Here is a 57,671-nt window from a genome sequence, read left to right as displayed (position 1 = left end):
TTCAAGTGTTATACGCTCTTGCACTGATTCAATTAAATGTCCGGTTAAACGATAAGATTGAGCCCGTAATTCATGATATTGAATTTGATTATAAGAAGAGAGTGTTTGGGATTGATTGATTTTTGCCAATTGCGTTAAAGCAGCTTCAGGTTTGTCACGAATCACATCTATTTTAGCTAATAAGACATTTTTTTCATTAAGTTGTTCCTCAGTTAATTCATCGGATTGTGCTAAAATAGCCAAGCCTTTCCGCCACTGGCCTTCGGAAATCATTCGTCCGGCTGCTGCAAGGAGAAGATCGTTTTTTTTGTGACCCTCTTCTTTTTTTGCTAATGCAAGATAGGTTGCGGTAGGCATGCTGTAAGGATTAACCACTTTTTTTTGAACTGTCGCTACAGGTTCAGTTGAGTTTACGGTTTTGGTACAATGACAAATTAAAAAACTTGCAGCCAGTACTAATACAATACGAACATCCGATAATTTAAGAAACATGTTACTTCACCAAATACGCACTAACCGAAGAGGATAAACTATGACAAACTCTCTAGCAACAGGCATAGGAACTCTCTATATAGTTGCGACCCCCATTGGAAACCGGGAAGACATCAGTTTAAGAGCGCTCACCATTTTAAAAACAGTAGACCTGATTCTGGCAGAAGATACTCGACATTCAATGCAACTGCTCACCTCCTTGGGAATAAAAAACAAACTAAGCTCGCTGCATGCACATAATGAAAGTGAAAAAAGTAAACTCATCATAGAACAACTACTGAATGGACAATCTATAGCATTAATTAGCGATGCGGGTACCCCATTAATTAGCGACCCAGGTTATCCCTTGGTTAAAAGTGCTCGCCAAAACGCCATTCCAGTGATACCTGTTCCGGGAGCTAGCGCCTTGATTACGGCGTTAAGTGCAGCTGGAGTATCTTGCGACTCTTTTATCTTTTTAGGTTTTCTGCCTGCAAAACATAGTGCTCGAACAAGCAAACTGGAATCATTAAAATCAGAACCGCATACTCTTGTTTTTTACGAATCAACGCACCGAATTCTCGACTGTATTGACGATATAGCACTTACTTTCGGCTCTGAATGCGAGCTGGTTTTAGCAAAGGAACTTACTAAAACGTTTGAACGGTTTATCTCCGGCACAACAACCGAAATCAAACAATGGTTATTAGCTGACCCCGGGCATACCAAGGGTGAGTTTGTTTTGATTATTCCGCCTCGACCCATTGTAGAAAATCATCATGCATACGAGGAACTACTTGCAGTATTATTACACGAAGTCCCTCTTAAACAGGCTGTATCTATAACTTGTAAACTCACTAAAGCCACTAAAAATGAAGTCTATGAAGCTGCTTTAAAAATGAAAAATACTTAAACACCCAAAGTACTTTATCGCTCAATTTTTTTTAAGCCAAAGTGGCCTAAATCCTGTTTGACTAATCGCCTCGTCTTGATTTTTTTATTGATGCCATAGAATTTGCAGCAGCCTTTCAATAAACTGTTCCTGGTTTATTTCACATAATAAGGATATTTTATGAAATATAATGTCACAATTCATGGTGTTATTGCGTCCTGTTTTTTCTTGCCTTCATCCTATGCAACTCAGTTGGGACATGTCACCATTGCTGATCCTGTTTTGGGAAGCCGCACGGTGATTTATGAACAAATTAATGAGTTTGCAGTTGTTGAGGGAGACATACTCATTGGGAAAGTGAGCCATTTAAATAATCAAGGCGCTATAATCACTCCCAAAGCAGGTGGCACTCGCTGGCCTAATGGAATTATTCCCTATGAGATTGATGAAGAGTTACCTTTCAGGAATAAATTAGCCATTTATCAAGCCATAGATCACTGGCAAAGAAATACCCATCTGGAATTTTTGGAGTTAACTTCAAAAAACCGATACAACCATAAAGATTATATTTCATTTATTCATGCCGAGGGCACAACCTGTTCTTCTTACGTCGGTAAAAAAGGGGGGAAACAGGAAATTAATCTTGCACCTCGATGCACAACGATGAACACAGTTCACGAAATAGGCCATGCTTTAGGCTTATGGCATGAGCAGTCACGGTCAGACAGAAGCTCTTATGTACGTATCCTATGGGAGAATATAGAAGATGAGCACAAACACAATTTTGCACAACAGTTAACCGATGGCAAAGATTTTGGTGAATATGATTACCAATCCATTATGCACTATGGTACCTATGCGTTTTCCAAGAATGGCGAGAAAACAATAATACCCTTAACTGATGGAGTTGAAATAGGGCAGCGATCTCGTTTAAGCGAAAAGGATATCGCTGCCATTAAATCCATGTATCCAGAAGTTTAGCCAGTAGCAGGAAGAACAGCAGGGCGCTCTTCTGTTTCTTCGTAATGGTCTAATGACAATTGTTGCGCTGCTTTTGTTTGTCTTTGTTGGTCGTAGGCATGGTACAATTCATAGCTCAAATACATGGCCGTCAAGACAATGGCGGCAGGCCAACAGATGGCGAATGTGGTTATTAAAACTGTAGGCATAACCGTATTTTTAACCATGGTAAAGATAAAATCATTACGAGCCGTTTCAAATTCTTTATAAGCAACTGCAAGTTGATTGTCTGTCAATTGAGCCTGTTCCAGATAAAGTTTTTTCTCTTTATAATTCGAATAGGCATTAGTTGACAGATACATTGCTACGGCTACTGTACACACAAAAAAAGAAGCGAGAACTAACACAGAAGAACTGGCTAGAATTGCTACGCTAAATCCTGACATCAACACAGCCGCAGCTGTTGCTACAAAATGAAATGTTGCTTCTTTGGTTTTCCAGCTTAATTCAAGTTCAATTAACTGTTGATGCAGCATCTCAATGTGCAACTGACGTTGTTCAGCAGAAAGATTTTTAAACAGAGCCGGATTGTTATAATCTGCAATTTCCAGAAGGTATTGGGATTTTTTAGTACTGTATTCTTGCTCTGCTAACTTACAACGATACAGGGCCAAGCACACGTCAAAGCTTAGAAATACAGCGGTCAGGTATCCGGCAACCGGCGCAGAAATATTAAAGAGATGATTAAAGTTGCTAAGACAGTTCACCGTAGCCCAAACCACGTCATTAGCAAAATTACAATGTCGCTTGTATAACTCATGTTTGAAGCGCTCAAAAGGTGTTGTAACTTCAGGAACATGATTTGTTTGCTGGGTAATGAAGGTATGTATTTCATCAGCTGTCAGGAGGATGGTTTGGTTGTATTCTAGCTGATGAAGTAAATCTGTTTTTAATTGCTCCTGATCCAGATGCTCAAGCAGAAGGGGCTTCCCTGTTTTAGGAATATAATACAACACTGCTTCTGCGTTATCGTATTCCCGGACCAGAATATAACTGTTTCGGTAAGCGTCTATACTGGCAGCTCCGGGCAAATTGTTGAGCAGCGACACATCACATCCTTTTTTTTCGCCTTCTTCCAGTTCTGATGGAAAAAAGGTATGTTTAATCAGCATACCACCATCTATCATCAGCCTGATGATAAAAAATCCGACGCTAAAGTAATTAATCACACCTATAGGGGCTTTGAATACAGAAATGATCTTATCTACATCAGTATGAGTGCCTAAAATAACATCTAATTTATCAATAAGATGCATGTCTTTAGCCAATGTCAAACCTTGAGTTAACGTCAAACGACAAAACGCCCAATAGATTCGACACAAATTAGCATAGCCAACATAATCACGAATTTGCGCTACATGAAAAGGAGAGTTAACTAAACGGTGAAAACCGCCAAGAAAAGAATTCATGAGAGAATCAATAAAGGGCGCATCAGATTCTTTTGGTTTGGTTTTATTGTGTAAACGATCTTTTATCAGGATCTTAATCTGAGCATATTCTTCCATTTGATCAGGTTGTGAATAAGCACTATGAAAAGCTTCCAGAAGGCACGCACAATAATAACAATACAACCAAAAAATCTCATTATTTTTGTTACGTTGTTTTTGCAAGATCCGAAACATTTCACTAAATTCAGTTTCAAGCAGTTGTTTGTTTTTCAAAAGAAAGGTATAGCCAACAGTATCAGCATGATGCGCTACAGCGTCAATTTTAGTAATCAGTTGGTCAGAAGAAGAAAAAGCGGCAAAGAATAGATGTTTATCCCTTCGAAACGCTGCATTTTGACTCGAATACACCATGATTATAACTCGCAAAAAATATATACAGTAAGTTTTATTTATAGTAACTTACCATTTGATATTCCGTTTGACAAGTTAGTTTTGTATTTAATTTCTTCACATTGTTTTAAGATAAGGACTCTGTACGTAGGCGTTTTTTTTCAAGTGCACAGAAAGAGTTGAATTGCGGTGAATTCAATTGAGCAAGTTACACGTTCATAGAGCGACAGGTCTTTATTTACCAATACAAAAGCTGGAAAAAATCCGTCCCAACAAATCATCAGAGGTAAACTCACCCGTGATTTCACCCAGAACACGATGGGCAAGGCGTAAATCTTCTGCTAACAACTCGCCTGCTTGATGTTCATTCAATTGTTTTTGGCCAGTAAGTAACAGATTAAGGGCTTCGTCCAGTGCCTGAAGATGACGACGTCTCGCTAAAAACTGACCTTCATTAGGCTGATAGCCAACGAGTTGTTTGATCAGTACCTTAAGACCATCAATACCATCCCCTGATTTGGCTGATAGATAAACGGTATGGTGTTCTGTTTTAGGGGAAAGATGATGAAGATCGATTTTATTAAATACGGTAATAACCGGAATGTTATCAGGTAAAACCTGTTGTATTTCCTGGAGAAGATGTTTTTGTTGCTCAGGATCATTCACATCAACTACCAATAACACACAATCGGCTTGTTTTAACTCCAGCCAAGCTCTTCTAATTCCTTCTTGTTCAACCACATCATCACTGTCACGTAATCCTGCGGTATCGATTATGTGCAAGGGAATATCATCCAGCAACACGTGTTCCCGCATAACATCTCGAGTGGTGCCAGCTACCTCAGTTACTATCGCAACATCACGGCCAGCAAGATAATTGATTAATGTTGACTTACCGGCGTTGGGTCTGCCAGCAATAACCAAAGAAAGTCCTTCACGAAGAATAACGCCCTGATTTGCTTGTGTTCGCAGCAGCTTAAGTTCATCCAACAAAGACTGCAGCAAAGAAGACACCTTGCCATCATTTAAAAAATCAATTTCCTCTTCAGGAAAATCAATAGCTGCCTCAACGTATAAGCGCAAGTAAATGAGCTGTTCATTTAACTGGTGGATTTTTGCAGAAAAATCACCTTGTAAGGAACGCAACGCCAAACGTGCTGCTGTTTGTGAGCTTGAATTGATGAGATCGGCTATCGCTTCCGCCTGTGTCAGATCGATTTTGTCATTAAGAAACGCTCGTTCTGAAAATTCGCCAGGTCTGGCAAGCCGGGCTCCTAATTGCACGCATTCTTTTAACAGCATATCCATTACAACAGGAGAGCCATGACCATGAATTTCGACAACATCCTCGCCAGTAAATGAATGAGGAGATTTAAAAAAAATCATCAGTCCCTGATCTATTAGTTCCTTGTCTGCAGTATAGAAGGAACAGTAGGTTGCCAACCTGGGACTAAGGGCTTTATTGGAATTAAGCGTTGTGGCAATCAGGTAGGCTTTACTACCGGATAAGCGGATTATACCTACCCCACCTCTTCCTGGTGGGGTAGCTATGGCTACAACAGTATCTTCTGCCATTTATTTCGCTGCAGCTGCCAGTTTTTTTACTGGTTTATCTTCTGAATATTTGCGGGTTATGTACCACTGTTGCAGAATAGACAGCGTATTATTCACTATCCAGTACAATACCAAACCGGAAGGAAAACTCCAGAACAGACTGGTAAATAATACAGGCAGGAACATCATTACTTTAGCTTGCATGGGATCAGGTGGCGCTGGATTTAATTTTTGCTGAACGAACATGGTCGCACCCATAATCAGGGGCAAAACATGATAAGGATCAGCAGAGGCTAAATCATTAATCCATAAGATAAAAGGAGCTTGTCTTAACTCTACACTTTCTAACAAGACCCAATACAAGGCGATAAATACTGGAATTTGAATGATGATGGGTAAACAACCGCCTAAAGGATTTACTTTTTCCTGGCGATAAAGCTCCATAGTTGCCTGGCTGATTTTCGCTTTATCATCGCCATAGCGCTCACGTAACGCCTGTAACTTAGGCTGTAATTTACGCATACCGGCCATAGACTTGTAACTGGTTGCTGAAAGCCTGTAAAAAGCCAATTTTATCAGCACAGTAACCAGAACAATAGACCAACCCCAATTGCCAACAACGTTATAAATGGCTTTCATCAAGGAAAACAGTAATGATGAAACAAACCAAAGAATGCCGTAATCGACGGTTAAATCCAAAGACGGAGCTATGGCTTTTAGATCACTGGTAATTTCCGGGCCTATATAAAGCCTGGAACCAATAACTTTTTGTTCATCGGGTTTAATAGAAATAGGCTGGCTGACCGCACCTATGGTGTAATCACCATTAATTGCACGGGTGTAAAATTTATTTTCGCTTGAACTGGCAGGGATCCAGGCAGTTAAAAAATAATGTTGCTGCATGGCTATCCATCCACCCTTGGCATCAACATCAAGATTGGTTTTGCTCATATCACTAAAACCGACCTTTTGAAAACGATGTGTCCCTGGATTTGAGTAGGAAGCGCCAGTGTAGGAACCAACATGGAAAATACTTGATTTATCTTCTTGAGGTGAGCTACGCAGCAATTGAGTATTCAGATAGCCCTTCCAATCACGAGATCCTTTGTTGACTATTTTATAGTTAACGTCGATCAAATAACTGCCTTTGGTAAAAATAAACTCTTTGGTAACAGCAAGCCCGTCTTCATTAGTACCATCAAGGGAGACAGTCAATTGTTCCTGGCCTGGTTTTAACTGATATTCATTTTGTTTTGCTGTAAACGCAAAGTTAAGCGATTGAACGGAGTTGTCTTTTGCGACAAAGATACTGCTGTTTGCTACATAACGATCCTGAGATTGATTTTGTAACAAAGGAAAGGGCTTATTTTTATCCTCAACGCTTAAGGGATAATCAAGAAGGAAACCTTTGACTACGTCACCATGTTTCAGATCTATGGCCACATCTAAAACGTCAGTTTTAACCTGGATCAGTTGGTCAGAATTTTGAACGTTATATTCTGTTTGCGGATTATGTGCTGGATTTAGAGGGAGTTGTTCTGATTGTCCTGGTGTAACCTCGGGCAACAAATGACCGTCAGTATTTACCTGGCTGGTTAGAGGGGCAGCAACCGGTGCAGTCACCGGATAATCTGCTTGCCAGGCATTCCAAAGTGATAAACCAACCAGCGCTAGCGCCATATATAAAACTATACGTCTAATATCCATTAAAGCTTCTCATCGTTAGGGAGTACCGGATCATAACCGCCGGGAGACCAGGGATGGCAGCGGAGTATACGCTTCAATCCCATCCATATACCTTTGGTTACGCCAAGTTGTTTGATTGCACTCTCAGTATACTGTGAACAACTAGGATAATAGCGACAGCACGGTTTAATCAATGGGGCAATCAAAAATTGGTATAATTTAATTGGAATGCATACTATTTGTCGTAGTATGACTTTAGTTTTTCCCATGTTTTGCTCAATTGGCTGTTTATACCTGAGTTTGTTTGTCGTGCCACGCCATGTTTGGCTAGAAAGATCATGTCCACTGCGGGCAGTTTCTGTGTTCTGAAACCTTCCCGCAGAAGGCGTTTTATTCGGTTTCTGTCGTGAGCTTTGGCTATCATTTTTTTTGATAATGCTAAACCCAACCGAGCATGACCGAGATTATTATTCCTGTACAGCACTACAAATTCGGTAGTTACAATTTTTTTTGCCTGTTCAAACACATGGTCATAATCTTTTTTTGTCAACAGTCTCTGTGTTTTGTTAAATGCAAACACTTATGCTGACAAACGCTTACGTCCTTTGGCACGACGACGTTTAATAACTAAACGACCGGCACGAGTTGCCATACGCTCACGAAAACCATGATCGCGTTTGCGTTTTAAATTACTGGGTTGAAAGGTGCGTTTCATGATGAACCTGTATATAAATTTATGAGGTTGGCAATGATAGATAACTTTCTTGCTACTGTCAAATTGCAATGATGTTTAATTTTTGACGCTTTTAAAATTTGGGGCACCTCACTAATAATTATATAATTCTTAAATTATTTATTTTTTTATTACTCTTAGCGTGAAAAATGCTGTTAGTAATTTATATAAAATCATAAATATCAATAAGTTAGTCTGATTTTAACCTGTTTAAAACTACGGTATCACCTTGTTTTAAAATGTGTATAAAACGCCTCTCATTTATCCTCACCCGTCTTATACACGGTTTTGGCATGCCTTTACATGGTTCTTATACACATCTTTATTCGTGTGATTAAAAATTAAAGACCCGTAAGAGCCATTTTTTTCGCTTTTATTTTTGTTGGGGGGGAATTTTTTAAAATATAGAGGAGCCTCAATTTTGATTTTTTATTAAGTCATTCACTTTTAAGCGAGGCAATAATTATTATAAATTTATATAGATCAAAATCTTGTATTTATTATTAGTGTTTATCTTACTTGTTAATAAGGTTAAAAAAACTAATGAAATCATTGTGTTATTCTATTTCTAAAGATGTTGGTAAGTTTGCTTTTTAGTTGTGTCTATAATGTTTGCTGTTCTCTTTTTTTCACTAACCTAGTTTTTTTATTCAACTTATCCCTAGTTTTAAACGCTACTTATCCATAGCTTTAATCCCTTGTCTTTCTGATGAATTATTCGTGCTAAACGGATCTTGGCTGTATTTTTTTTGGCTCCCTTTTTTCTCTTTAGAGGTTTTATTGGTTTTTTTTTGTGGATAACTTTGCCTTTTTTCCAATGCTGGGTATAATCTCATCTCTAAAACATCGATTGATTAAAACTCAGTTTTCGTTTTATATTTTTTTTACCTTTTGAATCTTTTTATTTAATCTATTTAATTATCTTGCTGTCTAGGCGCTTTCAATGGCAATATTTGTAGCCGTGGATAATTAGTTTTAGCACTTTTTACCGCCCTTATACGATGAGGAGTTATGTTGTGTCTGCAACTGTTTGGCAAAAATGTTTAGGTTTATTGCAAGATGAATATTCTGCTCAGCAATTCAATACCTGGTTGCGTCCATTACAAGCTCATACAGATGAGCAACGTTTTATTTTACTTGCGCCTAATCGCTTTGTTGTTGATTGGGTTAAAAAACATTTTTTTTCTCGTATAGAGGAACTGATCAATCAATTTTGCGGGGATGATATTAAATCCGTTTGTATTGAGATTGGCAGCAAAGCTACCGAATCGGTTGCATCAGTTAGCGACACCAGTGCGTCCCCTACACCTTCTTCGACTAACCCTGTAACCAAACCAGTAGCTAAAAAAGCAGTTGACTATAAAAGTAGCCATTTGAACAAGAAATTTGTTTTTGACAGTTTCGTTGAGGGGAATTCAAACCAGTTGGCACGGGCTGCATCCATGCAAGTTGCTGAACGACCTGGTGATGCGTACAATCCTTTGTTTATCTACGGTGGAGTAGGTTTAGGTAAAACCCATTTGATGCATGCCATAGGCAATAATATTCTTAAAAACAATCCTGAAGCTAAAGTGCTTTATCTGCATTCGGAACGTTTTGTTGCAGACATGGTTAAGGCTCTACAGACAAACTCCATCAACGAGTTCAAACGGTTTTATCGTTCTCTAAACGCTTTGCTTATTGACGACATACAGTTTTTCGCTGGCAAAGACAGATCGCAAGAGGAGTTTTTCCACACATTTAATGCATTACTGGAAGGTCAGCAACAAATAATACTCACCAGTGACCGATATCCTAAAGAAATAGAAGGCATGGAAGAAAGGCTTAAGTCCCGGTTTGGTTGGGGGTTAACCGTAGCAGTTGAACCACCTGAGCTGGAAACTCGAGTGGCCATTTTAATCAGTAAAGCAGAGCAGTCTAATATTGAATTGCCTTACGAAGTGGCCTTTTTTATAGCCAAACGGATTCGCTCCAATGTTCGAGAGCTTGAAGGAGCTCTGCGCCGAGTTATCGCTAATGCGCATTTTACCGGAAAACCCATTACTATTGAGTTTGTGCATGAAGCCTTGCGTGATCTTCTGGCGCTTCAGGATAAACTGGTAACTATTGAAAATATTCAAAAAACAGTAGCTGAGTATTACAAAGTAAAAGTTGCTGATTTGTTATCTAAAAGGCGCAGTCGTTCTATTGCCAGACCAAGACAAATGGCTATGGCCTTAAGTAAGGAATTGACTAACCACAGTTTGCCTGAAATTGGCGATCATTTTGGTGGCCGAGATCATACTACGGTGATCCATGCGTGCAGAAAAGTTAAGGAATTGGTTCAGGATGATAGCGATTTTACTGAAGATTATAAAAATTTAATGCGTATATTATCTTCATGACAAGGGGTTCATCGTGTTTGAGTTGGCTATAAAAAAAGAAGATCTTATCGCTCCGTTACTTACTGTTGCAGGCGCTGTTGATAAAAAGCAATCATTAGCCATTTTAGCTAATGTATTGCTTAAATTAGCCGATGGCCGATTGCATCTTACGGCAACTGATTTAGAAATTGAAATTTCTGCTCATGTGTCTTGTGAGTCTAATCAAAGCTCAGGAAGTATTACTGTTCCTGCAAAAAAATTTATTGACATTATCAAGTCGCTTGATGAAAACACGAGTCCTAATATTCTATTTGACCAGGGTATTGTGACTATCAAACAAGGGCGTAGTTCTTTTAAATTGACTACCTTGCCTGCTGAGAATTATCCATTAAGCGAAGATGAGTGTAATGAAGTTGAGTTATCAATTCCTCGTCTGGTTTTATTGCAATTGTTGCAATCAACTCATTTTGCCATGTCACAGCAAGATGTACGTGTGTTTCTTAACGGTCTTTTTTTGGAGTTTGAGCCGCATCAAATTTCTGCGGTTGCTACTGATGGACACAGAATGGCTATTAGTCGTTATGCTTGCTCTAATGAAAGTCAATATAAACTTTTATTACCCAAGAAAGGGGTGCAAGAATTATTACGCCTTTTAAATTGCATTAATGATGAGCAGGTTTTGCTCGCTGCGGGTAAATCACATTTCAAACTGATCAGCAGTCAATTTAGTTTTATGTCCAAACTGATTGATGCACGATTTCCTCCTTATAACAAGGCTATTCCCAGAGAACAAGACAAACAGATCATTATTGATTGCGCCATGCTTAAACGATCTTTGGCACGAATTGTTATTTTAGCGCATGAAAAATCAAAAGCCGTTTTACTGCATTTACAACCTGAACAATTAACGTTGATTGCGAATAATAACGAACAAGAAGAAGCTGTTGAATCCTTGGTTGCTGAAACCCAAGGTGATGAGTTAAAAATCGGTTTAAATGCAACTTATTTGCTTGATGTTTTAAATCATTTTGGTGATGGTAAAATACGAATGTCCATGTCTAACACAGACAGTAGCATTTTAATTGAATCTCTGCAGAATGATAATTATCAATACATCATTATGCCTATGAAAATATGATTTTATCCGAGTTAAGAATACACCATTTACGCAATATTACCGAAGCAACTCTTTTTTTTAATCCGCATTTTAATTTTATATACGGCCCTAACGGAAGTGGAAAAACCTCTATTCTCGAAGCTCTGTATTTATTAAGTTGCGGTCACTCTTTCAAAACAAGAGAAATTGCGCCTATTGTTACCCTTGGCCAGTCTAACTTAACTGTTTTTTCCCGCTTTACCGACAATTCAACTATCAGTATTCAAAAGTCAGCTGGGCAACCAACACAAATTAAGATAAATAATCAATTATGTTACACCACCAGCCAATTGGCTTATGCAGTTCCTTGCCAAATTTTTTATGCAGATATTTTTCAAATTATCGATGCCGGCCCAGGAGTCAGGAGAAGCGTCCTTGATTGGGGATTGTTTCACGTGAAACAAAACTATCTCTCACTATGGAAAGATTACAAACGTATAATCAAGCATAGAAACGCATTACTTAAGAAACACGCAGCATATCAGGAATTTATTCCATGGGATAAACAGTTGGATCTTATTGCGACACAAATGGATAATCTGCGTTCGGAATATTTTGTTCAATGGAGGGATAGTTTTTATCATACCTTGGAAAAACTCACATCAACCACATGTACACTTGAGTATTACAAAGGTTGGGATAAAAAAAACGCAAATAAATCTCTATTTGAGGTGTTGGCAGAACATTTCAATAGTGATTTACAAAGACAATTTACCCAGTTTGGACCACACCAGGCCGATATTATTATCTCTAGTGATGAAACTAAGGCAAAACACATTCTCTCTCGTGGCCAACAAAAAATTATTTTGATCGCTTTAAAATTAGCTCAGGGATCACTACTAAAGGGTGATTGTTTGTATCTTTTTGATGATCTGCCTGCGGAGCTTGATGCAAAGCATCAAAGATCTTTATTTGACTATTTGAATTCAAGTAAGGGTCAATTTATTTTTACATGTATCAGCGAAGCAGAATTCGTCAACTGCATTCCATACCTCAATCATTCTTCGTTTAGTATGAATTCTGGCTCTGTTCTTTGATTTTATTATTTACTTCATGCTTTCTTAAATAAAGCACATGCATTTAAAAAGCTATTTCGTTCAAAAACTCGCTGCGAATTTAATGTTTCACGTGGAACATGTTTTGTATGCATGCTCAAAACCAAAGCGTTTCAATTTGAAGAAATGCACCTCACCACCTTAACCTCATGGACAAGTACTTGATTTGCTGACTGATACCTTACTTCAATCGTATGGCCAAGTGAGCCGCAAGTGAACATGTCACTCTACTGGATATTGGTTGGAAATTAGGTCTGAACGATACAAAGAAGAGTAATGGGAGAGAACTGTTATTCTGAATTTCTCCAGGCTTTTTACTTTTTACAATGATAGATTTTTTTCATAAAAAAAAAGAGCAAGGGTAAGGACACCCTAAATATTGGGTATAGACACTTATTCATTGAGTGCATTTTTGGGTAGGGAGATATTAGACAGCAACATATAAACTCAATCTAAAAGATGGTATAATCGGAAGATTCGTAATACCACAATTCGGCAAAGAGGGTTCCTGATGAGCGTTGATGCCAGTTATGATTCAAATAATATTAAAGTTCTAAAAGGTTTGGACGCAGTACGAAAAAGACCGGGTATGTATATAGGTGATACCGATGATGGTACAGGCCTTCATCATATGGTTTTTGAAGTCGTTGATAATTCTATAGATGAGGCGCTTGCAGGACATTGCAAGGAAATATTCGTAACCATTCACACAGATGAATCCATTACGGTTAAAGATGATGGCCGTGGTATTCCCGTAGATATTCATAAAGAAGAGGGACGATCTGCTGCCGAAGTGATTCTTACTATATTACATGCTGGTGGAAAGTTTGACGATAATTCGTATAAAGTTTCTGGTGGTTTGCATGGGGTAGGGGTATCTGTTGTTAATGCTTTATCAGAAGAGCTGCATTTACTGGTGCGCAGACACGGTAAAATTCACGAGCAACATTACAGGCACGGTGTTCCTGATGCACCCATAGCTGAAACCGGTGATTCTTCAACTACTGGAACACAAATCTGGTTTAAGCCAAGTGCTGAAACCTTTAGCAATATAGAGTTTCATTACGATATTTTGGCAAAACGATTAAGAGAATTATCTTATTTGAACTCGGGAGTGTGCATTCACTTGTTTGATGAGCGTACTCAAAGACAAGATACCTTTCATTATGAAGGGGGGATTAAAGCATTCGTTGAGCATTTGAACAAAAACAAAACCCCTATTTTTCCAGCAGTATTTTCTATGACTGCAGAAAAAGATGGAATTGTGGTTGAGCTGTCTATGCAATGGAATGATTCTTACCAGGAAACGCTTTTTTGTTTTACTAATAATATTCCTCAGCGTGACGGCGGTACGCATATGGCTGGTTTTAGAGCCGCACTAACTCGTACCTTGAATAATTACATTGAGAATGAAGGATACGCTAAAAAGGCAAAGGTATCACCTACTGGTGATGATGCTCGTGAGGGATTAACTGCCGTATTATCTGTTAAGGTTCCTGATCCAAAGTTCTCATCACAAACCAAAGACAAGCTGGTTTCCTCAGAGGTTAAATCAGCAGTAGAATCAAGTGTGGCAGAGCGATTTAATGATTTTCTTCTTGAAAATCCTGCTGCTGCCAAAGCGATAGTAGGCAAAATAATTGATGCGGCTCGAGCCAGAGAAGCAGCTCGTCGAGCTCGGGAAATGACTCGAAGAAAGGGTGCGCTTGATATTGCTGGCTTGCCAGGTAAATTAGCAGACTGTCAAGAAAAAGACCCGGCATTATCAGAATTGTATCTCGTTGAGGGTGACTCTGCGGGTGGCTCAGCAAAACAAGGCCGAGATCGAAAATTTCAGGCAATACTTCCTTTGAAAGGTAAAATTTTAAATGTGGAAAAAGCACGTTTTGATAAAATGCTTGCGTCTCAGGAAGTCGCTACTTTAATTACTGCGCTGGGCTGCGGAATTGGTCCTGATGAGTACGATCCTGATAAAGTTCGTTATCACCGCATTATTATTATGACTGATGCTGACGTTGATGGTTCCCATATTCGAACCCTTTTACTTACCTTCTTTTACAGACAAACCAGAGAATTGTTGGAAAGAGGGTATATTTATATTGCTCAGCCTCCTTTATACAAAGTTAAAAGAGGAAAACAAGAGCAATATGTAAAAGATGATGAGGCTTTATTTGATTATTTAACCCAAAGTGCTTTGGATGGGGCTGCGTTTTATCCTTCTAAAGATGCTCCTGCGATTACAGCCCAGGCTCTGGAAGAGTTGGTGCAGCAGTTCAGGCGAGTTGAGAAAATAATTAAGCGTTATAAACGCAGATATCCTGCTGATATTTTAAAACGTGTTGCTTATCTACCTGTGTTACAAAATGAAGATTTTAACCATCATGATAAGATAAGCCAGTGGTGCAATCAGTTGCATCATAGCTTGCAACAAGTGGATAGCAAAACAGAACAGTATTCAGTCGCTGTCCATACCCTGGATGAGACCAATCAGTATATTCCGCAAATTACGATAACCCAGCATGGAATGGATCATTATGTACCGATGAATGCTGAATTTTTCTATTCCAAAGATTACAAGGAAATGGTCAACTTAGGCGCTCGATTAGGTAGTCTTATTGATGAAGGCTCTTACATCAAACGAGCAGATAAAACATTGCCAGTTGAGCATTTTGAACAAGCCTTGAACTGGTTGATGGAGGAAGCAAAAAGAGGACAAACCATTCAGCGTTATAAGGGACTTGGAGAAATGAACCCAGAGCAACTTTGGGAAACGACCATGGATCCTGAAGTCAGACGTATGTTACAGGTGAGTATTGAAGATGCTGTTGCAGCAGACGAGATATTTACCACATTGATGGGTGACAATGTTGAGCCTCGTAGAGACTTTATCGAGTCTAATGCTCTTGATGCTGAAAATATTGATATTTAGTCCCGGATTCGGTTGAAAAGAATTGTTTGCTTTTCAACCGAAAAAAACTATTCTGGGTTACATCAGTTAATAATCAGAATTTTTTGATAGACTTGTTTGGCTCTTCAACAATCAACATATCCGTCAAGATGAACATTATTTAAATTACTTAATTTTACTTTCTTGTATTTTGGACAGTAATGAAAATTATCAATGCCATGTTCTCCAAAGTGAATGGAGGAGTTGAACAGGTTTTTTTAAATTATACAGAGGTCTTGCACTCTTTTGGTCATGAAATTATCCCTGTTATTCACCCTTGGTCACAAATAAAAAAATCCTGCACTGGAACACAGGTTCAAACACTATTCAGTTATGGGCGAAATGACTTCCTGGCAGTGTATCGTTTACGTCAGCTCATCTCGAGAATAAAGCCATCCTGCATTATTACCCATACGAAAAGAGCGGCGCTATTGTTTGATAAAACCAAAACCAGGGTACCTAAAATAGCCGTTTGTCATACTATAGAATCTTATCCAGAATTATTAAATGCGTCAGATGCGATAATTGCCATCACAGAGACTATGTATCAGGAAATCATGTCTTATGGGGAACCGGAAAAAAAAATATATACTGTCCCCAATATGGTCAGTGTTCCTAATAATCTGATTTATAGAGAACCCCAGTCATCAGCCGTACCGACCATAGGCGCTAGTGCCAGGTTTTCAGAACTCAAGGGACTGGATGTCTTTATTGATGCTTTGGCTTTATTAAAACAAAAAGGTATTTTATTTAAAGCAAAAATCGCTGGCGATGGGAAACAAAAAAAACAATACCTCAAAATGCTGCGTGATCGTGGTTTACAAAACGATGTAACTTTGCTGGGTTGGATAGAAGACAAACAGAAATTTTATAACAGTCTGGATATATTCTGTCATCCCTCGTTAAAAGAGTCATTTGGTTTGGTTGTTGTTGAAAGTATGATGTATTCCCTACCTATGGTACTGACGCAAATATCGGGTCCCATGGAAATAGTGGGTGATACTGAGTGCGCTATTATGGTACCTCCTGCAGATCCAGTGAGTTTGGCTCAGGGATTGGAGCGGTTAATAGAGGATAATAATCTGGCTAAAAAGCTGGCTTATAACGGATTTCTACGTGCTGATTACTATTCGAGTGATAAGGTTGGCCCTTTATTAAATAAAGTGATGGAAGAGTTATGTGCGGCTGGAGTAAATGAATAGAGATTTGCCTTGATGTCCTGTGCGAATTAAAGTGCCGCATCCTTGCGGCGAAGTACGTCCGTTGTACTGGTCCCTTGAGTTGACATCCTGTCAGACATATCCATGTCATCCCTATGAGCTTTTAGTATAACCTTTTGGCAGATAGAATCATTGGGTAGATAGAGCAAGGATTTGTAAGAAATTTCTCAAAGAATAGGAAGTATTTTCTTCTGGTCATTTAATTTGAATGATGTTATGCCAAATTCAAACCAGTCTTTTTATCTAGTACAGAAATTCATTCTAACAGGGGAATCCTTACAAGTTTTGGAAGATCGATCTTTTTAACTCACCTTACGCATCTCTCTATTAAGGAGTCTTATTCTTACGAATAAATGAATCTCCGGGGGTAGATGTATTGACCCCCGTGATTTAAAGGAATTTATTTTAGTGTGTTTTTAGATAACGGTTGTTGTTGGGTAATACAATGTATTCCACCCCCGCCTGCGAAAACGTCCAGAGCATTTATTTGGGTTATTTTTCGTTCAGGAAAGAGTTGGGCAAAGATTTTATAGGCTGCCTGGTCATAATCTTTATAACCAAAGGCAGGCATGACTACCCCTTTATTCGCTAAATAAAAATTAATGTAGGATAGCGTGAGCCTTTCTCCTGCCAAATAAGTAGCCGGTGGTTGTTCTACCGTATAGACTTCTAATCGTCGTCCCTTGGCGTCAGTCGCTGCTTCTAGCAGGTCCTTATTTTCTTGTAGGAGTGCGTAATTGGGATCGGATTTGTCTTTAGTAATGAGGCACAGTACTTTTCCTGGCGCAATGAACGTTGCAATTTCATCAATATGTCCATCAGTTTCATCACCTATCAGGCCTTTGTTGAGCCAAATGATGTGTTCGCTCCCTAAATATTCTTTTAAAAAATGTTCAATTTGATGTTGTGATAATTGCGGGTTCCGATTGGGATGAAGCAGACATTCACGACTGGTTAATAGGGTTCCTTCTCCATCTACATGAAAAGAACCGCCTTCCATTACTAAAGGTGCATGAAAATAATGAGCATTAGTTGCAGTAATGATAAACGACGCAATTTTATTATCCAGAGCACAGTCAACGTAATTCCCACCCCAAGCGTTATGAATCCAGTCTACTCCAGCAAGTTGTTGTTCGCTATTTAATAAAAAAGTTGCCCCAGTATCACGGGTCCACGAATCGTTAATGGGGTGAGTTAGCAGTGATACGGATTCATCACATAATGCTTTAGCGGACGTTTCATCTCCAGGATTAACCAGCATGGTGACCGGCTCGTAATGCGCTATAGCCTGAGCTACTTTGGCGTAAGCGATTCGTGCTCGTTCTAATCCTACTTTTTCCCAGGTGGACTCATGGCAAGGCCAGGCCATCCAGCACCTTTGGTGCGGATGCCATTCTGCCGGCATAAAATATCCTGCTTGTTTGGGAGTTTTTGGTGTCATCACTGTGTAGACCGTCCATCAAGATAGGTAAGTTGAGAAAAAATACTTCTTAGCTCATTTAAATAAGACAAGATGTGTTCTTTTGGTAATTCCGCTTGAATCAATTGTTTTTCATAAGACTGAATCAGTTTTTTGGTATCGAAATGGGCTAAATTTAATACATTGGTAACGGTGTCGCCATTGACCAAATCTTCAAGTTCAAATTGACCATTACCAAAGAGTTTTACGTCTAACGAGTTAGTATCACCAAAAAGATTATGCAGATTGCCTAATATTTCCTGGTATGCGCCGACCAGAAAAAAACCGATACAATATGGGTTGTCGGTAGAGTAAGGTGGGAGCATCAATGTAGTTGTAACACAAGATTGACCCGGATAATATTTTATCGTGCCATCTGAATCACAGGTTAAATCCTGGAGGATGCTGTGCATGCTTGGTTTTACATTGAGCTGAGAGATAGGCGCTACTGGAAAAATCTGATCTATTGCCCAGGCATCAGGTATGGATTGAAAAAAAGAGATATTACAAAAGATTTTAGCCGCCATTCGTTCGTTTATCATCGTTAATAAGGAATGTTCGGCAGGATTTGCTTCATCCAGCCTGTCTTTTAATTCCATACAAATGTTAGTATAAAATGCCTCTACCTTTGCTTTTTCCTGCAAACTGATGACCCCATGCTTGAATAATGAATGGGCTTCATGCAAGGAGTGTTCGGCGTAATTGTATATTTCAGTTGGTGAGCTGTCGGTCAGTGATTGATACGTGTCGTAAATATCCAGGATAACATGGGAGTCTTCTTCTGAAATTTCGGGAAGTACGGGGGCTTTTTTAATGACTTCTATATCGGTGATATTGGATATTAACACCGCATGATGTGCTGTCAGAGCACGCCCTGATTCGGAGATAATATTAGGCTCGGGAATATCTGTATCCTGACATAAATGTTTTATGGCCAAAAGGATGTGGGTGGCGTATTCGTTCAGGCTGTAATTCATGGAACACCCTTTATTGGCATGAGTGCCCTCATAATCAACGCTCAAACCGCCTCCTACATCAACCGTACTGATGGGGGCATTAAGCTTGCGTAACTCAACATAATAACGAGCTACTTCCTGCATGCAATGGCGAATATCATGAATATTGGCAATTTGAGATCCTAAATGACAGTGCATTAACTGCAGGCAGTCGAGTAAATCGTGAGATTTTAATTGGGTGATCAATTCAAGCACTTGCTTTGCATTTAAGCCAAATTTCGATTTTGCTCCCCCGGTATTTTCCCATTTTCCCGCACTTTTACTGACTAAACGGATGCGTATCCCCAGGGAGGGTTTCACCTTGAGTCGAGCTGATTCAGTCAGAATAATTTCCAGTTCGGAATTTTTTTCAATAACAAGATGAACCTTATGCCCCATTTGTTGGGCGATGAGAGCTGTTCTGATGTAGCAGCTGTCTTTATAACCATTACACACTATAGTTCCTGGCTTATCGCCCAGCATACCAATCACCGCCATCAGTTCCGGTTTTGATCCTGCTTCCAATCCTATGGCATTAGAAGGTGATTTGAGTAATTCACGAACTACGCTGTGCTCCTGATTGACTTTTATAGGATAAACCAACTGATAAGATCCCGTATATTCAGTGTCCTTTTGTGCCTCGGCAAACGCCTGGTATATTCGGCGCACTCGATCATGCAAGATATCACTACAACGAATTAATAAGGGTAAGTGTAATCCTGCTCGTTCAGCCGCATTGACTATAGCCTGTAATTCAACCCCTTGTTGTTCCGGGTTTTTGCTGATTTCGATGTTGCCCTTGGCATTAATGTTAAAATAACCATCACCCCAATGTTTAATATTATATAAGTTATCATCTGATTGGATGGTGCTGTTCATTATCGTGTTCCTGTTGGGTTGCGGGGCTTGACTAATTCCTGATAAGTCCATGGTTCTCTTTGCATGGCAAAGGGAAATAATCTTCCCCATAATTGACGTTGACTCAAATCAAGCTCTGCAACAAGTACTGCTGGCTCGTTACGAGGTGCCTGAGCTAAAATTTCACCCATAGGGGTACTAATGAAACTGCTGCCATAAAACTGCAAACCATCTTCACACCCAATTCGGTTGACTGCGATGATAAAGTTATTGCTCATGATGCCCTGAGCTACCATTACTTTTTGCCACATGGGCTGACTGTCAAAGCCTGGGGCAGTAGGCTCGCCGCCTATAGCCGTTGGATAAACCAGTATTTCTGTACCTTTTAAGCCGTAGATTCGTGATAATTCGGGAAACCACTGATCATAGCATGTAGGTAAGCCGAACTGGTGTCCTGCTATGGTGTGCACCGGATAATTGGAATCTCCTGGTTTAAAATAATAATCTTCGTGATATTTTTCTCCACTGGGAATGTGTTGTTTGCGGGTAGAGGCTATCAGTTCGCCTTGATTGTTGAATGCAACGGCGGTGTTATAACCCGCTTTTTCAAAAAGTGATGCGGTGATGCACACCTTATGTGCTTTAGCCATTTGACTGACAAATTGCGCTGTTGGACCGGTGTAAAGATCCTCCATAAAGGGTGTTGCGTCCACGTCTGAACGAGTACAAAAATAGGGGCTTAATGTGAGTTCTTGCAAACACACCACTGCAGCACCTTGTTGTGCCGCAGCGTATATTCCAGAAGCCAGACTGTCTTGATGTTCTTTGGCGTGTTCATGCCATCGCTCCTGAACCAGTCCTACCTTTAATGTATTTTTTGCCATTAGCATTCCTGTGTATGGTGATATTTTTTATTAGGTGAATACAATAAAATGATGAATGAATAAAAAATACTAGCACGGTCCGTGATTTTATGGATACTCAATTCGGTAAAAATGATGTAAAGACGTCCTTACTGGGTAAGGACGTAAACAATAGTCTTTTACTTAAATAAACCACACATTCTGTTGAAACAGGTGTCACTTTTAGCGTCTGAGTCACTGTCATAATCTAAAATGGGTTGAGGTGCGGTTGGCTCAGAACCCCTTCTTCTCAAGCCGGATTGAAACATCAGATGGGGATTTTCGGCAACAGATGACGCTGGTTGGCATTCAGATGAATAGGCAGAGGATGTCTGAGGTTCCATACTCTGTTGTTTTGGCTTTATTGCTTCAGCAATTAAACGAAAAGGATTGGTTTGATCGTGTGCTTTGCCGTTAATTTGTTCCAGTTTGTGACAAATTTCAGACAATTTAGAGGCTTCCAGCGAAGACAGTTTTTCCCCAATACTCTGTTCATGACCCTTTAAATAAACTGAGAATAAAGGGGCAAATTCATGACAAAGTCCCAGGCTAAAATCACGGCTGGAGAAAAAAGCCTCTGGCCTTTCGCCAAGAAGTAATTGGATGTTATTTTTTAGCATAAAAGCAGCGTTTACTTTTTCTGCCAACTCTTTATGTCCCGGAACCAGTGTTTGCATATTACGAGCAATAGAACCAATCAGGTCTGGAGGTGTAGTCAAGGCAAGTTGAGTGGCAATGGACGTTTCTTTTTCTCGAGTAATAGCGAAGAGCTTAGGAAATTCATGGCATGAATCCAGATTGTAATCTCTGCTGGTAAAAAATTTATAAGGTTCACTGCCAAGAAGCAGCCTGTCTATATCTCGCTTTAAGACAAAAGCTTGTGCTACTTTTGCTGCAAAAAGCGTATCGGGAAAAGCCCTGTTCACATTGATTGCTACCTGATTGCGATTTTTTTCAGGTGTGGTTTCGGCAAGCCGCATGGCAATATCCCTTTCGATAGTACTAAGTACTTCGGAAGCCAGATCTCTGTAATTATTGAATAAATCCAGGTTAAATTCGCTGCCTATAAGTAAGCTATGGGGATTTTTATTTCGTGGATCTAACAAGGCGTAAATGCGGTTTTTTACCTCATATGCTTCTGATAATAGGGAATATAACGATGGTTCTCCAGAGTTTAGATCTCTTGCTGATTCGACAACACTGCGAAAGCTTTTTAATTTAGCTGGGGGGCAGTCCATAACCAAACGAGTAGCGAACTCTTTTTTTTCTTCAGCTGATAGTTCGTTTAATCTTTTCTGTTGCTCAGCCAAGGTTTTAATTATTTCCAGAGTGTATCCCATGTCAATCTCCTTATAAGTTCAGCTAAAGCTGATGATGGTTGTTTGCGGTAATCAGGCGAGGCCTTATATTAGCGGATTCATATTACCCTGTCATGAAATTAAACTAAAGTTTATTTGCCCATTTCCAAAAAACAGAGCTAAAGTTTTATTAGCACCAGTCGAAAAAGTAAATAGATACCTGTTTTTGCCTTTAAAAACTACAATAACAACAAGGAGTAGGCAATGTCTAAGAATCATCTGTTACAAGATCCCTTCCTAAACGAATTACGTAAAGAAAAGGTTCCTGTTTCTGTATTTTTGGTTAATGGGATTAAACTGCATGGCGTGGTGGATTCCTTTGATCAATACGTCGTCATGTTAAAAAATTCCATTACGCAAATGGTCTACAAACATGCCATCTCTACAGTTGTGCCTTCTCGTATGGTGAAAATACCCGCTATGGATAGCTCTGGCGAGGAAGAGGGAACTGTGGCAGACTAAGCCATTTTAAACGTGATGGAATAAGCTGTGTTTGAACGTCCGCAAGGTGGTGAGCGAGCAATACTGGTACAATTAGCGCTTCCTGGCGTTGATGCTGAAAAAGCCCTGGCTGAATTTAGAGAGCTGGCTCTTTCAGCACATGCTGAGCTCATTGATTGTGTTGTGGGAACTCGTGCTACACCTGATGCGAAATACTATTTGGGTAAGGGAAAAGCTGAGGAAGTATGCGAGTTAGTTAAGGCTTTGGATGCCGATCTGGTTCTGGTCAATCATGAGCTGTCTCCCTCACAGGAACGTAATCTTGAACGCTTATTTGAGTGCCGTGTTGTCGATCGAAGCGGATTAATTCTCGATATTTTCGCTCAAAGAGCTCGAACTTTTGAGGGCAAACTTCAAGTTGAGCTTGCTCAGTTGCAGCATTTATCTACTCGTCTTGTTCGTGGTTGGACTCATTTGGAGCGGCAAAAGGGTGGAATTGGATTACGTGGCCCAGGTGAAACTCAATTAGAAACAGACCGACGTTTGTTACGTGAACGCATTAGGTACATCAATAATAGGCTTGAAAAGGTTCGTTGCAGTCGGGATCAAAACCGTCAAGCCAGAAAAAAGGCCGATATGGCAACGGTTTCTTTGGTAGGATATACCAATGCTGGTAAATCAACGCTGTTTAATGCGTTGACCGGAGAAAGCATTTATGCCGCAAATCAGTTATTTGCAACTCTTGATCCCACCATGCGTAAATTGGAACTGCCTGGTTCTATGCCAGTAATTCTGGCGGATACGGTAGGCTTTATTCGTGATTTGCCTCATCATCTTGTGGAAGCTTTTCGTGCGACTTTAGAGGAAACACAACAAGCCAATTTATTAATCCACGTTATTGATATTTCTGATCCGCATTGGCGAGATACCGTTTTTGCGGTGCAAAAGGTATTGGATGAATTGGGAGTTAGTGATATTCCGCTAATTCAAGTCTTTAATAAAATTGACGTACAGGAAGGATGGGCTCCTAAAATGGACCTCAATGAGGGGGCTTGTAAAGTCTGGCTTTCTGCAGCTACTGGGCAAGGTTTGGATTTATTAAAAGAAGCTATAGCCGCACAATTGTATGGTTGTGTGCTTATCGAAGACGTCATAATTAAAAGCACACAAGCTAAATTGCGTGCGCAATTGTATCAGTTAGGTTCTGTCATTTCAGAGTCGATTAACGCAGAGGGCGATTGGGAATTGAAAATCAGAATTACTGCAAATCAAAAACAACGCCTTTTTTCTTGAGAGAAAAATATTAATGTTCCGCAATCACTTTGTTTAAGGTCTCAGCGGATTGGCCACCGTATAATGTTTTTACCAATTGCCCTTTGGGATTGAAGATAAAGGTTACAGGAACACCCGTTATGTCACCCAGGCGCAGGTCTGCTGCCGGATCGCTGATTAAGCTGGGATAACTAATATTAAAACGTCTTATTAAATTTCTTTGCTCTAAAGCCGGCAATCCATCAAAATTGACCGCATATAAGGCGACAGGATCTTGCTTATGTTGCTGATAAAAACGATTAAATTCGGGTATTTCATCCAGGCAGCTTTGACACCAGCCAGCCCAATAGTTAATTAATACCCATTTTCCTTTTAGCTCGCTAAAGGACGTGCTCTGGCCTTGAATGTCCTTAAAAAAGACTTCTGTATACCCAGGGGCAGCCAAGGCCATGAGTAAGACTATAGAGAATAGGGATTTGCTAAAGCCGTTCATATTCACCTCACAAGTAGTGATGCCTATTCTAGCACATCAAGCGGACTTCGTTTAACAGAACCTGTTAGCGGTTAACAATGAAATAATGCGTTGCATGGGTTATTTAACAGGGGTACCCGGCAACGCATTACATCCTTTTGCTTTGCAACACAATATCAGGTGCGTGTTGCTTTTTTCTTAAGCCATTGTTCTATTAACGAATTCATCAGAGTGCGGGCGTGAGTTAATGATTCTGAATCTGAGGCAGAAGGACTATGTAAATCCTCACAATGTGCTGCCCCCTCGATCAGGTAATAAGTTAATTTTAAGTTCTCGGCGTTGCCGTTTAATTCCGAAAGCGACAGCACAGACCAGGGATCATTGTCGCCATTTGTAAAATAGATATTGGATACCAAATCGTTTTGCAAAGGAAAATAGAATGACTTATTGAGTTCGCTGGTATTTGCCGGTTTGCTTAAACCAAACAGTCGTTGGCAAATGCTTCGGTGATAATCCAGATTGATCAAGGAAGAGCGAGTGGATAGTGATTCATCCGAATGAGCATTTTGCCAATAACCGTATTCAGTACAGGATTGATAGTACCATTGCCTCATTCCTATTCCATTTTTATAATCCGCAGGATTTTCACTTACAGCGCCTTGAGCGGTCATTTCTACAGCAGAAACGCCCATGGTTTTATACAATTTTTTGGCAAAATCAGAATAGCCTATTAGGGGTGTTTTGCTGGTTGATAATGCCTTACATAATTCATTGCGCATGCCGTACTGAATTGCGGCAGCACCTGTGTCGGCTATAAGATAGAGGAAATCAACAGGGTCTTCTACTTCGGTAGCCACAAACAAGTCTTTTATTTCCTGGAGTTTATTGGCATCACCCAATGCTTCTTCTGCCTTGTGGACAACAGAGCGCATCAGTTGGGCGCACTCAGGGCCTGCTACTTGTGTTACGTGGGCATCGTATTCATAAAAATCTTCTTTAGCCATCACTGGAGCCGATGAGGCAAGCGATCCCGCCACCAGATAAGGAAACTTCAAGCGATAATATGCCGATAATGATCCGGGATAAGAGCCGCCAAATGCTATCCAGGTACCATTCCAGTTGCGCATTTTGCTTATTTGACGCTGGAAATAAGCCAAATCATCCAAAGCGATTTCTGTGGATAAAAAGCGCAAATCTTGCGTTGAATAGCTGTTCAGTGGCAGACTTTCGCCATAATAACGATGTTCCAAAGCAACAAGCTTGGCATGATGTTTTTTGGCATACGTCCTGATTGCACCGTTTAAGGAGCGTTTTGTGCATTCAGATTCACCGCAAATATAAAAAAAGACAGGATCATTTGCTTTAGGACCAAAGGTTTCATCAAGATAAAAGCGTTGCGTAAAGGTTCCTGATTCCGGATGATTGTGATCCATTCGTTGTGTGAATTTTAATGTTTTTATGGACTGGTCTATTAATTGTGGCTGTTTGTCTTCTAAATGTTTGTGCAGGAATAAGGCTACGGGTCCGGCAAAAGCTGTGGAAAGACAGGACAGTAATCCCACTAATGTTATCAGGCCTTGTTTAAAGTAGTTCATTGGTTAATGCATCCCTGGTTTAATTGCGTGTATTCCTCTATGGCTTTTTTGTCAGTCATTTTTTGCTGAACTGACGTCTTATAGTAGTGCTAATTCGAGCGTAAAGAAATAGCGGGTTTTTATTTTCCAGTTACTGTTGCGATTGCATGATATTCGCTGCCCTTGCAGACGTCACATGTACTTACATCATGCACTAAGAATTTTTTTTAATCTAAATGTTGTTTGCCGAACACGTAAATTAGTATATAATCCTCCGCACTGAATCACCCTGAAATTCGACAGGATTAAAATTTGAGTCGGTATTTTGGGCGTCATCCATCAGGAATAATTTTTAATTTTGTGTTGAGAACAGAATGGCTTTTTCTTTTATTACCATAGGCATATTAATCTTGACTTTGTTCTGTGTCGCAGTGATGGTAATCAAACTACGCAAAGAGCCGGCAATCCCTTTATCCATAACCCAATACATCAAGCTTACTGTGAGCGGAATCATTGCTTTTATTGCCGATACTCTGGGAGTGGGCAGTTTTGCAGTCAATGTTGCTTTGGCTAAGGTATTAGGTACTTTTCGGGATGATGAACTGCCTGCGGTTAATAATGGCGCTCAGGTCATTCCAGGAGCTATAGAATCTCTTTTTTTTATGCATTTGGTTGATGTTGATTTAACCACTTTACTAACCTTGGTTGCGGGAACATGTATCGGTGGTTTATTAGGTGGTTTTGTGGTCAGCCAACTGAGTAAACAGGCCATTCGCATGGCGATGATGTGCTCCTTTTCTTTGATTATAGCGCTGCTAATTTCCCATCAATTTCGTTTGTTGCCGGTTGGCGGTGACTTGATTGCTTTGCATTCGTGGAAACTTTTTATTGGATTTTTAGCTATGGTCGTTTGCGGTGCTTTAACTTCCGTAGGCATAGGTTTGTTTGTCATGGTTCAGGGTGTTTTATTTGTCATGAATATTTCTCCTGTTGTTGCTTTTCCAATAATGACGACTGCTGGTGCCATGCAGCAACCGCTTACTACTTTGGTTTTTTTGCAACAAAATAAAATTCCCCTCAAGAAAACATTGATTTTAAGTCTTTCAGGTTGTGTTGGGGTGATGATAACTATTCCTGTTTTTACGCAATTAACCATTTCCTGGTTACATACCTTGTTATTATTTATATTGATTTATAATCTGATCGCTATTGGCCATACTTTTTTTCGTTCTCGTTCCTGTCCTAAGTCAGCAACAGCAACAGGTGCTCTAGTCGCAGCTGAGTAAGGGTGTATGTTTTTTTGCTGGTACTTATTCTCTGTCGCTCCACTATTGGCTGCATGCCAGTATCAAGATTTAGGCATATACAGTATAATCAGCACAATTTTTTAGATAATAGTGCATACTATGGATGAACAAGTCAGTAAATCACAGAAAAAAAGAGAAGCCGATTTTTTACAAAAAACCGGCGTTAAATTCATCGAGCTAAGCGTGGCAAAGCTTGATACCTTGCCTCTTACCGATAATTTGCGCAAGGCAATTATGGACGCAAAATTGATTAAGAGTCATGGTGCTAAAAGGCGTCAGGCACAGTTAATCGGAAAGTTGATGCGTGCTGCTGATTATGAGGCAATACTTGAAGCATACGAACAAATTCTCGAAGAAGACAGCGCCATTACCGCTAATTTTCATGAAATTGAGCAGTGGCGCAATAAGTTAATTCATGAAGGTAAAGACGCTTTAACCGAGTTCGTCAATCAGTATCATCCACAAGACGTGCAACACCTTAGACAATTGATTAAAAAAGCAGCTGATGATCATGCGCAAGAAAAAAATACCGGGGCAGCAAAAGCTCTTTTTCGGTTTTTAAGGACTTCAATATCATGAATTATTCCTTGTTTGTCAGTTGCCCCAGAGGGCTTGAATATCTGCTGGAAGAAGAGCTTAAGGCTTTAGGGTTGCGCATCACCCGGGTAAGTCCACAAGGGGTTTACGGTGAAGCAACTTTGCCTGTTATCTATCAGATGTGTTTGTGGTCGCGTATAGCCAACAGAATTCAGTTGGTTTTGTTCAGCGGTCATGTGGCCAATGAACAAGGTTTACTGCAACTGTGCTCTGGCTTTCATTGGCAGACGGTTTTTACTCATGATAAAACTATAGCCATAGAGTTTCATGGTGCATCCGCACAAATTCGTAATACCATGTATGGTGCTCAGGTGGTTAAAGATGGAATAGTTGACCATTTTCGCCGTTTAAACGGCTCAAGACCTAATGTTGATAAAGAAAAACCGCAAATTCGCATTCATGCTCATTTAAAAAATGAGGTATTAACCGTAAGTTTTGATTTAACCGGATACAGTTTGCATCAACGAGGTTATCGTACTAAGGCAGGGGCGGCTCCACTTAAGGAAAACGTAGCCGCTGCACTGTTGATTCGAGCAAAATGGCCTGAGTTAGCGGCGAAAGGTTATGGCTTGCACGATCCTTTTTGTGGTTCGGGAACATTGGTCATAGAAGCGGCGATGATGGCGGCGCATATTGCACCGGGCTTGTTGCGGCAGGATCACTCCTTACAATACTGGGTTTCGCATCAAGAGTCTCTTTGGGAAAAAATACGGATGCACGCTTTAGAGCAGGTCAAACCGTTAACGGTTAAACTCACTGGTTCAGATAGTGACAGCAAACTCATTGCCTTGGCACAAGCTAATGCAGAGCGAGCAGGTGTCTTGCCTTTGGTCGCATTTAACGTTCAATCCATGAGCGATTCAAGGCCTAAGAACAAGGCCGGTTTGGTTGTGTGTAACCCTCCCTATGGAGAACGTTTGGGTGACACGACTTCGCTTGTTCCTCTTTACCAACAATTGGGTACTACACTGCACCAACATTATCAAGGATGGAAGGCGGCAGTGCTTACTCTTAATCCGGTGCTTGCCAAGGCTATAGGTCTGCGAGCGGGTAAGCAATATACCTTGTTCAACGGTCCTTTGGAATGTAAGTTGTATTGTTTTGATATTACTGCGGATAATGAGCTTAAAGGTACGCAATCAAGTACATTATCGCCTAATGCGCAAATGTTACTGAATAGACTGGAAAAAAACCGCAATCACCTCCAAAAATGGGCGAAAAAAAATGGAATTTCCTGTTACCGGATTTATGATGCTGATTTGCCAGAGTATGCGTATGCCATTGATATTTATAATGATTATGCCGTATTGCAAGAATATGCTGCACCATCGTCTATACCTGTGCAAAAAGCTGAAAAAAGAAGTTTGGATGTGATGCAAGTTGTTCCTCGAGCTTTAGGGTTGGATCCGGGGAAGTTAGTAGTAAAACAACGCAGGCAACAAAAAGGCAGTGAGCAGTATCAAAAAATGGACAAAACACAGCATACCATGACGGTGACTGAAGGTAGAGCCAAACTTATTGTCAATCTTTATGATTATCTTGATACCGGATTATTTTTAGATCATAGACCGTTGCGATTGCGTTTTTCTGAATTAAAACCTGGAACCCGATTTCTTAATTGCTTTTGTTATACCGCCAGTGCCAGTGTCCATGCGGCATTAGCCGGAGCAGTTACCACAAATGTAGATTTATCCAATACTTATTTAAAATGGGCGCAAGATAATTTTAAATTAAATCAGCTTGATCTAAAAAAACACCAGTTTATTGCGTTTGATTGTCGGGAGTGGTTAAAAACAACACGAGAACGATTTGATGTTATTTTTTTGGATCCTCCCAGTTTTTCAAATTCGAAACGAATGGCCGATACATTAGATATTCAACGCGATCATGTTGCGCTAATCAACTCGGCTATGCGTTTATTGAATCCCGATGGCGTCTTGTATTTTTCTACGAATTTCCGTCAGTTTAAGCTCGATCCTGTGCTGCAAGAAAAATACGCCATACAGGATATCAGTAGCCAGACTATAGATCTCGATTTTAAAAGAAATCATAAAATTCATCACTGTTTTAAACTGGTTATGCCGCAATTTGCCGGTTGAACAGTACAATCGATTGAAATTGACGGAAGCACAGAGTGCTTCCGTACTTACTTTGAGTCTTAGCGGGTTTTTCTGAGGTATCGAGCCATTTTTAATGGCGAGATCATGTCGTCTGCCAGAATGGCAAAAGCCGAAACGCCTGGTGCACGGGTTTGATATTCGCACAACCAGCTTCCTTCGCCATCATCTTCAGGAGTTGATGTACCTGACATGCTCGCAAGAATTTCATTGCTGTGTCTCAGAGAAACGTCCTCTGAATTGGCATCAATAGGCCCCATGACGAATACCCAGGTTGATGGGGTATCGTAATGACTTAAATTGAACGTTAAATATAAGCCTTCAATAATCTCGGCCGCATTGGTCATCCCTTCTGCTTGCAACGCTGCCATGCCAGGGCATTTTTCCGGCTTATCTTGGGCGGCGAACACAGAGCCGGCAAGAACTAAAGCGCTAACAAAAGTCGCCAGCTTTGATTTGAACATCATGTTACAATCTCCTTGTTACATTGGTTAAAAATTCACTCAGAGACTAGCAAGATGGCCTGGGTGTTGCAATACTTTTACCGATGAAATTCCTGTTCAGATCAGTGCGGAATGAATTAAAAAGTATATTTACCTATAACAAATAATACATTGCCATTATTATTAAATCCGGGAATATATGTAGTGGCTACCGCAAATTTTTTATAAAAAACGGATGCCCAGGGGAGAATGCCAGGGAAAGGCAAATAATTGTTAATATCCGAACGCGCTGTAAGTAAGATGGAATAGCCTATACCTGCTTTTAGATCCTTGTTTAGGGTGGCAATTTTTAAATAGGCATATCCTGCAGCAGGCTCCCAGTCACTATGAGAGTCAAGAAACGCAATAGCAAATAATCCATGCCAGTTACCCTTCTCGTCAAAGAACCCTTTTCCAAGCCCGCCGCCTAGCGCCGCTTCGTTGTAAGAGGCGATTTTTTGTCGACTGTAGGTGTAGCGATTATGCCAGGCATAACCGGAAAAATAGAGTTCGGTATTCCCTTCTGTCCAAACTTGATGAAGACGGTGACATACCGGTTTTAAAAAGGAGATCCAGCGGGTGCAGCTGTTATCCGGGGTCTGGGGTGTGGCATTCAAGGTTAAAGAGAATGCCATCAAGATGCTGGAACTTATTCTTTTCATTCAACTTTTAACCTTTTTGGGGTTTCTCCCAGCCTTAAATTAGTGTTAGAGTAAACTAGAGAACGTGTTTTGTTAAAAGGACATTAACCGGACATGATATTTCGTGCGCACGAATCAGTGCGTTGGAATAAAAATGTCATCAATCTGAGAGCATACTATCATGGACTTGTTTCGCAAAAAAGATATTGGTGATTCGTTAGACAACGAAACCCACTTAGCCAAATGCCTTACCGCATTTGATCTGACGTTCTTGGGCGTGGGTGCTATTATCGGTGCCGGTATTTTCATTTTAACAGGTATTGTTGCTGCTACTCAGGCAGGTCCTGCCGTTGTTTTGTCTTATGTGGTTGCAGGATTTGCCTGTGCCTTTGCGGCATTGTCTTATGCAGAGCTTGCTGCTTCTATTGGCGGGTGTGGAAGTGCTTATGGCTATGCTTATGCCGGATTTGGCGAATTACTTGCCTGGATCGTTGGCTGGGATTTATTGTTAGAATATTCCATTTCAGTCTCTGCTGTTTCGGTGGGGTGGAGCGGTTATGCCAACGATTTTCTCTCTGCCTTAAAAATACACATACCGAATCATTTACTGCATGGACCGGAAGATGGCGGGGTTTTTAACGTATTGTCTTTTTCTGTAATTGCCGCTTTGACTGCCTTATTGATTATGGGTGTAAAGTCCAGTACTCGTTTTAATAATCTTATGGTATTAACCAAATTAGCCGTGATCCTTATTTTTATAGCGATTGCATCAACTGAGGTTAAAGCAGAAAATTGGTCGCCTTTTATGCCCTTTGGCTGGGCAGGTGTAATGAAAGGTGCTTCGTTGATATTTTTTGCTTACGTTGGTTTTGATGCCGTTTCGACTGCAGCAGAAGAAGCGATAAATCCTCAGCGTGATTTACCCAAAGGCATTATTGGCTCCTTGCTAATTTGTACGGTTTTGTACATTATCGTTTCAGGTCTATTAACGGCGATTGCGCATTATTCAACGCTTGATGTATCGTCACCCATCAGCCATTCATTATTGGTTTTGGGGCATAAGACAGCGGCAGGTTTGGTTGGTGTTGGTGCTATAGCTGGATTAACTACCGTAATGCTTGTTTTGTTTTATGGATTAACCCGGGTGTTTTTAGCGATGTCACGAGATGGCTTATTACCCAGAGTATTTGCTAAAACAAACGTTAAAACCAAAACGCCAGTTCGTATCATCGGATTGTGCGGTATTCTGATGGCGTTATTCTCCGCCGTTACACCGATTACTACTTTAGCTGAATTAGTAAATATTGGTACTTTATTTGCGTTTATTATTGTTTGCGGGGGTGTTTTATATTTGCGAAAAACGCAGCCTGATATGCACAGACCTTATAAAACCCCTGGTATGCCTGTGGTGCCTATTTTAGGCATACTCAGCTGTTTGTATTTGATCATCAATTTACCTACGATTACTCTCATCCGGTTTGCTGTGTGGATGGTGGTGGGTTTGGTTGTTTATTTTGCGTTCAGCCGCAAAAACAGTTCCTTGCAAATCAACGAGTCTGGTGCGGCTGAGTAATGCACTAGACGCAGGTCAACATTATTGCGGCAGCAACCACAGCTGCCGCAGGTATGGTGAGCAGCCAGGAAAAAAATATTCGTCTTAACATATGCCAATGAGTTTCATAAAGGCCACTAATTAACCCCACCCCTCCTATAGAGCCAGTAACAATATGAGTTGTGGATACTGGAACACCGCATTCTGTAGCTGCAAAAATAGTAAGAGCGGCGCCAGTTTCAGCTGCACAGCCTTTTAGCGTAGTTAATTTGGTTATTTTAGTTCCCATAGTATGAACAATACGCCAACCGCCTGCCAGGGTTCCCAAAGCAATGACGAGATGACAGGAGATGACCACCCAAAATGGCACGTAAAACTCTCCGCTAATCCATGATGAAGTAAACAGGAGAATCGCAATGATTCCCATTGTTTTTTGGGCATCATTGCCCCCGTGAGTCAGACTCAGTAAGGCAGAAGAGCATAATTGCAACCCTTTAAACCATTTGTTGAGACGTTGTTCGTTTTGATGTTTGAACAGATTAGTTAACAGATAAGTTAGAAAATACCCAATGAGTAATCCCAGAATGGGCGAAATAAAAATACCTATAGCTACCTTGGTAAATCCAGCTATTTTCAGTGAGGAAATACCGCCTTTGGCTAAAGCGGCTCCTGCTAAACCACCAATTAGAGCATGTGAAGAACTTGATGGCAATCCGTAATACCAGGTAACCAGATTCCAGAATATTGCCCCGATTAATGCGGCAAGAATAAAAGGCGCATTCACCAGGTTGGGTTCAATCAGGCCGTTTCCTATTGTTTTGGCGACGGTAAGGTTAAAAACAAGGAAGGCGATAAAATTGAAGAAAGCAGCCCATAATACTGCTTGTCTGGGTGTAAGTACCCCCGTAGTAACTATAGTTGCTATAGAGTTTGCTGCATCATGAAATCCATTGATGAATTCAAAAACAAAGGCCATGCCAATCACGAAGAGAATGAATAAGGTATTGAAATCCATAGTTAACTTGTCCTTGTTTATATGTAGTAGCTGCTCTTGGTCATAAGCTTTGAAACAATGCTCATTAATTGTTTGACTGGGTAGGGAAGTTCCGTTGCCCCTGCTTCTTTAGCAACCGCTGCATGATGCTCTTCGTCGTGTTGCATTTGTTCCAGTATCAATCTGGATTTTTCATCCTGTCTGGGCAGACGTTGGATGTGTTGTTGTAAATGTGCTGATACTTGCTTTTCCGTTTCGACAACAAACCCCAGGCTGATTTTATCTCCTGCTATTCCGGCAAGCGCACCAAGCAACATTGAGCCACAATACCACAATGGATTTAAGACACTGGGTTTAGAGCCCAATTCGGACAAGCGCTCCTCGCACCAGGCCAGATGATCTGTTTCTTCAATTGCTGCCTGAGCCATTTGTTCTTTAACATGAGACAATTGGGCTGTAAGGGCTTGCCCTTGATACAAGGCCTGGGCACACACTTCCCCTGAGTGATTGACTCGCATCAAGCCGGTAATGTGTTTTATATCTTGAGACGAAATGTCTGCTTCTTTGATCCATGCTGCTGGTGAAGGTCTGGATGACACTCTCTTGGGTGGTGGAAGCAGGGTGCGAAGCGCTGTGTCTACTTCAGTGATAAAATGATCAAGAAAATGAGATGTTCTCATAGGCTTTTTAGGTAGGGTTTAATGTCTTATGTTAACTTGATTCATGCCGACTTTGAAGTCATTACTGGATTTAATTTTATTTCATGATGTGATTTGATCACCTGCCTGAGCCCAAATTAATCGCATATTTTTTCTTAATTGGTGCAGAAAAGCACCGCATCAGCGCCTTATTTTGTCCGAAACAAAACAATGCAACATGTACTATAATTTGGGTTATATGCAATACGGGAGTGCGCCCATGTTTTGGAATCATAAGAAAGGAACCCCAGAAAATTTAGAGAAAATTCATCACTACTATATGAGTATTATGAATTGCATTCCTGATAGCGTTTATTGGATAGATGTAGATTGCAATTTGTTAGGATGCAACAAACGATTTGTGCAATTGCTGGGTTTGAGTGAACTGCGTGATTTTAAAGGTACGCCCTATGCGCAAATGAAAAAAATGGCGCATTGGAAGGATGAGTGTGTTGAAACGTTTAAGCTTAATGACATGAACGCCATATTCACGGGAGAATCACGTTATAACGTCGAAGAAAAACCCGTTGTTAACCAAAGTCAAAAGCAATTTTATTTTAAATCCAATCGTGTTCCCATTTTTGATGAACATAAAAAAGTGATTGGATTGGTCGTAGTACTCACCGACATCAGTGCATTCAAAATTCAGGAACAAAAGCACGAAAGTCAGGCAAAAAAAGCAACAAAAGCCAACAAGGTAATTCCCAAAAATACCTTACCAAATGTATTAATGATAGAAGACAATTTAATCGCACAAAATGTAGAAAAGGCTCTGTTAACAGCGTTGAATTGTCAGGTAGACATCGCTGATACTGGCGATAAAGCATTAAAACTTTTTAACCCCGGTAAATATGATTTGGTCTTGATGGATATTGGCTTGGAAGACACCTCAGGATATGTTGTTGCCAAGCAGTTACGCAACATGGAAAAAAACACCGACTTCCATGTTCCTATTATTGCTTTGACGGGATACCAGGCAGAAGTCATAAAATACGATTGTAAACAGTATTTTATGGAAGGAGCCATTACAAAGCCTTTAACCAAAGAGCAGGCTGAGCAAATAATTAATCACTATGTGTACCATATGGATGTGCCTGTTCGGGGATTAAAAACGACCTGATAAAAACGGGACAGACCTGCTTGATGCCTTGATCCCGATTTAATCGCATCCACTAATCATGCTATACTTGCCGCCTTTTTTATGCTCACTCATTCGTAGTGTCTGTGTTCAAACCGTTTTGAACCGGCTACCCTGTTCCAAGGAATTTGTCTATGTATTCTCTCGACTGGCCACGCATTCATGGCACCCCCAAATCAACGGTCAGCTTTAAATTGACTCCCGATGATTTTCAGGTTAATGAATATTTTGCCGGTGAATTTAGTGGAGAAGGCGAGCATATTCTGATTCATATAGAAAAAAAGGGGCTTACTACGGAAGAGGTGGTTAAGTCTTTGGGACGATTGATTAATAAACCAACAAAACTAATCAGTTATGCGGGTTTAAAAGACAGGCAGGCTTTAGCAACACAGTGGTTGAGTATTCATGCTCCTGGAGAACATATTCCCGGCATAGAAACACTTGCAGCGCCAGGATGGCGTGTTATGGAGTGCACACGTCATCATAAAAAATTGAGACCAGGATTTTTAACGGGAAATCATTTTGTCCTGACATTAAGGGATATTACTGACCAACAGGATTTAATCGACAGAGTAGAGCTGATAAAAAAAACGGGTGTTCCTAATTACTTTGGGGAGCAACGCTTTGGTCGTGAGGGTGGAAATTTACTCAGAGCAGAGGAGTTGCTTGTGCAGGGACGAAAAGTCAAAGACCGATTTTTAAAGGGGATATATTGCTCTGCTGCCCGTTCATGGCTTTATAACCTGATTTTGTCTCAGCGAGTACTCGATTTGAGCTGGAATGTACCCCAACCTGGGGATGTGATGCAGCTCAGCGGTTCAAACAGCATTTTTGTTATTGATGAAGTGGATGAGAATCTATTACATCGTGTTACAGAACGAGACGTTTCTCCTGCCAGTCCCTTGCCTGGCAAAGGAAAAAATCTGGTCAAAGGACAGGCGTTAGAGCGGATTAATGAGGTGTATGCACAGTGGGGTTCCTGGTTGGCTGGATTGCAGCAGCATGGTCTGGAAGAAGCCTGGCGTTCTAATATCCTTCATGTGGAGCAATGTCAATTTGCTATTACAGATTCTGTTGCAAAATTATCGTTTAACTTACCTGCAGGTGCATATGCCACCTGTGTTCTACGGGAGCTGGCATTGTATTAGCGGTGGCTATGGCGTTTTGCAACGCCATCATTCAGTAATTGAGCACAGTACGAATGGATAAACCCTGATGCATTAATTCCAAGGCTTCATTAATGCGATCAAAAGGCAGTTCATGGGTAATCAGATCATCTATATTAATCAGCCCCTCCATATACCAATCAACGATTTTGGGTACATCCGTGCGTCCTCTTGCACCGCCAAATGCGGAACCTTGCCAGACTCTGCCGGTAACCAACTGGAAGGGGCGGGTAGAGATTTCGTGACCTCCCGGTGCGACGCCAATAATCGTTGATACGCCCCAGCCTTTATGGCAGCATTCTAAAGCCTGACGCATGACGTCTACATTGCCAATACACTCAAACGTATAATCAGCGCCACCTTGGGTTAACTCAACCAGGTGGCCAACCAAATCTCCGGATACTTGGCGTGGATTGACAAAATCAGTCATGCCCAGCTGGGTCGCCAATTTTTGGCGACCGGGGTTTATATCCACGCCTATAATTTGCCGTGCGCCAACCATCCGTGCGCCTTGAACTACGTTAAGGCCTATGCCGCCTAATCCAAAGACAATCACCCGGCTGCCTACTTCAACCTGTGCATCAAATAACACAGCACCAAGACCGGTGGTCACTCCGCAACCAATGTAACATACTTTGTTAAAGGGTGCGTCTTTACGAATTTTGGCCAGTGCGATTTCAGGCAATACGGTATAATTGGCAAAAGTTGAGGTGCCCATGTAGTGATGAATGGTTTTGCCATTCATACTAAATCGCGAGGTTCCATCGGGCATGACTCCCTTACCTTGAGTGGTGCGAATGGCTTGGCATAAGTTTGTTTTTTGAGAAAGACAGTATTCACATTGACGGCATTCGGGCGTATAGAGTGGAATGACATGATCACCGGGTTGTAAGCTGGTTACATTTTTTCCTGTTTCAATCACTACCCCAGCACCTTCATGCCCCAGAATTACCGGAAACAGCCCTTCGGGATCTTGGCCTGACAGGGTATAGTGGTCAGTATGACAAACCCCAGTTGCTTTAATCTCTACTAAAACTTCATTGTCTTTTGGTCCTGCCAAATCGACCATTTCAATGACAAGTGGTTCACCTGGTGCATAAGCTATTGCTGCCTTAACTCGCATGATTCCTTCCTTTCTAGCGCATTTTGGGTGTTGGTAATGATGTGTTCTAAATCCTGAAAAAACATCATATTCTTTTTGTTACTTTAATGCCAATTGCAAAATAAATGTATCTCCCTACCTTATTGGCTAATAAACACAATAATGTTTTATATACCGGCGTTACCAATGATTTGTATCGACGCTGTTTTAAAAATTATGCCACTGCAGGGGGATCCCTCGCTTTGCTCGGGATGATATGGGAACTTACAAATGAATCAATAAAATCGGCTATTTTTAATAGAAAGACAGGAGCCGAATCGTTTATATCGGCTCACGAGAGGATTACCGGTTGAGGTTTTACCCACAACAGGTTTCTATTGTTTTTCCTACACACTCAACAACCGTTGCGCTTGCTCGAGTAGCGATATAAAGAGGATTTAGAATTAACGCAGCAGCTGTTGAAAGTAACGCCAGTACGGCCATTCCGGCAGAGACCAGAGTATGTGCTGCTGTTAGCTTAAAAGAGGAGCAGGTTGCTCTGCTTAGTTCAGAGGCTGGAGCAATAATAACCAATGCCAAAGCACACGGAGTCAGTACCATGGATGCCAGTGCACTGAGTATGGTTTTAAAGAAAAAGCTCAAGGCATGTATACCAAGCCAGAGTGGTTTTTCTATGGGTCTGATGGCCAGAGTAGCGAACTCGTTTATAGTGTATATAGGATACAAATAACTCTTTTGCGGCTTTGGAATGGCCTCTGCATATTTGTCTCTAATACCGCCGTATTCATTCCATGTTGCTCTAACTTGTGAAAAAAAAGAATGCCCTGCCATTACAACTCCAGCTGCTGTTTATGAAGAGCCTGAATGCTAACAAAAAGAACAAAAAATAGGAATACGGTAACTTCCTACTTTATTTAATCCCCCTCACCCTTGAGTCCTCTCTCCCACGCCATGCGCAATGGAGAGGGGAATACTTGCTGGCTGTTTCAGTGAATTGGCGTTATTGTGGGCAGTGACTCGTCTGTGTATGCCCATTGAATTACAATGGACATGACGGCAAATTAAGTCATCAGATCCCGGGGCTAACTGCATCCTGAGGAACTGACTTGGTAGGGCTTAACCTCAATTGTTCGTCTGCCGCATTATGGGCGGCAAAGACTGCTGGAAAATGAGCGACAAGATCTTCTGTTTGCGTCTTGGGTGACTGTCCGCCCAAATGACTTAATGATTTGATACTATCGTCATTATCCACTGCATTGTCTGGATTTTTGTCATCTTCTTTTACACGTTTGGGCCGCCTGGCTATATCCGTTATTAATCCAACAAGTCCGGTAACAAGAGCTGTATGAAATCCTAACACGCCTCCAAGAATCAGGCCGCCGAGCAGGCTGAAACCAAAAGGTACAAACAGGCCGCTAGCCACTAAAGCACAACCTACAAAAAAGCCAATACCAAAGCCCCATCCGGCAAAAAGGCGCATTAATGGGTTAGAAATTTCTTTAGACGACGGTTTTGTTTGATCGCTATCAGGATTCGCAGCGCTATGGTTAATGCGTTCATCAGCGGATGAATGGGGTGTGTTGGCTTTAGTTTCTTCATCGGATTGATCTGTAGATGGTGCTGTATTTAAAGTGGCTTCAGTGGCCACAAAAGAGGTCTCTTGACTGATGGATGATGTTTCTTGTGGCGTCACAGATTTTAAAAGAAATTCTTTTATTTGTTCTAAGTAGCTGAGCCAATCAAATTGGCCGGGTTTTTGGTTAAAACCGTGAATGTGTTCACTTTTATAATCATTATGTCCAGCCGCCCTTATCATTTCGCAGTAGTCGTTTGTATGGTCATCAAGTATGTAGATACAAGAGGGCTTTTTATCAGAAGAATGGCGCATTTTCAGGTCATTATCCACTTCTTTAAATTTATAGCCGCTGGCCATAATGTTTAAGCGTTCAATTTCGCTAGCAGAAAATCCTTGATAGTGAAACAAAGCCTTAATGTATTCTGGACGATTGCGGGTAACGATATTAATACTGATTTGGTTATTATTGATTAATTCGTGAAAAAAAAGCACCGCATGGGGTGTCATGAGCAGGTTATTATCAGGGTTAGTAAAATCTATGGATTCACCATAATCCCCGAATTGTTCTATAAACAGTTTTTGTATTTCTTCCGCAGATTTCATTTTAGTATACTTATAATGCTGCTTAACACCTGGCACATAACCCTCAAGCAAGGATTGGTAGAAGGGTGAATTAACTGCATCTGCACCCTCTGTGCGGGTGATTGTGCCATCAAAATCGGTATAGATTACTACTTGGGTCATTATTGTTTGTTCCATTATCGTTGAATAAATATTAGTGACAGTCTATTTAAATTTACTTAAGGAATTATTAAGAGTGTTAAATAGATTCATTGCTGAATTCGTAAAAAACCGGAGTTCATTTTGGTCTTTTAATGTCAGCTGAACTGATGATCTTTTACCGGTTATTTCAGCCCAAGCTCTGCAACAAAAGCTAATCCAAGTTTAGTGAAATTCACCATATGTTCCAGGTTAATAATGTCCAGTTTATCTTCAGAGCTGTGGATAAAGGGATTGTCATCATTAAGTGTTGTTGCCGATGGATAACAGGCACTGAACCCTTCCTTAGTCCAGTTCGCATGGTCGCTGCATGCATAGCCGCAACGGGTGTAACCAACAGGAATTTTAACGTATTCAGTAAGTAATTGAGCAAGAAATTGGGTTAAATTTGCATCTACATAGTCTTTTAATAACCAAATTGTCTTGTCTCGAGGGTTGGCTCTAAATCCAGCCTGATCCAGTTGCATTACGGCTTTAACTGGGATTTTGTGCTGAATAAAATGTCTCACCACATATCCTGAGCCAACCAGTCCACGCTCTTCAGCGGCATAGGCAATAAGATATACCGGGTTATCGAGTTGTATTTCTGATGCTAATAAAGTTCTGGCTATTTCCAGAGTGACCGCAATCCCGCTGGAATCATCATCAGCTCCAGGCATGTTTCCATCTAAAGTATCGACGTGAGCACCTATGACAATGGCTGCGCCTGCTTTGTTTTTACCTATTACTGTTACTACTGAAGGTTGAGGGTATTTTTTTCCGGTCGTGACAAAGTAGCTGTCCACATCGGTGCGTCCGTATTCTTTTGCCAGCGTATCGAATTGCAGTTTAAACCAGTGTGCTGCAGCAATTCCCGAAGTGGTTTTTGCGGAACGGTTCAGGTAGCTGGTTAGATGCTGATTGGATTGCCAAATTTTACTGGGATCAATAAGCTCATAAAGCGTGTAAACTTGTTTTTCATGTTGCACAGGATAGGATGTGTTTGAGTGCATTTCTTTATTTTGAGTGAACTTTTTGATAAGTTGCTCAGCACTTAGTGTTGATTGAGGCCTGCTTGAATGGTAGGCATCCAGATTGAAAAACTTGCCGCATTTGGATTTATTTTCGTGCAGTATTGTTAATATTTCTTTGTTTAAGGTTGTTTCAATGATGCTGAATTCAGCGGAGTGGTGAATGATTCGCACTTTATCTGCAAGAGGTTTTAGCATGCAGTTAGAAACAACGAGTTGGTCTGATGTCGTTATGGATTGAGTCATTCCTGATGAACTTAATGAGCAAAACAGTAGCGCCCACAGGGCGCTGTATCGAAATAACATAACTCAAACTCCATGAATTGAAGCGAATAAAAAGGAGTAAATAACAATCTCATCGCTTCGTTTTGTTTGCAATAAACTCATACCCACCCAAGAGAATATTCCTTTGATTAACAACGTAATTTAACGGTAAGGTAAGGGCCGCCTGCTGAAAAATTACTTTGGGTGTGTTTGGCGCTGGATGTAGACAGCGAACCTGAATCAATAGGTATGACATTGGTATTGGTTTCGTAGCTTGCAAGAGGATTGATGTACAGCGCCCCCATATAACCTGCTTCAAAAGTTATATCGGCTTTTTGGTCATACTGATACAAATAGCTTAAACCCAGTTTGGCATCCACAGCGGTAACCATCTGGTCTACTGTTGGGTTTGCAAGCCCCTCACGATTAACATAAATTCGCGCAGCAATTAATTCGGCGGAGGTACCGGTAAACTGGTATTGCGCCGGTTGCATTCTGCCAAACAACAGTGAACCTGCAAGTTGGCCTACCAGATGCACGCCCCGATAAAACTCATAGTCGTTACTAAGACCCAAGCGTGGCCCTATCCCTTGGTATGATGAGGTATTATCAAACACAAAAATGGGCAAAGACAAACCTCTGAACGTAGAAACCAATTGTTCCTTGATGAATACAGAACTAATTCCTGTGAACAGGCGTGTTTGCAGGCTGGAGCCAAAATTAATGAATTTACCTACATCAAGATTTATGGCATCGTAATTAAAATTCAGTTGCGCCTCGGCCTTCTTTAACAATGATACGCCAGTGATTTGTCCGGTAGTGGTGGGTGGGGTTCCTGTTTGTGAAAAGGGAGATACCCATTGAGAGGTCGGATTGACTATCACTCCATCCTGATCGCGAGATTCCAGGTGAGACCAGTTCAGTTGAACGTCTGTGCCTGGAGTGGAAAACACATATCGAGCGCCCAGATTAAAGCCAAGTTGGTAATCTGGTTGTATGGTCTGTACTCGCCAGTTAGGCGATGGGATGGGGAGCACCGTCGTAATCACTGCCCATCCAAAGTTATCCGCAAGGGGTTGAAGGTAGGTTGCGCTTGCGGTTACTTCAAATCCGGATTTTAATTCAGGAACATAAACGTTGATGGGATGGCCTTCTTTGGCAGAGCCCATATCGCCAGCAAAAACGCTAACGCAAAGAAATTGCAAGATGGCTAAAATAAGAAATCGTGTATTCATGACTGTGTGTATCCCTTCAAAACAGTAATAAAATTAAAAACCAGAGCTCGCTTTATCGTCAGATGAGTCTTTAATTTCTGCTTATGCACGGCGAGTTATTGCTATTATGCCGTTACATGCCCTTTTCGGGGGCAATGCTATCATAGTCATGTGATATTTCTCAAATAGGATTGAATAAAAAAAACAGACAAGGCAGTGTGAGCGATGGTGTCAGGCAGGATAACCCGGCATCAACGTGTTTGGAAGAGTAAACATGATAAGCCTAATCGCTTGGTTTCCCTTTATCTTGATGATTATAAATGCTATTTTTCTGAGAAATAACCTTGTTGCAGACCGCTTGAATAAGCTGCCTTTAGGGGGTAATCTGGGGTAATAGAGGACGTCTTCCAGGTAACGAGGTTTTAAAAATGATAAAATCCAACATGCAACCCAAACACATTGCCCTTGCTGCTGATGATTTGTGCGGTAATGGTGCTTTGGGGCGTTATATCATTCTTACCGGTTCAGATGGCCGGGCACGGCAGATAGGCGAACATTTGGAATCGCTGCACATAAAACCTCACCCACGACAACATAATTGTTATCTTGGTACCTTGAAACAGGGAGCCTGTAGTCTCGATGTCGCTGTAATGTCTACCGGTATGGGCGGCAGTAGTGCTGATATTATTATTACGGAGTTGATGTTGCTTGGTGGCAGTCGTTTTTTACGAATTGGTACTGCCGGCTCGCTTTGCCCTTCTCAGGTTTGTCCTGGTGATTTGGTTATTGCCTCAGGTGCGGTACGTGATGATAAGGCAAGTTGGGATTACATCTACAAGGAATATCCCGCTATTGCATCTATGGAGTGTGTGCGGGCGTGTCAGGATGCGGTTCAACAGTTACCGCCTGCAGCATTTAAAATTCACACAGGTATTGTTCATTCCAAGAGTTCATTTTATGCCAGGCAATATGGTTTTTCACTCCGAGAAGACAACCACTCGTACATGAACACCTTAAAACAAGCCGGGGTATTGGCTTCCGAGATGGAGTGCGCCCAGTTATTTATTCTTTCCAGTTTACATACCGCTTTTAGAGCCACATCGCATTCACCTTATCCAGCTATTCAAAGTGGTGCCATTTTGGCGGTTATTGGAACAGATACTGACTTTGATAAAGACAAACAATTAATCGAGCAAACACAAGAGCATGCGATAGCGCTGGGATTAAGTAGTCTTATCCAGATGAAAATTCAAGATGAAAATGCAAAAAGGTAATTTGCTAGCCTCATTATGTGCTGGTTTGTTCTTTGGTTGTGCCAAATGAGATCCCTCATATCAGTTACTCTTTTGGCTCTGTTTTAGGATACATAGGGAAACAATCGGTTTAAAAAATGAGTGCGAAATACGGTTAATATCAGTCCATAAAGAGGAATAAATGCCACCAGGCTAATGATGATTTTAAAAAAAACATCAACAACGGCTATCTCTGGCCAGTGCTGATCTAAAAAGGGATTGGCACAGTGGTAAAAGGCGATGCTAAAGAACAATAGGGTGTCCAGGATATTTCCAACGGTTGTGGACAATGTCGGAGCAAGCCACCAGGAAGTACTGTTTTTATAGCGTTGAAAAATAAAGATATCAAGAAGTTGCCCCGCTACATAAGCGATAAAACAGGCTGAGGCAATACGAAAAGGCATGGAGTTTAAAATAAAGGAAGTGCTCTCAATTTGTGTGTCTAAACAGCTGGCTATACCGTAAGAAATGATGATACCTGGGATCATGCTGCGAAAAATAATGGATCGTGCAGCATTGGCCGAAGTAATACGGGTAGTAAGATCGGTGAGTATAAAAATAGCCGGATAAGTAAACGCTCCCCAGGTCGTGTGCAGCCCCCAAAGTTTGATCGGATATTGCACCAGGATGTTGCTGATTGTTATTAAAAAAATATGGCAAACAGATAAAATGACGAGCGATTTTTTCTTTATTGGGGATTGAATCAATTTCAACTGCCTCTTGTGAATACATGTCCTGTCAGGTTGGATTATTGGTCATTTCTGTCTCAAAATGACCAGTTAGTCGATTTTAAAGGTTATCTGTGTTTTATTCAATACCCGATCTGCATCATACGCTTCAGTGAGGCATTATTAATCCAGGCTCATAGACGAACTGACCTCATCTTCTGTTTCAAGCGCATCCGGGAGGCTCTTATGATTATGCGGTGTTGCCGCATCTTCCGCATTAATACCCTTGACTGCGTAATATAAAACGATGCAAACAGCTGCTGAGGCGATGTAATACATAAAAAACCGGGATAATGCCGCAAAAAAATCTGCACCCTGGCACTCTAAACTGTATCCTGGGGCTCTGTCGTGGTTTTCACTTATACATTTATTAAAAAAAGCGGGATCAAAGGGCATTTTTTTCATCCTTGTTGTTCAAATTAATACAACAGCACTTTATCCTGTGTTTTTATAAAAGAAAAGCATTTTTGCACAATAAAATATTTAGTGATTAATTCTTTTATGGGTTTTTTTCTTGCAACACGGTGAGCTCATTCGATTTAGGTTGGTAATGCCCCTTGTTGTTGATAGTATAATGTGCATTTTGATTTATTTAATCTCTCAGGCTCGAACATGGGTAACTTATTGGTTAGAATCATAATGAAAAAGGTAAGTAATTTGTTTTTTTTATGTAAAAATAGACCATTTCCCTCTGTTGATTAGTTATTGTTCATGAAAGAAAAAGTAGATTGTATTGTTGTAGGTGGTTCTATTGCCGGTTGTGTAACCGCTATTCTTTTAGCCCGTTTAGGCCTGAGAGTAACTATTCTTGAGCGTTCTTCTGGTGAATTAAAAGGGCAAGGCGCTGGAATTACATTACCTGTTGCTTTAGTAAATCAATGTATAGAGCTTAATCTCTTTGATAAAGATATTCCTCGTTTAGCTATTGAAGCACGTACTTTTTTTCGTAAATCTTTACTGACTGTGGAAGCAGAAAAGATTGGGGATCAGCCCTTAAGTGCATGCTCGTTGAATTGGATGGATGTCTATCGTAACTTGCGACAAAGACTTCAGGATATAGACTTTCGTCCCTCAACACAGGTTACAAGGATAAAAAAAGAAGCAGATGGTCTTTACTGTTTAGAAACGGCCTGTGGTGCGTATTTGAATACGAGTATTGTCATTGCAGCAGATGGCGTAGAATCCAACCTGCGTAAACAACTTTTATCTGAAAATATTCCGACTTATGCTGGTTACATTGCCTGGCGGGGGGTGCTGGAAACCAACTTATTTGAATTAGACCATCACATACCGTATTACGTGTTTTCAAAAGGACACCTTTTATTTTATCGAATTCCCGCCGAAGGTTATGAGATAACTGGGAAAACTTTGTTAAATTGGGTGATGTATGAAGTGACTCCCCCTGATGTTTTGGCGTTACGCTTAACTGATGATAAGAATATACGCCATACTCGCTCCATACCACAGGGAGCATTACATGAAGAACAAAGACAATACTTGCAACATTTTGCCAGACAGCAATTACCTGCAACAGCAGCAGAAATAATATGCAACACGCCGCAACCATTTATTCAGGCTGTTTTTGATGCTCAAATTCAACCTTATGAGGACAATCAGATCATTTTTATGGGTGATGCAGCAACAACGCTACGTCCTCATAGCGGTTCAGGGGTAATGAAAGCATTAAGTCAATCCATTGATTTTTATAAATTTATTAGCAAAGACAGCGATAGACATTTGCTAATGCGCTTATCTCAATGGAAAAATATTCAACTAAAAAACAATGCGGAAGAAATTGAAAAATCAAAAATAATGGGTAAAGCTCTCGTAACAGAAACACCCTCATGGCCAGATATGAATCAAGAATCACTTGATATATGGTGGTCGCAGGTAATGAAAATGCAGAGCTGGTATGCAACACCGCAGTGTTCAACAGCCAGTACGAGTATTTTTTCCATAACAAAACAGGATGAGAATGAAGAAAAAGGAGTTTGTTTGCGCTCCAGATTATGAGCGTATCCTCATTTTTTACACAATAAACCGCACTTGGTTAGGGCTGTGATGAAGTAAAAAATCGCTGAGATTATGCTGCAAACGGGCTATAGCCCCTGAGTGGGGTACAGGGTAAACGCACCTAAACGTATTATCTAAGACCAAGATGCCTGCGTTCTGCGCTTTATGCGCAGAATCCAGATCCTTGCCTGCACTAAGATCGCATGGATCCTACGCATAAAGCGCAGGACGTAGGCAAAAGGGCGGAGATTTATGTTCATAATTTAGATGCGTTTGCCCTGGAATGGGGCATGCCTTTATTAGAATCATCAGGTAATTTAGCTATACTTTGGCGTTTAATTCCATTGCGTCCGCAATTTTAATAAATTCAGTTTCTCGTCTTGTCTTTTCTGCACTGAAGAAGAAGCTATGGCCAGTTAATATTCTGGTTACACCCACAGCAAGACCAATTAAAGCAAATGATGAGATTAACATTAATGCATCAGCTAATAAGCGTGGCGCATAATGCCTATGTTCAAATTCATGATGCGCACATGCTTTTAATTGAGACTTTTTTTCTCCTGCGGAGCGATCAGACAAAATAATCTGTTGTGCTTGTTCTTGAAAATGTGTTAACGACTCGAGCGCTGCGGTGTGCTGCAATCGTGTGCGTTGTTGTGCGCAAAACTCATTAAGGGCTATTACATTTGTATTTGAGGAGCTCTGAGCAGTTAAGGGCTGTTGCTTCATGCCCGAATTATGGGTATTGGCTATTGAAGCCGTGTGTTGCACTACCTGTTGTCTGCATAGAGGGTGTTCTGACCGTAAGGAATCACGGGCACGTTCCAAATCAGCAAATGAAATAACGGTTAAGTTGAGCTGATGTCGGTCACTGTAAGCCTTTAAGCGTTTCATATTGATTTCAGTGTCCGTAGCAATAATTTGAATATCCTCACCCAACTTGAGCGATTTTTGAGAGCGATATTCCTGGTGAGGCATTGAAATGATCCGCATGTACCGACTTTGCTCATAGCATAGAATAATCGGTAGGGGGTTTTCTACCAGATCGGTGTCTGCAACCGAGAGTTTCAAGGGCTTTTGAACGTCTTGCAACAAGCGTTTGGTGACTGAAAAACGTTGTTTAAGTATCTCTATATAACGAAGAAGCTCAGGAGCTAATTGTTGAAAATCGCTTCGGTCATACCACCCTGAAAGTGTCTGATAAAGCATAGAATCCAAACACCAGGAAGAGACATTTCGCACCACGTAGTCCCATTGAGTATCTAGCCCCCTCCTGGATCGTCTTTGTTGTGTCAGTGGCTCTTCAACGTACTCGAATAACTGTTGGACTTTACAACGCTCTGGAAGGGTCAGTAGCTCAATGATTTTTTGGCAATTTTCTGCTGTAGGGTTATTGTAAATCTCATATATTGAAAGATTGGCTTCCTCTAATTTTTTTAAAAATCGTGGCAGGGATAAATAGGCTGTCAGCTCATATCCCAATGTATGACTATCTTGAAAAGATAAATTTTTAATATCTTCTTTTCCTACTATATGAGTTGCAAATAACAAGTACAAATAAAAAACATCTAAAGATTTCTGAAATTCTTTCTCTAAAGAGTGCAGTTCAGTAATGTCCCCCAGATTAATACCGAGCTGTTTTGTCCGTGCAAGATAAATATTAATAATGTTGATTTGCGAGAATAAGGCTTTTGATGCATCAGCAGTATAGTTTCGTAGCACCTTTAAGCATTCTTCTCCAGACTGTGTTTGATCGGGTTTCGTATAATTGTCGATGATTTTGGATAATGAATATTCGCTAGAATTATCTTTGCCATTCAGTTTTGCAAAGCAGGGGTTACCATTAGCCATTGCCGTACTGAATCCCCCTTTCCTAAGCTCCCCGGATAAAGGTGCCAATCCATATTGTTCAAGCATTTCTATTGCTGACATCAATTTGAAATCTGTTTGCGTCATTAACGCCAAAGAGGCACTATTGGTTCCGTGAATGAAGGGATTAAAGACAGGTTCTTTAGCGTATGGATTAGCATACTCAGGTGTTTCTGTATTGAGTAATTGCTGAAAATACGGTTCCTGGTTTATTGATTTAAGCATGGCTGCAACGGCATAATCAGCATGTTCCAATGTTGCTTTTTCTTGCAGCGAATAATCATCTTCACCAATTTTCAGGCAAAAACTCTCTTTATTGGGGCCTATTAATCGAGTTGGAAAGTAGAGATCTTTTTGTCGCTTGATAAGCCGCAGCGTCTGTTTGGCATAATCAAAAAAGACGCAAGCATCTTTATCTGGTGAATAGGGAAAAACATCTGTTAATTTTAGCTCAATAAATGCAAAATCAAATTCACCATTGCATCGAATAATATCAAAGCAATCCGCAAGGCTGACCAGTAAACGGGCGTATTGGAATGCTGCAATAATCTTTTCATCCAGGTTATGAGAGGCGAGATAACGTGCTAATTCTTGTGGCTTGTCTTTAAAAGAAGCAAGGCGAGAAAACAGTGCGGCTAACTGAGGGTTAAGGCCATGTTCTTGCAAAAAAAATTCAATGCAGGCAGCACTTTCATTTTCCCAGCGGTCTTCTGCCTCACCTTCACGTGCTGCATCATGCCCTAAACCTACATAGCGAATTAAGCAAAAGAGGTCTTCTTCGCTTAAGTTACTAAACTCCATCAAGGCTTGTATTTTATTTTGTACGTGTTCCGGGTACTGTTGGTGGCACAAACGATGAAGCATCACTGTAGACCAGGCTACTCGTGATGCATGCATGGCTCCGTGGATTTCTCGTTCTATGTAGCCATTTTTAGTCGTATTTTTTAGTCGTTTCCCCTGTTGCATGCCCTTTGAGCTAGGATTAAATGGTTGCAAGTAAGTCGCTTCAAGAAATAACTGGCTAAAATAATACCATCCTTTTGATGAGAGTAAATCAGCGTCGTATAACGTTGTTTTTTTTTGAGCAAGGCTTGATTTACCCATAATTTCTCCAAAGTAATCGCATTTGATGTGTTTAACTTTAAATAATGCAAATAATAAAAGAGCGTATTGTATATTTTTAGTTCATAAATATCAATGTTTTTATTGGTTTTTGAGTAGAGTTAGTATTCGGGTATTAAATGCCTTGTTATAGGCATTCGAGATTACGTTTTTAGTCCACTAACATGTGCATCGAATTTTGTCCTGCTAAATATTTTTCCGTTGTAATACGCTGATTACCTTGTAATAAAGCGTAAAAAGACAATGAATGATTAATATCGTTCCAGTTATGGCATAGAATGTATCTGTATATCCCAGCAAAGGAATAAACGTATCATGGGGAAAAAATTGTCCTAAAGACACAAATCCTATAATTAAAAACGAATAAACCAGAATGTAAGCGTTATGATTTTTTATCAGAAGGGCAATTCCTGAGAAAATTAAAGAAAAAATTAAACCATACAGGCTGATAAAGTAAATAATGAATACCCACCAACCTTTTGCATCACTATTGTCATAAGCAAACAGTAACGAGATAAGGCATCCCAATAAAAAACTAAAACTTAGAATAAACGTATCTCTATGGAAGAGTTGCGCTTTTTTTAAATTGTTTTCAGTTCGCTTTAAACGCTGTGCAGATTTCTCGCACCAGAACACGAAGACAACAATCAGAGGAATTGTTTGCATTAAGCCATCAAGAGAGATATTGGCTGTCTTATAAGACATTGCCAGAACAGCAAAAATAAAAATTAAAATCAGGAGCCAAGAATACTTATTAAGATTTTTAAAGCGATTGCTTTTTTTAGATGTATCCATATACAAACTTGTTTGCGCTAATTTTCCTTTGATAGCATTTATCAAGGTAAATAAGCAAGTGCACGTTTTTAATTTAGATGTCCCCTTATCTCGGCCTCACTGACAATTAACGTCAATAAATCACACGGTTGTGATGATTTTTTCTGAAAATCTTTGATTTACTAACGGCAATGATAAAGATACTGGTCGCAAATGTGGCTTGGAAAACCAATCCATAACAAAGGAAAAACTCAAGCCTCCTGCGTTATCCTGTGTAAGACCCCCTTACAATATCATTGATCATCAGTATGTATTGCAGTGTTCAAATAACTGTGTCATCTCTTTTAAGTTGTTATAATTGCAACTACTAAAAGAGGTGACCAGGATTTTTGGTTCTCTGAAAAAAATAATGAGCTGGAGTCATTTCGCTATTTGCTGTGAGAATATCACCGTAATGCTCCTATAAAATATTATCATCAGTTGCTGGGAGCTGTATTGATTCATCCGGGCCATCGAGAAGTTTTATTATATAGTTTATTGCAAATAGACAGCTAAGTAATAACCTGATAGGCTTTAATGTTTTTTTGTTCATTTTATGCTTGTTTAGGAGCTTTATTAATCATGTCTGCAGCCTCTGAAAATATTACAGCTAAAAATATTCCTATGATTTTTTTACCTTGGATAGTATGGTTATTGGGCTGCGTTTTTTATTTTTATGAATTTTTACTTCAAGTGTCTCCCAGTGTAATGGGTACAGAGTTAATGCGTGATTTTTCAATTACTGGCCAAACACTTGGTGTTTTATCTGGATTTTATTATTACTCCTATACTCCCATGCAATTACCCTGCGGAATATTGATGGACCGTTTCGGTCCACATCGAATGCTTACTTTGGCAACAGTTATCTGCGCACTAAGTGCACTTGCTTTTTCAATGACTGATAATTTACTAACCGTATTTATTGCACGTTTGATGATAGGTTTTGGTTCAGCATTTGCTGCAGTGGGTACTATGAAGCTTGCTTCCAACTGGTTTTCAACTAAGCGTTTTGCTTTACTCACGGGCCTTATGGTGACGACAGGAATGCTGGGCGCGATAGGTGGTGAAGCGCCTCTGGCTCTATTAGTTGATCATTATGGTTGGCGGCAAAGTATGTTTGGAATAGGTGTTACAGGTCTTGTCCTTGCTTTTTTTATATTCGTGATAGTAAAAGATCATCCTGTGCATTCGCTAGACTCTTTCGTAGATGCAGAGACTATTGAACAGGTCTCTATGTTGCGCAGTTTGTTTGTTTTAGTAAAAAACAAACAGTTATGGCTAGTAGCCATTTATGGTAGTTTAATGTTCATGGCAACACCAGTATTTTGCGGATTATGGGGCGTACCTTTTCTGATGCTCAAAATGAATATTGTAAAAGCCACCGCTGCTAATTATGTTTCTCTAGTGTTTATTGGTTGGGCAATTGCGAGTCCTTTATGGGGAATCTACTCTAATCGTATCGGTTTACGGAAACCTCCCTTGTATATTGGAGCGATTGGTGCAGTGATAAGCTCGATGTTGTTTATCTATGCTCCAATTAAGGCTTCATGGATAATGGAAGTTTTGCTGTTTGCTTTTGGGATATTTTCAGCAGGGTTTCTGCCATCATTTTCAGTTGCAAAAGAGTTGTGCAGTAAGCATTATGTCGCTACGGGCTTGGGTTTCATGAATATGTTCAATATGATAGGTATTGCTTTCTCACAGCCATTTATTGGCTATGTTTTAGATAAAATGTGGAGAGGCGATTTAGTCAATAATGTGCGTATTTATCCTTTGGAAGCTTACCATAAAGGGTTGGCAATTTTACCTATTGGCATGTTCTTAGCTTTGCTTATCCTACCTTTTATTCGCGAGACTTATTGCCGAGCGGTAGAAGAGTCACTTTAATCTATTTGGATGCGTCAGGAGACTGACGCTCCAATCAAATATTTCATAATGTAGTTATATTTTCTTTGATTATTAATCAATTGCTGATATTGATATACATTAAATCACTTCGTTGAGCCTGAGTTATTGGCTCCATTCCCCCAATCATCAATGATTAATAATCGAGTTTGTGACAGCGCTGCCAGCTCTTTGTGATAAGTACAATCGGCTTTCGCTTTTGCTAACGAGATAAACAACCGAGATAGGCGGTAATTTAGGATTTGAAGGCCTTTAAGACAAGTACTATGACCAAGGTTACAGGCCAAGTAGGTTTTCCACTGCCACAAGGCCCTGTAAGAAGCAGTTATGTAGCCTGGTTGCTCGCAACCGGGATTTTGATTTAGGTTCTTGGTCCATTCCTTGTTGTAAGCAACCTGGCTCGCCATACCCCCAAGTGCGGGTAAAATCAATTATACCCGTATTTGAGGGTAAAAAGCCTCGAAATCGTGTTTTATCTTTTAAACGCCCAAGTAACGGTTTTCCTGTGAAACTGATTAATGAATTTTTATTGGTGGACTTATTAAACAACTCGTTGGATACAGATTAATTGATCAATGTCAGATAAAGGCATTAATTAAAACGGATTAAGAATCTATGACATAAGTTGAAAATTATCAAATTATGCCATAGATAAATAACTTACGATTTAGATAGACCTCTGAGTTCAACATTAGGCTCAATTTTAATCATGGCGTTTTTAGTAAATACCTGCAATGTTGATAGGGAACCATTCTTTATGATCATCTCTTTGACTACTATTTGGTCTAGGGGGGTAAACGTTTGATTTCCCCGTTTGCAAGCAAACGGGCTACTTCCTATTTTGGGTAACATTTATTTTGAGGCAACTTACATCCAAAATGAGCCTTTGCTTTATAGGGCAATGATGATAACATATTGATCACTTTGATCTAATAAAGGCTTTTGGGGATAACAGTGTTTCGATACAATCGTTTTTGGCATTTTTGGTTTCAGTTAAATAATCAGCATTACTTTGCATCATTAGTAATTTCCTTGCTTCTTGTTCCAGCAGCCGTATTTTTTCCGCCATTATGGACACTGGTTGTTGCAGTTCCTCTTATTGTAGGTGGGACAATTGCTTTGTTTACTCAACTCTCAAATTTTTTCTATAGCCGACAGAATCAACGATTAACCCAGATTAAGACGGAAACGACGGATGAAGCTTTAAAAGAAGAGATTGATTTATATCTGAATCGTCGTGTAGTTTGCCCTGAAGAATTGCTCGCAGGAGCTCATTTAAATATCCCTCATGATACGCCAAAAATGAAAAAAGCTGTAGCAAATACACCGCTTGTTTTTGAAACCGAAGATACATTAAATATCACTAAAGCTTTAAATGACATCCATCGCCGTAATCCTGCAATTAAAGCAACAAGCGAATCAAATCAACTCTATGTAAAAACTGTTGCAGCTAAAGATGGTCTTTCGGAGGTGGCTGCTCGCGAAATGGCAGAGATTCTTGGGTTTGAAGGATTAATTCCATCAAATACGATTGCAGGAATGGATGTATTGCATGACCATGAAAATGAGCGCTCTATACCTAATGCAGGCTTAGTTCTTTCACGACAAAAAATAAGAGAAGTAATAGATAAGAGAAGAGAGGAATCGCCTGAAAGAAATATAACAAATAGTCCTGGGGTACAAAACGCAGTTGCAAAGTTTGTATTTAATTTAAAAACCGCAGCTTATCGAACCAAAGCGCAAAAAGAAGAACAATTTAAGTTATTACATGTCCAAAAACTTATACCTAATGCTGTAGATGGACTACAAGTTTATACACAACTATTTAATGAACCTGCTGTTTTGTTCATGCAGTCCCTTTTGGGCGGCTTAATAGAATCAGATACAAGAGACCAACGTGCTCAGGCTAAAAAGATAATACAAAAAATTAGCCTTCCATCATTTCAAGAGAATTTCTTACTACATCTTATCCTGGGGTCTCAAGATGCAAATCCTGGAAATACTCTTTTTACCGATGGTCCAAATGATTCCGTAATACTTCATAGCATCGATCACGAAAGGATTATGCCGGAAGACAATTATAATGTTACAAAAAAAATTCCTGTTGCGAATGGAACGAATCTCGCAAACATGACTGAAAAAGATATTGAAAATGTATTTCCTATTCGTTTATGGTTAGCGGGTTTACCACAAGCAAATGTCCCATTCACCAAGGAAGTTATAGAAAAGGCTCTTGATTCCCTAAATCCCGAACGCTTACTCACCTATCACCACCAGAAAAAACTTTTTTCATCTGCAGCGGTAGGGGCGCAGTTAGAAAGAATACTCTTAATTAAAAATGTATTCGAAGAGGAAATTAAAAAGTCTCAAATAACTTTAACTCCTAAGCAGTTATATTTAAAACTTATCAACAATCATCCTACTTATATTTTCTTAAAAAATGAGCTTCAATTTAGCGAATTATCTACATTTCTGCTTTTAGGTCTAATCCCAGAGGGAGCGGATATGAGCTTATTACGACACCCATTACAATGGTTCCCGATGATAGGAATGATAGTAGAGGCACAACTAAACGAACAGCAAGGTCGCCCTTCTTTTTCCGAAGAAAGCTTTAACAGCTCTCATGCTCATCATTTATTATTTTTTAGCGCTGCTAAGCAACAAAAAATGGCCGAAGAGGCAAATAAAGCAGGCTTAGATATTTTGAGCGAAGTTTCTGCACATCTTGGTTTGCATTAATTTCATAATTTCTTTTGTTTGGCTTGAATTTAAGCTCAGGTCAGATAAAAGTTCACTTTTAAACTACGCCGAGACGCCCGTATGAACTAGCTAAATTGGTTAATAAGTTTATTGCTACGCTAAATAATACCTCTAATTTTAATCCGAAATGCTTTAACCTGAGCAGTTGTTCTGCTATGTTTTAAAGCATTCGCATTACAACGAGGCGCTCCTGAGCCTTTGGCGCTGCCATGAATGAGACAATGATTTTTACCTGTCATCACAGGGCAGCGGCATGGGATTCCATAATTTCCTTTAGTTCTTGCCCCACACTGTGTAGCGGAATCAAAAGCACAGTATTTTTTCTTGGTTCTTGGGGTTGTTTTCATATTTTACCCCTATTGCCCATATCCCCTTGCATATTTCCTATTACTACTTGCCCATCCAGATTTGATTTCCCCGTTTGCAAGCAAACGGGCTACTTGCTAGGCATGAAATATATAAAGACACCTTTTCAAGTGATGAAATAAAAGGAGATTATTATTTTTTAAATCCTATTTTATTTAAAAACAAACTCGCCAAGGAAGATCTTTTAGGTGCAATATTATATTTTTCGTCGGGTATAAAATGCTCAGCCAAATTTAATTCTCAACCCCATATAAAAAAATTTATCCCTTCTAATGGAGCAAGATATCCTTTCTTTCCCATTATTTATATAAACAATGGGGGAAATATTACGCCAGGTATTTATAAATATCATCCCTATTTACATTCACTAATTCGCATTCAAGACAAGCAGCATTTTAAGGACGTTAATATTCGAATTGTATTTAAAGGAACAGTTGAACGAGTAATGTCAAGATACCCAAATGGGGTAGCGTATCAGGATTTATTATTTGATTTGGGACACTTAATTACAACATTAAAAATGTGTTTTTCCCACTATGGAATAAGCTATGCTTTGCGAACTTCTATAGACGCTAATTCTGAAGTGAACCTAATGGACTTGGAGTTGTTAACTATTGATCTAAGCATTAATTAATTATGCGGTATTTAAATGCTTTATTAGAGGAAAATCTCCTAAGATAACACCTACATATTCAGGCTCACCATTTTTAACAAAACCATTCCTTTCATAAAAGTTTTTTGCTGTTATTGTACTTACAACTGAAAGCGCCTGGATCCCTGATGATTTGGCAATATGTTCCATTTCCTTCAATAAGACTTTACCAACGCCTTTATAAATATGAGAAGGAAGAACATAATTTAATAATATTTCCCCATCTTTATTCATTAAAGCAAAACCTGAAAGTTTATCTTTAAGGGTATCGATGGCGACTAAAGATATATTATTAGTTGAGCTGATCCATTGAGAAATATTTTCTGGAGTTTTATTTATTAGCCATTCTTTCATAATCTGAGGGTCATTATTATAATCAGCTGCACAATTCATAGTTATAGATTCTATTAATAGGTCGCACAGCTCTTTACTATGTTCTGTAGATGGAGTAATAACTTTTAAATTGGTTAACATTTGGACGACTCATCGTTAACATTTACGTATAATATCTGTAAATGCTAATTGTTTCCAAATATCTTTAAGGTAAATGCACAAAAGAATTAGGATAAGGGCTTAGGAAACATGCTAATGAAACAAATATACCTTTTGTTTAAGAAATAAAGAGAGAAATATGAGCGAATTGTTTGATGATAAGATTAATCAGATTTTCCAAAATGCATTTGAAATACTTGGCTACAATACCCAGTATGCAAAAGTTGTATTATCGTCTCGTCCTGAATTAGGGCACTTTCAATGCAATGCCGCTATGTCTTTAGCAAAGGAAGTTGGTAAAAATCCTTTGGAAATCGCAAATAATATTGTCGAACTTATTTCTAAAAGCGAATGGTTCATTAATATTAACATTGCCCAGCCAGGATTTATAAATTTCTCAGCCTCATCTGATTACTTAGCAGATTATTGTAATCAATTGGTTTTGGATCCTCGTTCTGGCTGTCCTGTTGTTGTTAATAAAAAGAAAGTAGTCATTGATTTTGGTGGCCCTAATATTGCTAAGCCAATGCATGTAGGACATATCCGATCTACTGTAATTGGGGATTGTTTACAGCGTTTATATCGATTTTGTGGTGATGAAGTCATAAGTGATATTCATTTGGGGGACTGGGGTACACAAATGGGTATGTTGATTGAAGCCATGAAAAAAAAGATGCCTGACGCAGATTATTTTAACGAATCCTTTGCAAATGATTACCCGGATTCATCACCTGTGTATTCCGGAGCGAAATGATCACCAATTCCGGCCGCATTTGATCGCAGATTCCGGAAACACTTGATCAGAGATTCCGGCA

52 protein-coding genes (1 of these 52 running past the window's edge) are annotated in these 57,671 nt (G+C 40.0%); 21 read left to right on the top strand and 31 right to left on the bottom strand.

Annotated elements, in window-relative coordinates:
- A protein-coding gene (locus Lwor_RS06085) for a penicillin-binding protein activator (RefSeq protein WP_058493017.1) crosses the window boundary here: on the bottom strand, positions 1 to 492 show its 5' portion. The gene continues 1,320 nt to the left of window position 1, outside the view; only the first 492 of its 1,812 coding nucleotides appear in the window; its start codon is at positions 490 to 492; its stop codon lies beyond the left edge, outside the window.
- A 40-nt stretch (positions 493 to 532) separates the two neighbouring features.
- Between Lwor_RS06085 and rsmI the strand changes: the two genes are divergently transcribed.
- Positions 533 to 1,384, top strand: a complete 852-nt coding sequence (gene rsmI, locus Lwor_RS06080; protein WP_058493016.1) for a 16S rRNA (cytidine(1402)-2'-O)-methyltransferase — start codon at positions 533 to 535, stop codon at positions 1,382 to 1,384.
- Positions 1,385 to 1,543: 159 nt separating this feature from the next.
- Positions 1,544 to 2,344 carry a Dot/Icm T4SS effector Zinc-dependent metalloprotease LegP gene (gene legP, locus Lwor_RS06075; protein WP_058493015.1) on the top strand — a complete coding sequence of 267 codons (801 nt, stop codon included), beginning with the start codon at positions 1,544 to 1,546 and terminating at the stop codon, positions 2,342 to 2,344.
- On the opposite strand, the gene Lwor_RS06070 is transcribed toward legP, so the two are convergent.
- From Lwor_RS06070 to Lwor_RS13735, 7 genes are all read right to left on the bottom strand, one after another.
- Entirely contained in the window at positions 2,341 to 4,182 is a 1,842-nt protein-coding gene (locus Lwor_RS06070) for a hypothetical protein (RefSeq protein WP_058493014.1), read from the bottom strand. The genes legP and Lwor_RS06070 overlap by 4 nt on opposite strands.
- A gap of 213 nt (positions 4,183 to 4,395) precedes the next feature.
- Positions 4,396 to 5,736: a tRNA uridine-5-carboxymethylaminomethyl(34) synthesis GTPase MnmE gene (mnmE, locus tag Lwor_RS06065; RefSeq protein WP_058493013.1), complete on the bottom strand. Its 1,341-nt coding sequence runs from the start codon at positions 5,734 to 5,736 to the stop codon at positions 4,396 to 4,398.
- A complete protein-coding gene (gene yidC, locus Lwor_RS06060) occupies positions 5,737 to 7,422 on the bottom strand; it encodes a membrane protein insertase YidC (RefSeq protein ID WP_058493012.1) in 1,686 nt (561 codons plus the stop codon).
- Positions 7,422 to 7,670, bottom strand: a complete 249-nt coding sequence (gene yidD, locus Lwor_RS13460) for a membrane protein insertion efficiency factor YidD (RefSeq protein ID WP_083501580.1) — start codon at positions 7,668 to 7,670, stop codon at positions 7,422 to 7,424. The genes yidC and yidD overlap by 1 nt, the downstream gene beginning before the upstream one ends.
- The gene (rnpA, locus tag Lwor_RS06055; RefSeq protein WP_058493011.1) at positions 7,637 to 7,981 is read right to left on the bottom strand and encodes a ribonuclease P protein component; all 345 of its coding nucleotides are present in this window, start codon (positions 7,979 to 7,981) and stop codon (positions 7,637 to 7,639) included. The genes yidD and rnpA overlap by 34 nt, the downstream gene beginning before the upstream one ends.
- On the bottom strand, positions 7,982 to 8,116 hold the full coding sequence (gene rpmH / locus Lwor_RS06050; protein WP_006869475.1) for a 50S ribosomal protein L34: 135 nt from the start codon (positions 8,114 to 8,116) through the stop codon (positions 7,982 to 7,984).
- Positions 8,117 to 8,808: 692 nt separating this feature from the next.
- Entirely contained in the window at positions 8,809 to 8,970 is a 162-nt protein-coding gene (locus Lwor_RS13735) for a hypothetical protein (protein ID WP_157063132.1), read from the bottom strand.
- Positions 8,971 to 9,150: 180 nt separating this feature from the next.
- Between Lwor_RS13735 and dnaA the strand changes: the two genes are divergently transcribed.
- The 5 genes from dnaA (at position 9,151) to Lwor_RS06025 (ending at position 16,857) form a co-directional block, all read left to right on the top strand.
- Positions 9,151 to 10,518 carry a chromosomal replication initiator protein DnaA gene (gene dnaA / locus Lwor_RS06045; RefSeq protein WP_058493010.1) on the top strand — a complete coding sequence of 456 codons (1,368 nt, stop codon included), beginning with the start codon at positions 9,151 to 9,153 and terminating at the stop codon, positions 10,516 to 10,518.
- 13 nt (positions 10,519 to 10,531) lie between these two features.
- Positions 10,532 to 11,635 carry a DNA polymerase III subunit beta gene (dnaN, locus tag Lwor_RS06040; RefSeq protein ID WP_058493009.1) on the top strand — a complete coding sequence of 368 codons (1,104 nt, stop codon included), beginning with the start codon at positions 10,532 to 10,534 and terminating at the stop codon, positions 11,633 to 11,635.
- Positions 11,632 to 12,690 (top strand): DNA replication/repair protein RecF, encoded by a 1,059-nt coding sequence (gene recF / locus Lwor_RS06035; protein ID WP_058493008.1) that lies wholly within the window; start codon positions 11,632 to 11,634, stop codon positions 12,688 to 12,690. Before dnaN ends, recF begins: the two co-directional genes overlap by 4 nt.
- A 529-nt stretch (positions 12,691 to 13,219) precedes the next feature.
- Complete coding sequence (gyrB, locus tag Lwor_RS06030; RefSeq protein WP_058493007.1) at positions 13,220 to 15,637, top strand: DNA topoisomerase (ATP-hydrolyzing) subunit B; 2,418 nt, start codon at positions 13,220 to 13,222, stop codon at positions 15,635 to 15,637.
- Positions 15,638 to 15,816: 179 nt separating this feature from the next.
- Positions 15,817 to 16,857, top strand: coding sequence for a glycosyltransferase family 4 protein (locus Lwor_RS06025; RefSeq protein WP_058493006.1), 1,041 nt, complete (start codon positions 15,817 to 15,819; stop codon positions 16,855 to 16,857).
- 418 nt (positions 16,858 to 17,275) lie between these two features.
- On the opposite strand, the gene Lwor_RS06020 is transcribed toward Lwor_RS06025, so the two are convergent.
- From Lwor_RS06020 to Lwor_RS06005, 4 genes are all read right to left on the bottom strand, one after another.
- Positions 17,276 to 18,316, bottom strand: a complete 1,041-nt coding sequence (locus tag Lwor_RS06020; RefSeq protein WP_058493005.1) for an agmatine deiminase family protein — start codon at positions 18,314 to 18,316, stop codon at positions 17,276 to 17,278.
- Positions 18,316 to 20,208, bottom strand: coding sequence for a biosynthetic arginine decarboxylase (gene speA, locus Lwor_RS06015; RefSeq protein ID WP_058493004.1), 1,893 nt, complete (start codon positions 20,206 to 20,208; stop codon positions 18,316 to 18,318). The genes Lwor_RS06020 and speA overlap by 1 nt, the downstream gene beginning before the upstream one ends.
- Entirely contained in the window at positions 20,208 to 21,071 is an 864-nt protein-coding gene (locus Lwor_RS06010) for a nitrilase-related carbon-nitrogen hydrolase (RefSeq protein WP_058493003.1), read from the bottom strand. The genes speA and Lwor_RS06010 overlap by 1 nt, the downstream gene beginning before the upstream one ends.
- A gap of 158 nt (positions 21,072 to 21,229) precedes the next feature.
- Positions 21,230 to 22,429, bottom strand: coding sequence for a hypothetical protein (locus Lwor_RS06005; RefSeq protein ID WP_058493002.1), 1,200 nt, complete (start codon positions 22,427 to 22,429; stop codon positions 21,230 to 21,232).
- Positions 22,430 to 22,651: 222 nt separating this feature from the next.
- Between Lwor_RS06005 and hfq the strand changes: the two genes are divergently transcribed.
- Together hfq and hflX are read left to right on the top strand one after the other, a co-directional pair.
- On the top strand, positions 22,652 to 22,909 hold the full coding sequence (gene hfq, locus Lwor_RS06000; protein ID WP_058493001.1) for an RNA chaperone Hfq: 258 nt from the start codon (positions 22,652 to 22,654) through the stop codon (positions 22,907 to 22,909).
- A gap of 27 nt (positions 22,910 to 22,936) precedes the next feature.
- Entirely contained in the window at positions 22,937 to 24,181 is a 1,245-nt protein-coding gene (hflX, locus tag Lwor_RS05995) for a ribosome rescue GTPase HflX (protein ID WP_058493000.1), read from the top strand.
- Positions 24,182 to 24,191: 10 nt separating this feature from the next.
- Here hflX and Lwor_RS05990 read toward each other — a convergent pair whose 3' ends face one another.
- Complete coding sequence (locus Lwor_RS05990) at positions 24,192 to 24,653, bottom strand: TlpA disulfide reductase family protein (protein WP_058492999.1); 462 nt, start codon at positions 24,651 to 24,653, stop codon at positions 24,192 to 24,194.
- A gap of 155 nt (positions 24,654 to 24,808) precedes the next feature.
- Entirely contained in the window at positions 24,809 to 26,227 is a 1,419-nt protein-coding gene (locus Lwor_RS05985; RefSeq protein ID WP_058492998.1) for a S28 family serine protease, read from the bottom strand.
- Between the two features lie 353 nt (positions 26,228 to 26,580).
- On the opposite strand from Lwor_RS05985, the gene Lwor_RS05980 reads away from it, so the two are divergent.
- From Lwor_RS05980 to rlmKL, 3 genes are all read left to right on the top strand, one after another.
- Positions 26,581 to 27,492: a hypothetical protein gene (locus Lwor_RS05980; RefSeq protein WP_058492997.1), complete on the top strand. Its 912-nt coding sequence runs from the start codon at positions 26,581 to 26,583 to the stop codon at positions 27,490 to 27,492.
- 120 nt (positions 27,493 to 27,612) lie between these two features.
- The gene (gene yjgA / locus Lwor_RS05975) at positions 27,613 to 28,092 is read left to right on the top strand and encodes a ribosome biogenesis factor YjgA (protein WP_058492996.1); all 480 of its coding nucleotides are present in this window, start codon (positions 27,613 to 27,615) and stop codon (positions 28,090 to 28,092) included.
- Positions 28,089 to 30,209, top strand: a complete 2,121-nt coding sequence (rlmKL, locus tag Lwor_RS05970) for a bifunctional 23S rRNA (guanine(2069)-N(7))-methyltransferase RlmK/23S rRNA (guanine(2445)-N(2))-methyltransferase RlmL (RefSeq protein ID WP_058492995.1) — start codon at positions 28,089 to 28,091, stop codon at positions 30,207 to 30,209. Before yjgA ends, rlmKL begins: the two co-directional genes overlap by 4 nt.
- A 59-nt stretch (positions 30,210 to 30,268) precedes the next feature.
- Here the strand turns inward: rlmKL and Lwor_RS05965 are convergent, their stop codons facing one another.
- Positions 30,269 to 30,694: a DUF4949 domain-containing protein gene (locus Lwor_RS05965; RefSeq protein ID WP_058492994.1), complete on the bottom strand. Its 426-nt coding sequence runs from the start codon at positions 30,692 to 30,694 to the stop codon at positions 30,269 to 30,271.
- Between the two features lie 113 nt (positions 30,695 to 30,807).
- Positions 30,808 to 31,371, bottom strand: a complete 564-nt coding sequence (gene pagP / locus Lwor_RS05960; RefSeq protein WP_058492993.1) for a lipid IV(A) palmitoyltransferase PagP — start codon at positions 31,369 to 31,371, stop codon at positions 30,808 to 30,810.
- 160 nt (positions 31,372 to 31,531) lie between these two features.
- Here pagP and Lwor_RS05955 point away from each other — a divergent pair, with 160 nt between their 5' ends.
- Positions 31,532 to 32,923: an amino acid permease gene (locus Lwor_RS05955; RefSeq protein WP_058492992.1), complete on the top strand. Its 1,392-nt coding sequence runs from the start codon at positions 31,532 to 31,534 to the stop codon at positions 32,921 to 32,923.
- A 4-nt stretch (positions 32,924 to 32,927) separates the two neighbouring features.
- Here the strand turns inward: Lwor_RS05955 and Lwor_RS05950 are convergent, their stop codons facing one another.
- On the bottom strand, positions 32,928 to 33,917 hold the full coding sequence (locus tag Lwor_RS05950; RefSeq protein ID WP_058492991.1) for an inorganic phosphate transporter: 990 nt from the start codon (positions 33,915 to 33,917) through the stop codon (positions 32,928 to 32,930).
- Between the two features lie 17 nt (positions 33,918 to 33,934).
- Complete coding sequence (coq7, locus tag Lwor_RS05945) at positions 33,935 to 34,576, bottom strand: 2-polyprenyl-3-methyl-6-methoxy-1,4-benzoquinone monooxygenase (RefSeq protein WP_058492990.1); 642 nt, start codon at positions 34,574 to 34,576, stop codon at positions 33,935 to 33,937.
- Positions 34,577 to 34,814: 238 nt separating this feature from the next.
- Between coq7 and Lwor_RS05940 the strand changes: the two genes are divergently transcribed.
- Positions 34,815 to 35,714, top strand: a complete 900-nt coding sequence (locus tag Lwor_RS05940) for a response regulator (RefSeq protein WP_058492989.1) — start codon at positions 34,815 to 34,817, stop codon at positions 35,712 to 35,714.
- A 152-nt stretch (positions 35,715 to 35,866) separates the two neighbouring features.
- On the top strand, positions 35,867 to 36,880 hold the full coding sequence (gene truD, locus Lwor_RS05935) for a tRNA pseudouridine(13) synthase TruD (RefSeq protein WP_058492988.1): 1,014 nt from the start codon (positions 35,867 to 35,869) through the stop codon (positions 36,878 to 36,880).
- 31 nt (positions 36,881 to 36,911) lie between these two features.
- On the opposite strand, the gene Lwor_RS05930 is transcribed toward truD, so the two are convergent.
- From Lwor_RS05930 to Lwor_RS05905, 5 genes are all read right to left on the bottom strand, one after another.
- The gene (locus Lwor_RS05930; RefSeq protein ID WP_058492987.1) at positions 36,912 to 38,021 is read right to left on the bottom strand and encodes an S-(hydroxymethyl)glutathione dehydrogenase/class III alcohol dehydrogenase; all 1,110 of its coding nucleotides are present in this window, start codon (positions 38,019 to 38,021) and stop codon (positions 36,912 to 36,914) included.
- A 336-nt stretch (positions 38,022 to 38,357) separates the two neighbouring features.
- Positions 38,358 to 38,831, bottom strand: a complete 474-nt coding sequence (locus Lwor_RS05920) for a hypothetical protein (protein WP_058492985.1) — start codon at positions 38,829 to 38,831, stop codon at positions 38,358 to 38,360.
- A 238-nt stretch (positions 38,832 to 39,069) separates the two neighbouring features.
- The gene (locus Lwor_RS05915; RefSeq protein ID WP_058492984.1) at positions 39,070 to 40,320 is read right to left on the bottom strand and encodes a hypothetical protein; all 1,251 of its coding nucleotides are present in this window, start codon (positions 40,318 to 40,320) and stop codon (positions 39,070 to 39,072) included.
- A 161-nt stretch (positions 40,321 to 40,481) separates the two neighbouring features.
- The gene (locus Lwor_RS05910) at positions 40,482 to 41,672 is read right to left on the bottom strand and encodes a M20/M25/M40 family metallo-hydrolase (RefSeq protein WP_058492983.1); all 1,191 of its coding nucleotides are present in this window, start codon (positions 41,670 to 41,672) and stop codon (positions 40,482 to 40,484) included.
- 107 nt (positions 41,673 to 41,779) lie between these two features.
- Positions 41,780 to 42,865 (bottom strand): Lpg1974 family pore-forming outer membrane protein, encoded by a 1,086-nt coding sequence (locus Lwor_RS05905; protein ID WP_058492982.1) that lies wholly within the window; start codon positions 42,863 to 42,865, stop codon positions 41,780 to 41,782.
- 407 nt (positions 42,866 to 43,272) lie between these two features.
- On the opposite strand from Lwor_RS05905, the gene Lwor_RS05900 reads away from it, so the two are divergent.
- Complete coding sequence (locus Lwor_RS05900) at positions 43,273 to 44,118, top strand: nucleoside phosphorylase (protein ID WP_058492981.1); 846 nt, start codon at positions 43,273 to 43,275, stop codon at positions 44,116 to 44,118.
- A gap of 83 nt (positions 44,119 to 44,201) precedes the next feature.
- Here the strand turns inward: Lwor_RS05900 and Lwor_RS05895 are convergent, their stop codons facing one another.
- A complete protein-coding gene (locus tag Lwor_RS05895) occupies positions 44,202 to 44,843 on the bottom strand; it encodes a 7-cyano-7-deazaguanine/7-aminomethyl-7-deazaguanine transporter (protein WP_058493361.1) in 642 nt (213 codons plus the stop codon).
- A gap of 144 nt (positions 44,844 to 44,987) precedes the next feature.
- A complete protein-coding gene (locus Lwor_RS05890) occupies positions 44,988 to 45,260 on the bottom strand; it encodes a hypothetical protein (protein WP_058492980.1) in 273 nt (90 codons plus the stop codon).
- 315 nt (positions 45,261 to 45,575) lie between these two features.
- Here Lwor_RS05890 and Lwor_RS05885 point away from each other — a divergent pair, with 315 nt between their 5' ends.
- The gene (locus Lwor_RS05885) at positions 45,576 to 46,877 is read left to right on the top strand and encodes an FAD binding domain-containing protein (protein ID WP_058492979.1); all 1,302 of its coding nucleotides are present in this window, start codon (positions 45,576 to 45,578) and stop codon (positions 46,875 to 46,877) included.
- A gap of 321 nt (positions 46,878 to 47,198) precedes the next feature.
- Here Lwor_RS05885 and Lwor_RS05880 read toward each other — a convergent pair whose 3' ends face one another.
- The 3 genes from Lwor_RS05880 to Lwor_RS14315 all read right to left on the bottom strand — a co-directional run bounded on the left by Lwor_RS05880 (position 47,199) and on the right by Lwor_RS14315 (position 50,879).
- Positions 47,199 to 49,850: a hypothetical protein gene (locus tag Lwor_RS05880; RefSeq protein WP_058492978.1), complete on the bottom strand. Its 2,652-nt coding sequence runs from the start codon at positions 49,848 to 49,850 to the stop codon at positions 47,199 to 47,201.
- 204 nt (positions 49,851 to 50,054) lie between these two features.
- On the bottom strand, positions 50,055 to 50,663 hold the full coding sequence (locus Lwor_RS05875; protein WP_058492977.1) for a hypothetical protein: 609 nt from the start codon (positions 50,661 to 50,663) through the stop codon (positions 50,055 to 50,057).
- A gap of 120 nt (positions 50,664 to 50,783) precedes the next feature.
- Complete coding sequence (locus Lwor_RS14315) at positions 50,784 to 50,879, bottom strand: hypothetical protein (protein ID WP_083501579.1); 96 nt, start codon at positions 50,877 to 50,879, stop codon at positions 50,784 to 50,786.
- Between the two features lie 384 nt (positions 50,880 to 51,263).
- Here Lwor_RS14315 and Lwor_RS05870 point away from each other — a divergent pair, with 384 nt between their 5' ends.
- Positions 51,264 to 52,568 carry an MFS transporter gene (locus tag Lwor_RS05870; RefSeq protein WP_058492976.1) on the top strand — a complete coding sequence of 435 codons (1,305 nt, stop codon included), beginning with the start codon at positions 51,264 to 51,266 and terminating at the stop codon, positions 52,566 to 52,568.
- 104 nt (positions 52,569 to 52,672) lie between these two features.
- On the opposite strand, the gene Lwor_RS05865 is transcribed toward Lwor_RS05870, so the two are convergent.
- On the bottom strand, positions 52,673 to 52,993 hold the full coding sequence (locus Lwor_RS05865) for an ATP-binding protein (protein WP_058492975.1): 321 nt from the start codon (positions 52,991 to 52,993) through the stop codon (positions 52,673 to 52,675).
- Between the two features lie 547 nt (positions 52,994 to 53,540).
- Here Lwor_RS05865 and Lwor_RS05855 point away from each other — a divergent pair.
- Positions 53,541 to 55,325, top strand: a complete 1,785-nt coding sequence (locus Lwor_RS05855) for a hypothetical protein (RefSeq protein ID WP_058492973.1) — start codon at positions 53,541 to 53,543, stop codon at positions 55,323 to 55,325.
- Between the two features lie 119 nt (positions 55,326 to 55,444).
- On the opposite strand, the gene Lwor_RS05850 is transcribed toward Lwor_RS05855, so the two are convergent.
- A complete protein-coding gene (locus tag Lwor_RS05850; RefSeq protein WP_058492972.1) occupies positions 55,445 to 55,693 on the bottom strand; it encodes a hypothetical protein in 249 nt (82 codons plus the stop codon).
- Positions 55,694 to 55,767: 74 nt separating this feature from the next.
- On the opposite strand from Lwor_RS05850, the gene Lwor_RS05845 reads away from it, so the two are divergent.
- A complete protein-coding gene (locus Lwor_RS05845) occupies positions 55,768 to 56,346 on the top strand; it encodes a nitroreductase family protein (RefSeq protein ID WP_058492971.1) in 579 nt (192 codons plus the stop codon).
- Here the strand turns inward: Lwor_RS05845 and Lwor_RS05840 are convergent, their stop codons facing one another.
- Positions 56,347 to 56,838, bottom strand: a complete 492-nt coding sequence (locus Lwor_RS05840; RefSeq protein ID WP_058492970.1) for a GNAT family N-acetyltransferase — start codon at positions 56,836 to 56,838, stop codon at positions 56,347 to 56,349.
- A 157-nt stretch (positions 56,839 to 56,995) separates the two neighbouring features.
- On the opposite strand from Lwor_RS05840, the gene argS reads away from it, so the two are divergent.
- Positions 56,996 to 57,610, top strand: a complete 615-nt coding sequence (gene argS / locus Lwor_RS05835; RefSeq protein WP_058492969.1) for an arginine--tRNA ligase domain-containing protein — start codon at positions 56,996 to 56,998, stop codon at positions 57,608 to 57,610.
- Positions 57,611 to 57,671 lie beyond the last annotated feature (61 nt).

Origin of the sequence: Legionella worsleiensis, assembly GCF_001467535.1 — a bacterium.
Taxonomy (GTDB): Bacteria; Pseudomonadota; Gammaproteobacteria; order Legionellales; family Legionellaceae; genus Legionella; species Legionella worsleiensis.
Note: the sequence above shows the minus strand (reverse complement) of the source record. Positions and strands in the feature narration are given on the sequence as shown.

Excerpts from the sequence above, each read along its gene's own strand:
- rsmI (WP_058493016.1), top strand. The coding sequence starts at position 533 with ATGACAAACTCTCTAGCAACAGGCATAGGAACTCTCTATATAGTTGCG.
- legP (WP_058493015.1), top strand. The coding sequence starts at position 1,544 with ATGAAATATAATGTCACAATTCATGGTGTTATTGCGTCCTGTTTTTTC.
- Lwor_RS06070 (WP_058493014.1), bottom strand. The coding sequence starts at position 4,182 with ATGGTGTATTCGAGTCAAAATGCAGCGTTTCGAAGGGATAAACATCTA.
- mnmE (WP_058493013.1), bottom strand. The coding sequence starts at position 5,736 with ATGGCAGAAGATACTGTTGTAGCCATAGCTACCCCACCAGGAAGAGGT.
- yidC (WP_058493012.1), bottom strand. The coding sequence starts at position 7,422 with ATGGATATTAGACGTATAGTTTTATATATGGCGCTAGCGCTGGTTGGT.
- yidD (WP_083501580.1), bottom strand. The coding sequence starts at position 7,670 with ATGGGAAAAACTAAAGTCATACTACGACAAATAGTATGCATTCCAATT.
- rpmH (WP_006869475.1), bottom strand. The coding sequence starts at position 8,116 with ATGAAACGCACCTTTCAACCCAGTAATTTAAAACGCAAACGCGATCAT.
- Lwor_RS13735 (WP_157063132.1), bottom strand. The coding sequence starts at position 8,970 with ATGAGATTATACCCAGCATTGGAAAAAAGGCAAAGTTATCCACAAAAA.
- recF (WP_058493008.1), top strand. The coding sequence starts at position 11,632 with ATGATTTTATCCGAGTTAAGAATACACCATTTACGCAATATTACCGAA.
- gyrB (WP_058493007.1), top strand. The coding sequence starts at position 13,220 with ATGAGCGTTGATGCCAGTTATGATTCAAATAATATTAAAGTTCTAAAA.
- Lwor_RS06025 (WP_058493006.1), top strand. The coding sequence starts at position 15,817 with ATGAAAATTATCAATGCCATGTTCTCCAAAGTGAATGGAGGAGTTGAA.
- Lwor_RS06020 (WP_058493005.1), bottom strand. The coding sequence starts at position 18,316 with ATGACACCAAAAACTCCCAAACAAGCAGGATATTTTATGCCGGCAGAA.
- speA (WP_058493004.1), bottom strand. The coding sequence starts at position 20,208 with ATGAACAGCACCATCCAATCAGATGATAACTTATATAATATTAAACAT.
- Lwor_RS06010 (WP_058493003.1), bottom strand. The coding sequence starts at position 21,071 with ATGGCAAAAAATACATTAAAGGTAGGACTGGTTCAGGAGCGATGGCAT.
- Lwor_RS06005 (WP_058493002.1), bottom strand. The coding sequence starts at position 22,429 with ATGGGATACACTCTGGAAATAATTAAAACCTTGGCTGAGCAACAGAAA.
- hfq (WP_058493001.1), top strand. The coding sequence starts at position 22,652 with ATGTCTAAGAATCATCTGTTACAAGATCCCTTCCTAAACGAATTACGT.
- Lwor_RS05990 (WP_058492999.1), bottom strand. The coding sequence starts at position 24,653 with ATGAACGGCTTTAGCAAATCCCTATTCTCTATAGTCTTACTCATGGCC.
- Lwor_RS05985 (WP_058492998.1), bottom strand. The coding sequence starts at position 26,227 with ATGAACTACTTTAAACAAGGCCTGATAACATTAGTGGGATTACTGTCC.
- Lwor_RS05980 (WP_058492997.1), top strand. The coding sequence starts at position 26,581 with ATGGCTTTTTCTTTTATTACCATAGGCATATTAATCTTGACTTTGTTC.
- yjgA (WP_058492996.1), top strand. The coding sequence starts at position 27,613 with ATGGATGAACAAGTCAGTAAATCACAGAAAAAAAGAGAAGCCGATTTT.
- rlmKL (WP_058492995.1), top strand. The coding sequence starts at position 28,089 with ATGAATTATTCCTTGTTTGTCAGTTGCCCCAGAGGGCTTGAATATCTG.
- Lwor_RS05965 (WP_058492994.1), bottom strand. The coding sequence starts at position 30,694 with ATGATGTTCAAATCAAAGCTGGCGACTTTTGTTAGCGCTTTAGTTCTT.
- pagP (WP_058492993.1), bottom strand. The coding sequence starts at position 31,371 with ATGAAAAGAATAAGTTCCAGCATCTTGATGGCATTCTCTTTAACCTTG.
- Lwor_RS05955 (WP_058492992.1), top strand. The coding sequence starts at position 31,532 with ATGGACTTGTTTCGCAAAAAAGATATTGGTGATTCGTTAGACAACGAA.
- Lwor_RS05950 (WP_058492991.1), bottom strand. The coding sequence starts at position 33,917 with ATGGATTTCAATACCTTATTCATTCTCTTCGTGATTGGCATGGCCTTT.
- coq7 (WP_058492990.1), bottom strand. The coding sequence starts at position 34,576 with ATGAGAACATCTCATTTTCTTGATCATTTTATCACTGAAGTAGACACA.
- Lwor_RS05940 (WP_058492989.1), top strand. The coding sequence starts at position 34,815 with ATGTTTTGGAATCATAAGAAAGGAACCCCAGAAAATTTAGAGAAAATT.
- truD (WP_058492988.1), top strand. The coding sequence starts at position 35,867 with ATGTATTCTCTCGACTGGCCACGCATTCATGGCACCCCCAAATCAACG.
- Lwor_RS05930 (WP_058492987.1), bottom strand. The coding sequence starts at position 38,021 with ATGCGAGTTAAGGCAGCAATAGCTTATGCACCAGGTGAACCACTTGTC.
- Lwor_RS05920 (WP_058492985.1), bottom strand. The coding sequence starts at position 38,831 with ATGGCAGGGCATTCTTTTTTTTCACAAGTTAGAGCAACATGGAATGAA.
- Lwor_RS05915 (WP_058492984.1), bottom strand. The coding sequence starts at position 40,320 with ATGACCCAAGTAGTAATCTATACCGATTTTGATGGCACAATCACCCGC.
- Lwor_RS05910 (WP_058492983.1), bottom strand. The coding sequence starts at position 41,672 with ATGTTATTTCGATACAGCGCCCTGTGGGCGCTACTGTTTTGCTCATTA.
- Lwor_RS05905 (WP_058492982.1), bottom strand. The coding sequence starts at position 42,865 with ATGAATACACGATTTCTTATTTTAGCCATCTTGCAATTTCTTTGCGTT.
- Lwor_RS05900 (WP_058492981.1), top strand. The coding sequence starts at position 43,273 with ATGATAAAATCCAACATGCAACCCAAACACATTGCCCTTGCTGCTGAT.
- Lwor_RS05890 (WP_058492980.1), bottom strand. The coding sequence starts at position 45,260 with ATGCCCTTTGATCCCGCTTTTTTTAATAAATGTATAAGTGAAAACCAC.
- Lwor_RS05885 (WP_058492979.1), top strand. The coding sequence starts at position 45,576 with ATGAAAGAAAAAGTAGATTGTATTGTTGTAGGTGGTTCTATTGCCGGT.
- Lwor_RS05880 (WP_058492978.1), bottom strand. The coding sequence starts at position 49,850 with ATGGGTAAATCAAGCCTTGCTCAAAAAAAAACAACGTTATACGACGCT.
- Lwor_RS05875 (WP_058492977.1), bottom strand. The coding sequence starts at position 50,663 with ATGGATACATCTAAAAAAAGCAATCGCTTTAAAAATCTTAATAAGTAT.
- Lwor_RS14315 (WP_083501579.1), bottom strand. The coding sequence starts at position 50,879 with ATGGATTGGTTTTCCAAGCCACATTTGCGACCAGTATCTTTATCATTG.
- Lwor_RS05870 (WP_058492976.1), top strand. The coding sequence starts at position 51,264 with ATGTCTGCAGCCTCTGAAAATATTACAGCTAAAAATATTCCTATGATT.
- Lwor_RS05865 (WP_058492975.1), bottom strand. The coding sequence starts at position 52,993 with ATGGCGAGCCAGGTTGCTTACAACAAGGAATGGACCAAGAACCTAAAT.
- Lwor_RS05850 (WP_058492972.1), bottom strand. The coding sequence starts at position 55,693 with ATGAAAACAACCCCAAGAACCAAGAAAAAATACTGTGCTTTTGATTCC.
- Lwor_RS05840 (WP_058492970.1), bottom strand. The coding sequence starts at position 56,838 with ATGTTAACCAATTTAAAAGTTATTACTCCATCTACAGAACATAGTAAA.
- argS (WP_058492969.1), top strand. The coding sequence starts at position 56,996 with ATGAGCGAATTGTTTGATGATAAGATTAATCAGATTTTCCAAAATGCA.